We start from the raw sequence: 57025 nt of genomic DNA on the forward strand, positions 1-57025 counted from the left end.
TGTTTCGCAACGACACTTCGGCGTTCGACGGCAAGCGTATCGAACAGCTCGACCGCAAGGGCATGGTGAACAACAAGTTCAACGCCTTCATCATGCAGAAGCTCGAAGCGGCCGGCGTGCCGACCCAGTTCGACAAACTGCTGGGCGACAACGAATGCCTGGTGAAGAAGCTGGACATGATCCCGGTCGAGTGCGTCGTGCGTAACTACGCCGCTGGCAGCCTGGTCAAGCGCCTGGGTGTCGAAGAGGGCATGAAGCTCAACCCTTACACTTTCGAACTGTTCCTGAAGGACGACGCCAAGGGCGACCCGTTCATCAACGAATCCCACGTCGTGGCTTTCGGCTGGGGCACCGCCGAGCAACTGGTTCGTATGAAGGAACTGTCGCTCAAGGTCAACGAAGTCCTGAGCAAGCTGTTCGACGACGCCGGCCTGCTGCTGGTCGACTTCAAGCTGGAATTCGGCGTGTTCCACGATGGTTCCATCGTGCTGGGCGACGAGTTCAGCCCGGACGGCTGCCGCCTGTGGGACAAGGCTACCGGCAAGAAAATGGACAAGGACCGCTTCCGTCAGGGCCTCGGTGACGTCATCGAAGCCTACGAAGAAGTCGCCAACCGTCTGGGCGTACCGCTTTAACCGACGCAAGCATCTGAAAGCACAGAAATATTTCGCTTAGGGGGTTCGCTTCCGGCGAAAGTGTTGTTATGATGCGCGCCGTTGGAGAGATGCCAGAGTGGCCGAATGGGACGGATTCGAAATCCGTTGTACCTTCACCGGTACCTAGGGTTCGAATCCCTATCTCTCCGCCATTACATTGAAAAAGCCCCGTAGCTGAAAAGTTGCGGGGCTTTTTCGTTTCTGAAGCTTTTTCAGTGGACTATCGCTGCCGGCATCTGATTAAGGGGACCCGCGAACAGACCTCGATCAAGGAAATCGAGTTGCCTAAACGTGAACCGCATCAGGCTGTTGAACTTGAGTTGGATAGACGGCAGTTGCCCCGGCTACCTAAACTGTCAGCAGATTTGGGGATCGGGGACACTGGATGAATCGCAACGAACTTCGCAAGGCAGATATCAACCTGATGGTGGTATTCGAAACGCTGATGCTGGAGCGCAATGTCACCCGGGTGGCGGAGAAGCTGTTTCTCGGTCAGCCGACCATCAGTTCGGCGCTCAACCGCTTGCGTGCGATGTTCAATGATCCGCTGTTCATCCGTGTTGGCCATCGCATGGAGCCGACGGCACGGGCAGAGGAGATCATCAGGCACTTGTCGCCGGCGCTGGATTCCTTGTCCGTGGCCTTGAGCCTGACCCATGATTTTGACCCGGCCAGCAGCACGATGACGTTCCGCATCGGGTTGTCCGACGATGTCGAGTTCGGCCTGTTGCCGCCGTTGCTGCGAACCCTGCGCCAGGAAGCGCCAAAGGTGGTGTTTGTGGTGCAGCATGTCGATTACTGGCGGATTCCCGACTTGCTGGCGTCCGGCGATATCACGGTGGGTATCAGCCAGACCCGCGGCTTGCCGGCCAATGCCAAGCGCAAGTTGCTGCGGCACATCCAGCCCAGCATTTTGCGCGCCGATGCCTCCGATACTCCGCTGACGCTTGATGAATATTGCGCGCGACCGCACGTGCTGGTGTCCCATACCGCCAACGTCAGTGGCTACGCCGACGAGTGGCTGGCGGAAATCGGCCGCACGCGCCAGGTGGTGCTCTCGGTGCCGCAATACAGTTCGTTGCCGGCACTGCTCGCCGGGACGGACCTGATCGCCAGCCTGCCGGACTACACCGCCGAGGCGATGGCTGCTTCGGGAATGCTGTTCAAGGAGCCCTTTCCGTTCAAGACACCGACCCTGGATTTGTCCATGGTCTGGCTCAGTCATGTCGATACCGACCCTGCCGAGCGCTGGTTACGTTCGCGCCTGGAGGCGTTCATGAGTGAGCGTGCCGTTTTGCCGCTGCCCGAATGAACAGGGCATGTTATACGTACGAGCTTTCCATCCCCTTCCAGGAGCCAACTCATGCCTCACCTGCACATGGAATACACCGCCAACCTGACTGACCTGAATGCCGATGTGGCGTTGATGCGGTTGAACAATACGCTGGTGGGTTCCGGTCAGTTTGCTGCCGAATTCGACATCAAGAGCCGCGCGGTCAGGGTCGAGACGTTCAAGGTTGGTACTGCTCTGGCTGAACGGGCATTCGTGCATGTGAAACTGGCACTGTTGAGTGGTCGTTCTGCACAGATCAAGAAACAACTCTCCGAAAGCCTGCTGGCGGTGGTTCAGGACCTGTGTGAGTGGCCGAGCGGCGTTGAAGTCCAGCTGTGCGTGGAAATTCTCGACATCGATCGCGATTCCTACAGCAAGACCGCCATCAGCCACTGAGTATCAGGCCGTTTCCTGCACGGCGCAGGCCTGGATCACTTGCGCTCGCAGCCAGGTGTTGGCGCTGTCCTGATCGACACGCTGGCTCCACTGCATGTCGAGGGTGAAACCCGGCAAACCCTCGGGCGCTTCACAGTGATTGAAGGTGTCGGTACTGGCCAGCAGCCGCTGGATGCGCCGAGGCAGGGTCAGGGCATAGTCGGTGCCGTTAATCAGCTTCAGCGCTGCGCTGTAACTGTTGGCGCGCGCGACGATCTGGCGCTGTTTGGCCTGCTGCGCGAGCCAGCCGTCGACCATGTTGGTGGCGGACGTCCAGGGTGTCGGGAACACGTGTCGACGTTCGACATAGGTTTGCAGGCTCAAACGCGGTTCCGCCGGGGTGGCGCGTTTGTCGAACACACAGACCAGATCATCTTCAAGCAGCGTCCGGGATTTGAAATCGACGTGGCTGCGATGAAAGTTCGGGCCGAAACACATCACCAGGTCGAGATCGCCTTCGCGCAACGCTTCGGCCGGGATGTCGGCTTCGAGTTTGAACACATTGACCGTCACCGGAAGATCGGCGAGGGCGAAGGTTTTCAACAGGCGCGGCAGGATCAACTGCTCGAAATATTCCGGGGCGCAGAGGTTGAACGTCACGGCTTGCAGGCCTGGGTCGAACGCGGGTGAGCCGGCGTGACACAAGTTGATGCTTTCCAGGATTTTCAGCGCGTGAGGGTACATCGCGCTGGCTTTGCCGGTGGGCTGCATGCCGCCGGTACGGGTATTGATGAACAGTTCGTTCTCGAAGCTGTTGCGCAGTTTTTTCAGGCAGTAACTCACTGTGGACTGGCTGACGCTAAGCATCTCCGATACGCCGGTGACGCTGTTCTGCTCGTACACGGCGACGAACACCATGAGGTCCTGCATGTCGAGTTTTCTAAGCGAATTACTGTTCAGCATCCATTGCGTCTCGCTGCGTCCCTTGCGCTGACCCTGTGCAGGGTGGATGAATTATCCTAACGGAATGAGCGAACAGGGAAAATGCCTTGCAGGAAGTTTCGCCCTGAAGCCCTTCAACTCTGGACCATCGCCGACACGGCGCGGCGGCTGGAGATCAACAGCGCGAACATGCCGATGCCCACCAGCAGCGCGCCGGCCAGCTCCAACGGCAGCGGCATCTGGCGTCCCCAAAACCAGTGAAACAAGGTGATGAACAGCGTGCTCAGGTAGATGTAGGAAATCACCGAGGATGGCGCGATCACGCCGATGGCCCGATGCAGCAGCCAGAACGTCGCCAGGGTGGCGAACACCGCCAGGTACATCAGCCAATAGAAATCCTTGAGCGTCAGTGATGATGCCGAGCGCCAACCACCACTGAATCCGCAGAACACCAGCAGGAACAGCGCGCCGAACAGCATGTTCCAGAACGTCATGGGCACCGGCCCGCGTCCCTTCAGGCTATTGGATTTCAGGCGTTGGCTGAGCGGGGCGTAGAGTGCCATCGCCAGGCAACCGATGCCGTACACGGTCAGTGCATACGGCGATGGCAACTCGCCGGGGCCGGTGCCTTTCATGATCAGTAACACCGCCCCGGCAGCGGCGAGCAGCATCGGCACAATCCGTTGTTTCAGGCGGCTGTCAGGTATGAGCACGGCTTCGAAAGCCAGGGTCATCAGCGGCACCAGCGTAAACATCGTCCCGGTATTGACGGCGGAGGTGTAGCGCAATGCTTCGAACAGCGAGCCGAAGTACAACGCCAGCAGCAGGCCGAGCACCGCGTGACCCAGCAGCCCGCGGGCGGTCATGACGGCATTGCCTTCACGCAGCAACAGCGGCAGAAACACCAAGGCGCAGAACAACAGGCGCAAACCGGTCAGCAGGATCGGGTCGATGGCCTGGCTGACTTGCGCCGCTGCGGAAAACGATGCGGCGATCAACAAGGCCCAAAGCAGCATGCTGGCGTGAGCGGCGGCGAAACCGGTGGTTTTCATGGCAGGCTCCGGGTCAGTGGATGTGGCGGCTGTAGTGCCTTGGGTTGAAGCGCAAAACCATCAACATCATCAGCGCCATGACCGCCGCGAGCGACCACCAGGCCCATTCAAAGCTGCCGAGCCGGTCGCGGATGATCCCCGCCAGCAGCGGCGACAGGCTGGCGATCAGGTAGCCGATGCCTTGCACGAATGCGGTCAGGCCACCGGCGCGCAATGGATTGTCCAGGTGATCCAGCGATACGATCAGGCTCATCGGGAACAGCCCGCCAATGCCCAGCCCCAGCAGGCATGGCCACATCAGGCTCAAGTGCTGCGGGCTCAGAATCAGTCCGCAGAAACCGGTGATGATCAGTGCCAGCAAGACCATCAGCACGACGCGGCGGTCGCGGCTGCGATTGGCGATGAAGGGCGTCAGCAGGCCCGACAGCACTTCCATTGCGGTCAGAAACCCGAGCAGCAATCCGGCGTGTTGCTCGCTCCAGCCCTTTTCCACGTAGTACGGCGCCAGCCAGGCCAGAACGCAGGTGTAGGACGCAGTACCCAGGCCAAAGAAGATCGCGAGTAACCACGCGCGGGAATTGGCGAAGAACGAACCTTTTTGGGGAGCCCTCGAGTCCAGTGTGGGCATCCCCGCGCTTTGGCTGCGCCAGAAGAGCAATGCCAGCACGGCGAGAACGGCCCAGATCGCCAGGCCCATACGCCAGCTGCCGCTAGACCCCATCACCAGCGGCGCAAAGGACGCACCCATGGCGGCACCGCCCATGATCGATGTGACGTAGAGCCCCATGCACAGGGCAACGTGGTCGCTGAAGCGGGATTTGATCAGCGCAGGCATCAGGGCCTGGATCAGGGCGATCCCGATACCTGCCAGCACGGCGCTGAGGATCAATTCGCCTACCGAATCGAGAAACAGGCGCGACACCGTGGCCACGCCTATGATCAGCAACGAAAGTACGACAGTGCGCTGTTCACCGAGACGCTGGCTGACACGCAGTCCGAAAAACATCGCCAGTCCCATGGTCATGACGGGCAGCAGGGTCAGCAGTGATGCCAGGCTGAAACTCAGCGGGATGTCCTCGCGAATTGCCGAGAGCAAAGGCCCGACGGCGGCCATGGAGGGACGCAGGTTCAGGGCGACGAGAACAATGCTGAACATCAGCCAGAGGGCAGGGCGGGTAGTCGCGCGGGTGTTTTCCATGATCGGACCTTGAACGGTAGGGTTGTGATTAGGCGCGCGAGGCCGCAAGGCCGCAAATCAGAAAGTCTGGTGATGTATTTGGAAATTAAATAAGCGTGCGGTCATACGGACGCCGTTGAATGTTTAGTCAGACGACATCCAAGGTTCTTCAAATCCTGATTTAACGACCGAACCCATCGTGTGACGCTGCGGGTCATCTGTTTTCTGCGGTTCTCTCTATGGACGGTTGGCCAGTCGCAATCCACTTCAAGGCAACCATCGGCGCTCGAGCGTCGAGCCTTGGTCGTCGATTCACGCCCGCCACCGCCCCAAGCCTCTCTGCACTTCCTTCTGAACTGGCCTTCTGGGCGCTGTGGCATTGCCGACATGCGCGCCCGCCGGATTCCCGCTTTTTCCGCTGATTGTTCCTACATATTCCGGTTGGTACCGGAATTAAAGTGCGGGTGCCTTTGCGCACCCGTCAGACACGGAAAAAGAGAGTTTCCATGAGTACTGCCACGACCTCGTTTGCCACCCGTCTTGAAGCCCTGACCTTTCTGGAACAGAACCCGGATATTGAAATGTTCGAGCTGTTCATCCTCGATAACAACGGTGTACCGCGGGGCAAGCTGCTGCACCGTGACGAGTTGCTGGCGGTGTATGAAAGCGGGCGGCCATTGCCGAGCACCATCCTCGGCCTGACCATCAACGGCGATGACGTGGAAAACTCCGGGCTGGTCTGGGATGTCGGCGATATCGACTGCCGGGCCTACCCGATCATCGGCAGCCTCACGCGTATGCCGTGGCGTCTGATACCGACTGCGGCCGTGCAGGTCAGCATGCACCCGACTGAGGGGATGCCCGCTACCATTGCCGATCCCCGTCACTTACTGGCGAAAGTCATCGAAGGTTTGCAGGCAGACGGCTATTACCCGGTCATGGCGGCGGAACTGGAGTTCTATCTGCTGGATCAGCAACGCGACAGCAATGGCCGGCCGCAACCGGCACGGGATGTCGATGGCGGGCGTCCGCGCGGCACCCAGGTCTATGGATTGCGCGAGCTTGAGCAGATCGAGCCGTTCCTGGCTGATCTCTACTGCGCCTGCAAGCTCCAGGGGATTCCGGCGCGAACGGCCATTTCCGAATACGCGCCAGGCCAAGTGGAAATCACCCTCGAACACCGCACCGACGCGTTGCAGGCAATGGACGAAGCGGTGCGCTACAAGCGCCTGGTCAAAGGGGTGGCGCACAAGCACGGCATGACAGCGTGCTTCATGGCCAAGCCATTCGATGACCTGGCCGGCACCGGGATGCACATGCACGTGAGTCTGGCGGACAAGGACGGCAACAATCTCTTTGCCAGCGAAGCCCCGGATGGAACGCCCCTGCTCAAGCAGGCTGTCGGCGGCATGCTCAGTACCTTGCTCGACTCGCTGTTGCTGTTCTGCCCCAACGCCAACTCCTACCGTCGATTCCAGGCCAATAGCTATGCGCCGCTGGCAGCCACCTGGGGTGTGGACAATCGTACCGTGAGTTTGCGCGTCCCTGGCGGGCCGGCGTATTCCCGGCACATCGAGCATCGAATTTGTGGCGCGGATGCCAACCCCTATCTGGCGGCGGCGGCGATTCTGGCCGGTATTCATCGCGGTATCCGCGAACACCTCGACCCGGGTGCGCCGGTGGAGGGCAATGGCTACGCCCAGGCCGCGAAACTGTTGCCGACCGACTGGCTGACCACTTTGCGATCGCTGGAAGGTTCCAGTTGGGCCAGGGAAGCCTTCGGCGGCGAGTTCCTCGGTGTCTACCTGGCGGTGAAACGCGCCGAGTATCGCCAATTCATGGGGGAGGTCGGCGAGCAGGACTGGCGCTGGTACCTGCACCAGGCTTGAGCCGAAACTGAACAAAAGCTGAACTATTCTCAAATAGTCTGAAGTTTCAGGCAGGCGTTATAAGCCAACTAATTGTTGGCTTCTTTTTCACAAAAAATTGATGGTTGGCTTCCTAAAATTTGAATGGTCTCGGTAAATGAAATTTTCACATTTACCGAAGGCACTTTTTTTCAGGACTCGCCGAACCTCATGTTTAAGATTAAAGCCGTGCGCCCCGAATGGGTGACACTGATTGCCAGTGCATTTTTGTTGGTTGGCTTCAACTTTGTACTCTGGCAACACCTGTTCGAAATCACCACGTCCGAGGGCAAAGGCATCGTCATGCGCGTGGCCTTCGGGATGATGATTTTCGCGGCTTTCAACATCGTGCTGACCCTGCTGGCCTTCCGGCCGGTGCTCAAACCGGTCCTGACCCTGCTGTTCATGGTCAGCGCGGGCGTGGCGTATTTCATGGGCCAGTATGGTGTCCTGATCGACACCGGCATGTTGCGTAACTTCGCTGAAACCAATGCCACGGAAGTGCGCGATCTACTGTCGTTCAAGTTGTTTGTTTATATTGTACTGCTCGGTGTATTGCCGTCATGGCTATTGTGGAAAGCACCAATTAACTATCGTCGCTGGCATCGTGAGCTGCTCAGTAAAGTCCTGGTGATGTTTGCTTCGGTGGCCGTCATTGGCGGTGTCGCACTGGTTAACTATCAAGGCCTGTCTTCGCTGTTTCGCAATCACCACGAGTTGCGCCTGATGGTGGTGCCAAGCAACTACATTGGTGCCTCGGCTGGTTTCCTGCGCGAGAAAGTAGCGACTGCGCGGCAACCCTTTGTCAAGATCGGTGAAGATGCCCAGCGCAATACGGCCTGGCAAACTCATGGACGCAAATCCTTGACGGTGCTTGTCGTCGGTGAAAGTGCCCGGGCAGAGAACTTCGGCATCCTGGGTTACAACCGCGACACCACGCCGAAACTGAGCAAGGAAGATGGCCTGATCGCTTTCACCGATGTGCACTCCTGTGGGACTGAAACCGCTGTATCGGTGCCTTGCATGTTCTCCAACATGGGGCGCAAGGACTACAACGCCAGCAAGGCCAAGAATGAAGAAGGCCTGCTGGATGTGCTCAAGCATGCGGGTATCGACGTGATCTGGCGTGACAACCAGTCGGGCTGCAAGGGTACATGCGATCGCGTCACAATCCAGGACGTCAGCAATCTGAAAGACCCGGCGCTGTGCGCCAACAGTGAATGCCGCGATGAAATTCTGCTGCAGGGACTTCAGCACTTCATCGATACCCTGGACAAGGACACCGTGCTGGTATTGCACCAGATGGGTAGCCACGGTCCGGAGTACTTCAAGCGTTATCCGAAAGAGTTCGAGCGTTTCACCCCGGTTTGCGAGAGTAATGCCCTGAACAATTGCAGTCGCGAAAGTATCGTCAATGGTTACGACAACACCTTGGTCTATACCGACCATGTGCTGTCGACCTTGATCGATCTGCTGCGCAGTAACCAGTCCAAAGTGGACACCGCGATGCTGTACTTGTCAGACCACGGCGAATCCCTGGGCGAGTACAACTTGTTCCTCCACGGCACGCCTTACATGCTGGCACCAGAGCAGCAAAAGCATGTAGCCATGTTTGCCTGGTTCTCCGACAGCTATAAAAAGTCGTTTGCGGTAGATACCCACTGCCTGCAACAGAGTCGTGAAAAGCCCCTGAGCCAGGACAACCTGTTCCATTCGATGCTGGGGCTGCTGGAGGTCAACAGCAAGGTCTACAACCAGGATCTGGACATGTTTGCCGGATGTCGTGGCCCGGTGACCGACGGCGTGTTGGCCAAGGACTGAGTGCTTCGATTTTGTTTCACGCGGCGGCTGCCGACCTGCGGCCTGTTGAACGTTTATCAAGAGCCCTTGCACATGTCCGCTCAGCCCCCATCCGCCATCGAACTCGAGATTGCCCGGCGCTACGACCAGGAACACGCGCGCGTCTGCCTTCAGCCGCAAGCGCCGGGTCTGACCGGGCGTCTGCTGCTCTGGCGTGAGGCGCGTCTGGTGCGCAATGCACTCAAGGTCGCCGGTGAACCGGGGCTGATCCTCGACGTGGCCTGCGGTGTGGGGCGTTTCTGGTCGGTGCTGGCCGAACATGCCAATCGGGTGATCCTCGCAACGGACCCGTCCCTGGACATCCTCGATCATGCCCGCACCCATCACCCGCAAAGCCTGTTGAAGCGGATCAAGACCTTTCAAAGCTCCGCCTTCTCGATTGGTTTGTCGGAGAACGCGGTCGACTGCATTTTTTGCATGCAACTGTTTCAGCACCTTTACAGTCCGGAGCATCGTCTGGCGATGCTGGGCGAGTTTTACCGGGTCAGTCGCGATACAGTGATTGTCGCGGTGCACCTCGACGGACGTTTCAAGGGCGCGCATTCAAGCGTGGAGGGAGCGCTACCGAGCAAGGCCGGGGTCGAAAGCGAGTTCAGGCAGGCGGGATTCCGTTTGCTCAGCCATCAGGATTTTTTTCCCGGTTGTGCACAAATGCGGGTCTACGTGCTGGGTAAGACCCGCTAGGCCGACCTTGTCGGACTATTCTTCATGTCACGCAGTCATTTTCGCTAACGCTCTTGTTCAGTGGATGCGCGGAAATCGCCGGGGGCGATATATACTGCGCGCCATTCTTCAAGGGAGAGCCGTGTGGCCATCGATATTCACTGGATTCGCGACAACGATAGCCTCGGTCGGTTTTGTGCCGAGTGGCAGCAGCTGCCATTCGTTGCCCTCGATACCGAATTCATGCGGGTCGACACCTTCTACCCGATCGCAGGCCTGCTGCAGGTCGGCGATGGCAAACGTGCCTACCTGATTGATCCGCTGACCATCGACAACTGGCAGCCTCTGGCCGCGTTGCTGGAAAACCCGGCCGTGCTCAAGGTTGTCCACGCGTGCAGCGAAGACCTCGAAGTCCTGCTGCGCCTGACCGGTAGCCTGCCGGCGCCACTGTTCGATACGCAATTGGCAGCCGCTTACCTGAACCTCGGTTTCTCCATGGGCTATTCGCGCCTGGTGCAGGAAGTGCTCGGCATCGACCTGCCCAAGGGTGAAACCCGTTCCGACTGGCTGCAACGTCCGCTCTCCGAAACCCAGATCAGCTATGCCGCCGAAGATGCCGTGCACCTGGCTGAAGTGTTCGTAAAGCTGCGTCCAAAGCTGTCTGACGAGAAATACGCCTGGGTCCTGGAAGACGGTGCCGAACTGGTGGCCAACCTGCGCCGCGAGATCGATCCGTACGAGGTCTATCGCGATGCCAAGCTGGCCTGGAAGCTGTCCCGTGCCCAACTCGCGGTATTGCGTGAGCTCTGTGCCTGGCGCGAAAAGGAAGCCCGTGCCCGTGACTTGCCGCGCAACCGGATCATCCGCGAGCATTCTTTGTGGCCGTTGGCGCGTACGCAACCGGATAACCTCGGCGCCCTGGCGAAAATCGAAGACATGCACCCGCGTACCGTGCGTCAGGATGGTGAGTTTCTGCTTGATCTGATCAAGCGCTCTGGCAGTGTGTCGCCAGATCAATGGCCGCCAGCCGTGCCGGAGCCGCTGCCGGTGGACGCTGCCGTGTTACTCAAGCAGCTCAAAGCCATCGGCCAGGCCGAGGCCGAGCGCCTGAACATTGCGCCGGAACTGATGCTGCGCAAGAAAACCCTGGAGGCGCTGCTCAAGAGCGGCTTCCCCAATGGTCCCTACCAATTGCCTGATTCGCTGCGTGGCTGGCGCCGCGAATTGATGGGCCAGGCGCTGCTGGACAGCCTGGTCACCGCCGGAGAACAGCCTTGAAACGTATTTGCTCCATCTACCGCAGCTCGAAAAGAAACGAAATGTACCTGTATGTGCTCAAGAGCGATGCTCTGGAGCGCGTGCCGGAACCCCTGATGGCAGCCTTCGGCAAGGCCATCCACGCCTTCGACCTGGTGCTCAGCCCCGAGCGCAAGCTGTCGCGCGAGGACATCACCGTCGTGCTGGATAACCTCGAAAAACAGGGTTATCACCTGCAAATGCCGCCTGCCGAAGACGAGTACATCGAGCACTTGCCGGAAGAATTGTTGCGCCGCAACGATCCGGTGTGAATGGCAGACAGGCTCTGTTCAGAGTGGTTATGAAACACTGATTGATTTTAGCGATGGCAGCATCGACCGAGCGGCGCTCTGTCGGCTGCCGTCTGCACCGTTTTTGAAAGGTTTGAAGCATGCGCGTCCTGATTGCTGAACACGACCACCCCGTGTACGCCCAACTGTTGCGCGAGGCGGCACCGGATCTGGAGGTGCTGACCAGCGGTGATTCCGCCGAGCTGGCCAGCCAGGCCGCTGATTGTCCGGTGTGGCTCGGCCAGCCTGATCTGCTGGCGACCCTGTTACGCCAGGGCCATCAACCGCAATGGCTGCAATCGACCTGGGCCGGCATTACGCCGCTGCTGGCCGATGGCTTGCCACGGCACTATCGATTGACCCGTGCAGTCGGCATCTTCGGGCAAGTCATGGCCGAGTACGTGCTCACCTATATGCTCGGTCACGAACGTGAAGTGCTGGCGCGACTGGTCAGCCAGGTCGAGCGCAAATGGGACAGCCGCCATGGCCAGAGCCTGGCGGGGCGCAAGGTGTTGATCGTCGGCACGGGTGATATCGGCCAGCGTGTCGCGCAGTTCCTCGTGCCGTTTGGTGTCGAGTTGTATGGCGTTGCCAGCAGCGCGCGGGAACAGGCGCCGTTCATCGAGGTCGGTTCACTGGCGGATCTGCCGCGGCTGGTCGGTGAAGTCGATTACGTGGTCAATCTGCTGCCGAACACGCCGGAAACCCACGATATCTACGACGCAGCCCTGTTCAAGCAATTCAAGCCGACCGGTTTGTTCATCAATGCCGGGCGTGGAGTGGCGGTGGTCGATGCGGATCTGGTGGAAGCCTTGAAGGAAGGGCATCTGGCGGGCGCGGTGATCGACGTGTGCCGTCAGGAGCCATTGCCCCAGCGGCATCCATTCTGGACAGCCTGGGGCCTGCTGCTCACCGGCCACAGCTCGGCACCGACTTCGCCGTCGATGATGGTGAAGCTGTTTGTCGAAAACCTGCGGGCGTTTGAGGCGGGAGAGGCGTTGCGCGGGGAAGTGGATTTCGATCGCGGGTATTGATTCACCGCTGATTCTGTCTGGAGCAAAAACTGTGGGAGCGAGCTTGCTCGCGATGAGGCCATTAGCTTCAACATCAATGTTGACTGACTGGCCGCCATCGCGAGCAAGCTCGCTCCCACAATGTTTTTTGCAGTGGCTTAGAGGGTGAAGTCGCCTTCAGCCGCCAGCTCGCTCAACGGACGACGCGGGCTTGGTACTTCACGAGCCTGCAGGTAATCCGCCAGGCTGGCCTTGTCCCCCAGCTTGCCCACCGCGACGGCGGCGTGCAGTGCGTAGCCTTCAGGAATGTTCAGCTCCTTGCGGGTCAGTTCCTGGTCGAAGCCGGCCATGCCGTGGGTGTGCCAGCCGCTCAGGCTCGCTTGCAGGGCCAGGTGGCCCCAGGCGGAACCGGTGTCGAAGGTGTGCCACAGGGCCGGGGTTTCTTCAGTGGCGCCAGGCGCGACGAAGGTGGTTTTCGAAATCACGATCACCAGGGCCGAGGCATGTTGCGCCCAGCTGCGGTTGAATTCGTTCAGCAGTCCCAGGTAGCGCTCCCAGTTCGGCGTGTCGCGACGTGCGTAAAGGAAGCGCCAGGGTTGCGAGTTGTAGGCCGAGGGTGCCCAGCGCGCGGCTTCGAAGAAGCTCAGCAGGGTTTCTACGGCAATGGCTTCGCCCGTGAAGGCGCGGGGCGACCAGCGATCGGTGAACTGAGGGTCAATGGTGTAATCGGCTACGCGTGGGTTGGCACTCATCAAGAGATTCCTTGCTACGTTTGAAAGTGGGAGCGACGAAAAACCCTACTTGGCAGCGCAGAAACTGACAAGCCCGTTCTACCGACAGTCGCCAATGCTTGGCCCACGGGGCTTCGGGCACTAGACTGGCGGCCTTTTCACCACCTGATGTCGATGCTCGAACCATGGCCGCCAAAGTAGAACCGTTCTGGATACGCAAGACCCTCGATCAACTCGATCAGGAGGAATGGGAGTCGCTGTGCGACGGCTGTGGATTGTGCTGTCTGCAAAAGCTTGAAGACGAAGACGACAACAGCGTCTATTACACGCGCATCGCCTGCAAACTGCTGGACCTGAAAACCTGCCAGTGCACCGATTATCCTAACCGTCGCGACACTGTGCCGGACTGTATCCAGCTCACGCCGGGCAAGGCCGACGAATTCAAATGGCTGCCGCCGACGTGCGGCTATCGCCTGGTCAGCGAGGGCAAGGACCTGCCGTTGTGGCATCACCTGGTGTGCGGTGATCGCGATGCCGTGCACCACGAGCGGATTTCCCAGTCCGGGCGCATGCTCGCCGAAGGCAGCGTGCCGGAAGACGACTGGGAAGATCACCTGATTTTCCGCGCAGGCTGACTGCCAGAGGCTCAACCTTTCACGAAGGAGTGTGTATGGCTGTGGGATGGCGGCAGGTGTGGGGCGTTGGATTGTTGGCCGTGAGTGCGCCCGTATGGGCCGCGAACAAGGTCGATCTGGATTATCACGTGCGCCTGTTGCCGCAGAACGATCAGGCCGAAGTGCGCCTGACGCTCGCCCAGGGCTCGGCGGTACGCAGCCTGGATTTCGACCTCGGCGACGGCAGCCACTACAGCGATTTCAAGGCCGATGGCCAATGGCAACTGACCCCTGGCAAAGCGGCGCGGGGTGTCTGGCGTCCAGCGGCCGACAAGGCCAGCCTGACGTATCGGGTGAATATCAACCACGGGCGCAAGAACGGCAGCTTTGACGCGCGCATGACGCCACACTGGGCATTGATGCGCGGCGACGATCTGGTGCCGCCTGCCAGACTCGATCAACAGGATGGCATCGAACTGGTTTCACGCCTTGAATTCGAGCTGCCCGGTGGCTGGAAAAGCGTTGAAACCGCGTGGCCACGGATTGGCCAGAACAAGTTCCGTATCGATAACCCTTCCAGGCTGTTCGACCGGCCCACGGGCTGGATGCTCGCCGGCCAGCTTGGTAGCCGCCGGACCCGTCTGGGCGAGACTGAAGTTACCGTCGCCTCGCCGCTGGGGCAGGGCATGCGGCGTATGGATGTGCTGACGCTGCTGACCTTCGTCTGGCCGCAAGTGCAGGCGCTATACCCGCGACACCCGGGCAAACTGCTGATCGTCGGAGCCAATGATCCGATGTGGCGTGGCAGCCGGTCGGCGCACGAGTCGATCTACCTCAACAGTCACCTGCCATTGGTCAGCGAAAGCGGCACCAGCGCCCTGGTCCGCGAGTTGGCCCAGGTGTTCGGACGGATCAACGGCACAAAGCGCAGTGACTGGATCAATGAAGGCTTTGCCGAGTATTACGCCATCGAACTGGTGCGGCGGGCCGGCGGCATGAGCGATGAACGCTACGAGAGCCTGCACGGCAAACTGGTCAGGACCAGCCAGAAGGTCAGCACGCTGCGCAGTGATCAGGCCAACCCGGCGCAGGTGGCCAGGGCGGTGGTGTTGCTGCAGGAGCTGGACCGCGAGATTCGCCTGAAAACCCATAACAAGCGTTCGCTGGATGACGTGTTGCGCGAGGCGATGCGGCTGGGGGATATCGACACCCAGGCGTTTGTTCAGCTCAGCGAGAGTGTGATTGGAGGGTCTTCAAAAGTGCTCAGTACCGAGTTGATTCAGTGAGTCCGTCATCGCGAGCAAGCTCGCTCCCACAGGGGATCTGTGTACACAAATCCCCTGTGGGAGCGAGCTTGCTCGCGATAGGGCCATCAGCCCCGCCGAACGATCCGGATCAAACCCCGGCTTTCGGCGACTTCAACGAATCATTACCCGTCACGGTTGCAGTTTTGGTCGCCGCCTCGGCATTGGCCTTCAACTGCCTCAGTTCCTCACCGGCCCGCTGGATTTTCGCCCGCACGTTGTCCATGTCCTGACGGCTTTTCTCCAGCAGGCTTTTCGCCGAACTGTGGCCGGTAATGCCGCGCGCCAGGGCTACGCCGCCGATGGCCACCTGGATCAGGCCGAAGATCCCGCCACGACGCAGGCCCTTGCCCACCATCACCACGCCGCCGGCCAGGGAGCCAATGCGTTCCCAGCCCTGCACGTTCTGCTCGGAAGGGCTCTGGAAGGGGGTGGATTCGATACGCTCGACGCGTTTGAGTTCGCTCATGGTCTGTCTCCAGGCTTCAGTGATCGATAGACAAGCTGACCGCCGGGGCGGGCAGCTCGTTCAATCGGATGTGCGGCGATTCAGCGGAATTTTGGACCGGAGCGGGTATTGAGCCCCTTGGACATGCGGTCGTAGAGCACGACGTTGACCGTGGCGGCCAGGTTCATGCAACCGGTGGTCGGAATGTAGACCACGTCTTCGCACCAGTCGCGAATCTCCTTATCCAGCGAGCCGTCTTCCGGGCCGAAGATGTAGAGCGCGCGATCCGGATGCGTGTATTCCGGCAGAGGGCGGGCACCCTCAACCAGTTCCACGGCGACGGGCACACAATTGAGCGGCAGGATTTTCTTCAGGTCATCGATGCCGATCAGCGGGATGTCGTAGTGCACGCGCTTGGTATCGGTGACGAAGTCGGCGGCGCGCTCATAGCGCTTGCCGGTGTAGAACACCGACGCCACGCCATAACAGCCAGCGGCGCGCATCACCGAACCGACGTTCTCCGGTGACTTGGGGTTATACAAACCAATGCAGCTGTACCGTTTGTCTGCCACGAGCGGGGTGCCTTTCGGGAAAAAAGCGCGATTATACGGGGATTGGGCGGCAGTGGTCAGTTCGGAGATTGGCGGTGTAGCTGAGGCCGCCTTCGCGAGCAAGCCCGCTCCCACAGTTGACCGAGGTGTCCAGACGGGCGCGGATCAATGTGGGAGCGGGCTTGCTCGCGAAGAGGCCGGTTCAGGCGCTGAAGATCTTCAGTCTTCTTTTTTCATCAACCCACCCAACGCCGCAAACGGATTGTGCGTAGCCTTGGCGATTTTCGGCGTGCTCAGCGAGCCTTCGCCGAAATACTGCTGGTCGGTATAGCGCGAGTGTTCGTTATCGTGGCAGTACAGGCACAACAGCTCCCAGTTCGAGCCGTCCTGCGGGTTGTTGTCGTGGTTGTGGTCGCGGTGGTGCACGGTCAGCTCGCTCAGGCGCTTGCCGGAGAACTCACGGGCGCAGCGGCCACAGACGTGCGGGTACATCTTCAGGGCCTTGTCGCGGTAGCCCATTTCCTTGTCGCGCTGGTTGTCGGCGAGGATGCGATCCAGCTTCGAAGTGTTGGTCGGGGTGGACGAACTCATGGGTTCACCTTTGTAGAATGACTAATGACGGTTATAGGGTGAAGTTTAGCCTAGCCCTTGAGCTTCTCGGCAATCCAGATGGTATGGCGGGTGCCCTTGTTGCCGTGGGCGAAGACCTGGACTTCCTCGGCCTTGAAGCCGGCTTTCTTCAGTTTGTCGGAAAATTGCCGATCAGCGCTGGCCGACCAGACCGCCAGCACGCCTTTGGGGCGCATGGCCCTGGCGCAGGCGTTCAGGCCCGCGGCGGAGTACAGCCAGCTGTTGGCCTTCTGGGTCAGGCCTTCGGGGCCGTTGTCGACATCGAGCATGATGGCATCGAAGCCCTGGGGTTCTGCTTGCAGGACTTTGGCCACATCTTCCATGCGAATCACCGTGCGCGGGTCGAGCAGCGGGTTGCCGGCCTTTTCGCCCAGCGGTCCACGGTTCCACTCAACCACGCCGGGGACCAGCTCGGCGACCACCACTTCGGCGGTCTTGCCCAGGTGCTTGAGCGCTGAGGCAAGGGTGAACCCCATGCCCAGGCCGCCGATCAGCACCCGCGAATTCGGTCGACCAGCGACTTTGCGGCAGGGGATCTCGGCCAGGGCGTCTTCGGAGCCGTGCATACGCGTGTTCATCAATTGTCCGCCGTCGCCACCCTGGATCTTGATGACGAAATCCTCGCCATATTCGAACAGGCACAGGGCACCGCCGTTTTCAGGAATGGGGGTGGTGTCCAGCAGAACGAAACGTTTCATGGGGCTCACTTGAAGAAAATTGGCAGAACTCGGGAGGGCAAACAGACGCAGTTGGGAGTAGCCTGTTCATGACGACAAGGCCAACGGAGCCATTGATGAAGCGCACCATTCTAACGGTCATTGCCCTGGCCGCGCTCTCGATAACTGCAGCGCAGGCCCAACAGTTGCAACCGATTCCCGTCAGCCCCGCGCCGATACCCGGTTCGCCGGGCACCGCCACGCCCACGCCTTACCCGCAAATCAGCCCGGCGCCGTTGCCGAAAGTCGGCCCCGGCAGTAGCGGGCCGCCGTTGGTGCCGATTGAAATGCCCAGCCCGCCAACCAAGGACCAGCCCGTGCCGGGAATCGAGCCGAACCCGCCGAAAGTCAAATCACCGGGTGGCTAGACCTGCTGCGACAGCAATTGACCGTCGGCCATGCGCAGGCGCTTGGACAGGGAGACGGCGAGGGCACGGATGATCTTGGCGGCGATTTTCGGTGCATCGTTGAGCATCTTTTCCAGCGAGTCCTTGCCCAGATTGAGCAACTGGCAGTTGCTGGCGGCCACACAACTGGCCGAGCGCCGCTCGCCGTCGAGCACGGCCATTTCCCCGAACGAGCGGCCGCTGCGCAACGTGGCGATGGTGACTCGTTGCCCGTCAGCGGTGGTTTTCTGCACCGCCACCTGACCGGTATGGATGATGCACATGAAGCTGCCGGCATCGCCCTCCTGGAAGATCTCCTCGCCCTGGGCAATGGTGCTGATACTGAAGTAGCCCGAGGCCGCGACGAAGTCCGCCGGCAACAGTTGATTGAACAGGCCGCAATCCATCAGCCAGTCGCGAATTTCGTTGTTCAGAAAGGTTGATTCAGACATGTCGTCACGGTCTTTTTGTGTGTTGCTGACTCGAATTTGAATTCACCGCAAATCCCCTGTGGGAGCGGGCTTGCTCGCGAAGGGGGCGTAACATTCAGTAGAGATGTTGACTGACACACCGCCTTCGCGAGCAAGCCCGCTCCCACAGGTGTTGTATCGGCTACCAGTGTCCGCAATTAAGACCGGTTCATCGGCCCAGGTTCCTCAGGCTATACCCAATACCTTGAACAAAAATGCATATTCGAGCGCTACGTCACGCAATCCCTGATACCGACCGCTCATCCCGCCATGCCCGGCACCCAGTTCAGTCTTGAGCAGTAGCGGATTGCTGTCGGTCTTGGTTGCGCGCAGTTTCGCCACCCACTTGGCCGCTTCCCAGTACTGCACACGGCTGTCGTTGTAACCGGCGATCACCAGGGTCGCCGGATAAGCTTGCGCGGTGACGTTTTCGTACGGGGCGTAGGCCTTGATCCGATCATAAACGTCCGGCTCTTCAGGGTTGCCCCATTCGTCGTATTCCGTCACGGTCAATGGCAGATCAGGGTCGAGCATGGTGTTGAGGACGTCGACAAACGGCACTTCGGCGATGGCGGCGCCAAACAGCTGCGGCCGTTGATTGAGCACCGCGCCGATCAGCAAGCCGCCAGCGCTGCCGCCACTGATTGCCAACTGCGGTGCGGTGGTGAAGCCTTGGGCGATCAGGTGTTCGGCGCAGGCGATAAAGTCGCTGAAGGTGTTGTGCTTGTGCTCCTGCTTGCCGGCGCGATACCAGGCTTCCCCCAGTTCGCCGCCGCCCCGCACGTGGGCAATGGCAAACGCCATGCCGCGATCCAGCAGGCTCAGGCGCGCGTGGGAAAACCATGGGTCGAGGCTTTCGCCGTAGGCGCCATAACCGTAGAGGTACAGCGGCACCGGTTTGCCGAGGTCGGTGCGTTTGATCACCAGGCTGATGGGCACTTGTGTGCCGTCCGGCGCCGTGGCCCACAGGCGCTGGCTGATGTAGGCGTCGGCGTCGAACGGGCCGAGCACCGGGGTTTGCTTGAGGACTTTCTGTTCGCCGGTCGCCAGTTCAAGCTGGCGGATTTGCGCCGGACGGTTCAACGCTTCGTAGCGCAGGCGAATCCGCTCGCTTTCGAACTCCAGGCTGTTTTGCACGTGCAGGCTGTAGGCCGCATCCGGCAGTTGTACGCGATAAGGCGCCAGGCCTTGCGGGTGTACTTCAATGACCGGCAGACCGCCAAGCCGCAGGCTGAGGGTCATGGCCCCGGTGTTCAGGCTGATGCCGTCGATCATCACCGTGTCGCTATGGGGGATCAGGTTCTGCCAGTCGGCTTCGGTGGGCGCGGCGCCGGTATCGACGGCCGTGTACAAGGCGAAGTTGATGCCGTCGCGGTTGGTGCGGATGAACCAGGTCCATTGCCCGTCCAGTGCGCCGTGATCCACGTCGTATTCATGATCCTCAACCCGTGGCGCCAGGCAGGTAAACGCCTGCTGGGGCCGGGAGGCATCGAGGACCCAGACTTCGCTGGTGGTCTTGCTGCCCACGGACAGCAGCAGTTGCTGCTCGGAGCTTGAACGGTAGCAATGCATGAAGAAGCGACCGTCGGGCTCATGGAACACTTCTTCGGCCGCCGTACCGTCCAGTCGATAGCGATACAGCTTGTGTGGGCGATGGGTGTCGTCCAGCTCGCCAAAGAACAGCGTCAGGCTGTCGTTGGCCCAGGTCATGCTGCCGTCACAGTCCTGGAACTCCAGCTCGCTGACGCGGCCGTCGGACAATTCCTTCACGAACAGCGTGTAAATCTCGTCGCCACTTGAGTCGATGCTGTAGGCCAGGCGCTGATGGTCCGGGCTGATGCTGAACGCACCCAGGGAAAAGAAGCCGCCGTTGGCCAATTCGTTGGGGTCCAGCAGCAGTTGTTCGCGGCTTTCGTCGAGGGTCAGGCTGTCATCGGCCGGACGCGGGCAGCGGTAGTGCCGGGCATATTCATCGCCTGCGGTGGTGCGGGTGTAGTACAGATACGGTCCCCAGGGCGAGGGCAGGGACAGGTCGGTCTCGAGAATCCGCCCCTTGATCTCCTCGAACAGGGTCTCGCGCAGCCCGGCCTGGTCGGCGGTTTGCGCCTCCTGATAGCTGTTTTCGGCTTTCAGATAGTCGAGCACTGCATCGGTGTCGCGCTCTTGCAGCCAGGCATACGGATCGGAGCCATCAGCCTTGTGGGCAATCGGAGCGTCGTGAATGCTGGCGGGTAGGGGCATGAAGGACTCTCGAGCAGTGTACGGAATTGGGGGTGAATAACCTGTGGGAGCGAGCTTGCTCGCGATGCGGCCGGTTCATTCAACAGCGGTGTTGACTGTCAGTCCGCTATCGCGAGCAAGCTCGCTCCTACAGGGTTCTATGTCTTGATGCAGCCTGACGGGCGAAAAGCCGTTATCATAAGCGCCTCTTTGCCTGCCTTGCCATGGACACCATGACCGAGAACGACTATCTGATCGCTTGGGGCCTCTACGCCTTCGCCGCTTTGGGCTGCCTGTTGGTGTGGATGCGCTTGACCCGCTGGATGTGGCGTTGGCTGCGTGAGCCGCTGCGGCTGCTGATGGTCGTGCTGCTGTTCAGCCCGACCATCATCGACCCGGTCAAGGACAAAGTCGCACCGGCCGTCGCCATTACCGCGCTCGACCTGCTGTTCAAGGTCGGCAACAACGCCTGGCGGGCCATTTCCGATCTGTTCATGTACGGCATGATCGCATTCGGCCTCTATCTGGTGCTGGTAGCGATCCGTTTCCCCATCGAACGCGCCGCCAACGCCCGCAAGGAGCGTGAGGCTGCCACCAAAGCCGCCGTCCGTGCCGAAGAGCCTGAGGATGATCAACCGTTTGGCGGTGCCGGCGATGATCGTTACGGTCGTCCGCCCGTGCCGAGCAATCCTCAGCGGATGCGAGTCGAACCCCGTCTGTAACCTTGCCCCTGCGATTGAGCGAGAGTCCGAGCATGTGTGAGTTATTGGGCATGAGCGCCAATGTCCCGACCGATATCGTGTTCAGCTTTACCGGGCTGATGCAGCGCGGCGGCCGCACCGGCCCGCACCGCGATGGCTGGGGCATTGCCTTCTATGAAGGCCGTGGGCTGCGGCTGTTCCAGGACCCGGCGGCCAGCTGCGAGTCGGAAGTCGCCAACCTGGTGCAGCGCTATCCGATCAAGAGCGAAGTGGTGATCGGGCACATCCGCCAGGCCAACGTCGGCAAGGTCTGCCTGTCCAACACCCATCCATTCGTCCGCGAGTTGTGGGGGCGCAACTGGTGTTTCGCCCATAACGGCCAGTTGGCGGATTTTCAGCCAACGGCCAGTTTCTACCGCCCCGTGGGCGATACCGACAGCGAAGCGGCATTCTGCGATTTGCTCAACCGTGTGCGTGCGGCATTCCCCGAACCGGTCGAGGTCGAAGTGTTGCTGCCGGACCTGGTGGCCGCTTGCGCCGAGTACCGCAGCAAAGGCGTGTTCAACTGCCTGCTCAGCGACGGTGACTGGCTGTTCTGCTATTGCTCGACCAAGCTGGCGCAGATCACCCGTCGTGCACCCTTTGGCCCGGCGCGCCTGAAAGATGTCGACGTGATCGTCGACTTTCAGGCCGAAACCACACCCAACGATGTGGTCACCGTCATCGCCACCGAACCTTTGACCGAAAACGAAACCTGGACCCGTTACGAACCGGGTCAATGGAGCCTGTGGCGACGCGGCGAATGCGTCAGCCAGGGCACGACCGAATAAGGACTCCTTGCATGTTGCTCAGTTATCTACGGCTGGTGTTGTTTGCGGCGGGCCTGTTGATCGGTGTCCAGGTGCCGGGGTTCATCAACGATTACGCCAAACGGGTCGAAGCCCATCTGATCGAGGCGCAAGCCGGGTTGAGCGGCTTCCAGAACACCGCCAATCAGTTCTTCAAGGGCGACATGCAGGCGCTGGTCGCGCATTACCGCGCCAGCGAAGACCCGATCTTTCGCAGCGACGCCGACAGCCTGAGCAACCTGCTGACCCGTCAATTGGCGTTGGATAAACAGTTCCAGGCGATGCAGGGCCCGTGGTACATCCGCTTCCTGCAAGTGGTGCTGGCCGCCGATCCGGACATCCGCAAGGAAACCTGGAACGGCTACAGCTACCAGATCCTGTTGACGCCCGAAGCGATGGTCTGGGGCATGAGTGGCGCCTTGCTGCTGTCGTTCGGGATCGAGTGCCTGTTCCGGCTGATCGACTGGGTGGTGCTGGGCGGCAAGCGTCTGCGCCAGAGTCGGCCGATCGAAGAGCGGGATTTGCGCGGGCTCTGACGGATCCCCTTTGTGGCGAGGGAGCTTGCTCCCGCTCGGCTGCGTAGCAGTCGCAATCATGGTGAATGCGATTTCATCTGAAATACCGAGATACCTGGTTTTAGGGCCGCTTCGCAGCCCAGCGGGAGCAAGCTCCCTCGCCACAGATGCAGTCAGCTGGCCAATACGATGTAGCTTTCACCGACCTGGCGCGCATACCCCTCCAGCACCTGCTGACACAACGCCACAATCTCCTCGACCCACTCCACACCCACCCGCCACGACACCACCACCTGCAAGTCGGGTGGTCGCTGATCGATGTCCAGCAGGGTCAATTCCCCCCGTGCCAGCTCTTCGGCCACCAGCACCGGCGGCAAGGCGCCGATACCGAAGCCGTCGCGCAGCAGCCGGGTAATCGCCGACACCGAGTTCACGCAGTTCAACCGTGGTGCCATCACGCCATTGGCCTGCATCAGGGCCAGCACCTCCTGGTGCGGATGGGAGTTTTTCGAATAGGTGATGATCCGCTCGCCCGCCAGGTCAGCGATGCCCGAGTACTCACGGTTGTAAATGGAATTGCTGGCGACGATCCAGCCCATGGGGTGGCTGGCCAGTTCCAAACTGCGCACGCTTTCCTGGCGCAGCAGGTCGGTTTGCAGGATCACATCGAGAAAGCCTTTTTGCAGCTGATCGCAGAGGTTGAGCGAGGTATCGGCCACCAGCTCGATTTCCACCAGCGGGTAGTGATCGGTCATCTGCGCCACCAACGGGCTGAGCCAGGTATGGATCACCGTGTCCATCACGCCGATGCGTACCCGTCCGGCCTTGCTCGAGCGGGTCTCGATCGACTGCTTGAGTGCCTGCATGGTGTCCAGCATCTGCTCGGCGTAATCGAGCACTTTGAGGCCTTCGGGCGTCAGGCTTACGCCGCGCGAATCACGCAGAAACAGCTTCACCCCGAGCTCGCCTTCAAGCACCGCAATCCGGCTGGAAATCGAAGCCTGAGTGGTGAAGAGCTTGTCGGCGGTCAGGCGGAAACTCTTGAGTCGGGCAACCCAGACAAAGGTCTCGAGAAACTTCAGGTTCATGGGATAAAGATTTCTTATGTCTAAGGCGGGTTTTTATTAGTTGGACGCCGCAGGGGCGCGCGTCCAAAAATCGGCGCATCCGGTTCCCACGATAGGCGTCGTCGGGGCTCAGAACAATACCAATAAAATCAGCGCGGAGATTTGCCATGAGTGCGCCCGACACCCCCGTCATTGCGAAAGCCACGGCTCGCCCGGGACCTTTCGACTGGTATCGCAACATCAATCAGCAGGAACGCCGCACCTTCTGGAGCTGCAAGATCGGCTATGGCCTGGACGGCATGGACACCCAGATGCTCAGCTTCGTGGTGCCGACCCTGATTGCCATGTGGGGCATCACCACCGGCCAGGCCGGGCTGATTCACACCAGCACCCTGATCGCTTCGGCTATCGGTGGCTGGGTCGCAGGGATTCTCTCCGACCGCATCGGCCGTGTGCGCACCCTGCAACTGACTGTGTTGTGGTTTGCCTTCTTCACCTTCCTCTGCGGCTTCGCCCAGAGCTACGAGCAACTGCTGATTGCACGGACCCTGATGGGCTTCGGTTTCGGCGGCGAGTGGACGGCCGGCGCCGTGCTGATCGGCGAAGTCATTCGTGCCAAGGACCGCGGCAAGGCTGTGGGCATGGTGCAATCCGGCTGGGCGCTGGGTTGGGGGTTGACGGCGATCCTGTATGCGCTGCTGTTTTCGGTATTGCCACCGGAAGATGCCTGGCGCGCGCTGTTCATCCTTGGCATCGTGCCGGCGATTTTTGTGATTTTTGTCCGCCGTCTGGTCAAGGACCCGGAAATCTATCGCCAAGCCAAAGCCCGGCAGGAGCCGAGCAACCCGTCGAAGTTCTACGAGATCTTCGCCCCCGGCATGCTGTTCACCACGATTCGCGCTTCGTTGCTGACCACCGGCGCATTGGGCGGCTACTACGCCATCACGTCCTGGCTGCCGACGTTCCTGAAAAACGAACGCGGTTTGAGCGTACTCAATACCAGCGGTTATCTGGCGATGGTGATCGTCGGTTCCTACGTGGGTTATGTCATCAGCGCCTATTTGACCGACATCCTCGGACGCAAGAAGAACTTCATCCTGTTCGCCGTCGGTTCGTTCACCATTGTCTTGCTGTACACGCAAATGCCGGTCAGCAACGGCGTGATGCTGTGGCTGGGCTTTCCGCTGGGCTTCTTCGCCTCGGGGATTTTCAGTGGCATGGGCGCATTCCTGACCGAATTGTTCCCCACGCGCATTCGCGGTTCGGGCCAGGGGTTTTGCTACAACATCGGCCGCGCGCTGGCGGCGTTGTTCCCGCTGCTGATCGGCCTGCTCAGCCAGACCGTACCGCTGAGCGTGGGCATCGGTGCCTTCGCGGCGGTTTCCTACGGTGTGGTGATTCTCGCGGCCCTGAGCCTGCCGGAAACCCGTGGCAAGCAACTCGACGCCCAGTAACTGATAACCTGCGGGACTGTCTTATAGGTATGTCCCGCAGCTGAAAAGAATAAAGCCTACAGGAGTGTTCAGTGTGAGCCGCCTGCTATTGAACTGCGACATCGGCGAGAGTTTCGGCAGCTGGACCATGGGTCTGGACGCCGAAATCATGCCCTTCATCGATTGCGCCAACGTCGCCTGCGGTTTTCACGCCGGCGACCCGAGCATCATGCGCAAGACCGTCAGCCTGGCCCTCAGCCACGGTGTGCAAATCGGCGCGCATCCGGCCTATCAGGATCTGGTGGGCTTCGGCCGCCGCTCCATGGCCTATGCCACCCAGGAGCTGCAAGACATCCTGCATTACCAGATCGGCGCCCTCGACGGCATCTGCCGGGCCCAGGGCGGTCGGGTCAGCTACGTCAAACCCCATGGTGCGATGTACAACGACATGATGGCCAATCCGGCGCAACTGCGCGCCGTTTTGCAAGCGGTGGCGTCCTACGACCGCACGCTGCCATTGATGCTGATGGCGACCCGCGACAACAGCGCGGCCCAACAAATGGGCGATGAATACGGCGTGACGCTGTGGTTCGAGGCCTTCGCCGATCGCGCTTACGACAGCGCCGGCAGGCTGGTCTCGCGACAACTGCCGGGCGCGGTGCATCACGACCCGGAAACAATCATCGAGCAGGCGCTGACCATTGCCCGTGGCGATCAGCTCACCGCCAGCGACGGCAGCGCCCTGCATTTGCAGGCCAACACCCTCTGCGTGCACGGCGACAACGCCAGTTCGGTCGCTGCCGTGCAACGCATCCGTGAAGCCTTGAACCGGCAGAGTGCGTCATGAAGCTGCGGGTGGAAGTGGTGGCGCTGGATTGCCTGATGGTGCGCCTGTTCGATGAAATTGCCGAAAGCAACATGCCGTGGATGCTCGCGGCCAGTGAAAGTCTGCGCATGGCATTTGCCGGGCACCTGATCGATCTGGTGCCGTCTTACACCACATTGATGGTGCATTACGACCTGACTGCATTGAGCCCGAGCCAGGCACGGGAACTGATCGCCCAGGCACTGATCGATCTGTCGCCCAATGCGCGTACTCGCGGTACCTGTCATGTGTTGCCGGTGTGGTACGACTTGAGCGTCGGACCGGAATTGACGCTGTTGTCGCAGCGCAGCGGGTTGGCGGTGGAGGAGGTGATCCGCCGCCACAGTGAGCGTGAATACCAGGTGTTCGCCCTGGGTTTCGCGCCGGGCTTCGCCTTCATGGGGCTGGTGGAGGAAGCGCTCGCTGCGCCGCGTCTGAACACGCCACGCAAGAAAGTCGCGGCCGGCAGTGTCGGCATCGCCGAGCGGCAAACGGCGGCTTACCCGGTGGTGTCGCCGGGCGGCTGGAACCTGATCGGCCGCACGCCGGCCAGATTGTTCGACCGCAACCGTGACGGCTACAGCCTGATGCAACCCGGTGACACCGTACGGTTCGAAGCGGTCGGCCATGCCGAGTTCATTAATCTTGGGGGTGACGATACGCCTCTGGAGGCCCAGGCATGAGTCGGCTGATGATTGAAGCGAGCACGCCACTGTGCCTGTTGCAGGATGCCGGTCGATTCGGCGTGCGGCATCTGGGCGTGACCCAGGGCGGAGCGGCCGATTGGCGTTCGATGTCCTGGGCCAACTGGCTATTGGGCAACGGACTGGATGCACCGGTGATCGAAATCACCCTCGGCGGATTCACCGTCATTGCTGAACAAGACTGCGTGCTGGCCTTGGCCGGAGCGGATCTTGGCGCGCGGGTGGACGGCGAGGCGTTGACCCCGTGGCGCAGTTTCAGGCTGCACAAAGGCCAGCGTTTGCAATTCACTCAGCCGCTGCTCGGAGCCCGGGCTTATCTGGCGGCGCCGGGTGGGTTTGATGCGCCGAGAGTGCTGGGCAGTAGCGCGACGGTGGTCCGGGAGGAACTCGGCGGGCTGGACGGCATGGGTCGAGCGCTGGGGAAAGGGGCGAGCTTGAGCTATTCGGGCAACCCGGTGATGTTGCTGCGCGAATTGAGCGCAGACCAACGACCGGACCTGAACCTTGATGCGCCGTTGGACCTGGTCCTCGGTGCACAGATCGGCGAGTTCAGCGGGCAGAGCCTGTTCGACGCGTTCAACAGCGCATGGCACCTCGACAGCCGTGCCGACCGGATGGGTATTCGCCTGCTGGGTACGGCGCTGCAGTACCAGGGCAAGCCGATGATTTCCGAAGGCATTCCGTTGGGTGCCGTGCAGGTGCCGCCCGACGGGCAGCCGATTGTGTTGCTCAATGATCGGCAGACCATTGGTGGGTATCCGCGTCTGGGGGCGTTGACGCCGTTGGCGCTGGCGCGGCTGGCGCAGTGCCTGCCGGGGGGCTCGGTGAGGTTGCGGCCAGTGGTGCAGGAAGTGGCGCATCGAGAACAGATTCAGTATCTGCGCCGGTTTGTTAGCCCTTAAAAGCTTCGCGAGCAGGCTCGCTCCCACATTGGATCTTTGCCGTACATAAGACCCTGTGGGAGCGAGCCCGCTCGCGATGGCGTCAGACCAGGCAACAAAAACTACTTGGAAAGAAACCGCATCCCTTCTTCCAACCCACGAAGGGTCAACGGATACATCTGGTCATCGATCAGGTCGCGCACGATGTTGGTCGAGGAGGTGTAACTCCAGGTGTCCTTCGGATACGGGTTGATCCAGATGAGCTTCTTGTACTTTTCCTTGAACCGCTGCATCCACACGTAACCGGCTTCTTCGTTCCAGTGCTCGACACTACCGCCCGGCTGGGTGATTTCATAGGGCGCCATGGCGGCGTCGCCGATGAAGATCACTTTGTAGTCGGCGCCGTACTTGTGCAGCAGGTCCATGGTAGAAGTGCGCTCGGAGGTGCGGCGCATGTTGTTCTTCCACACCGATTCATAAATGAAGTTGTGGAAGTAGAAGTACTCCAGGTGCTTGAACTCGGTCTTGCAGGCCGAGAACAATTCCTCGCAAATCTTCACATGGGCGTCCATCGAGCCGCCGATGTCGAACAGCAGCAACAGCTTGACGGTGTTGCGCCGCTCCGGCCGCATCTGGATGTTCAGCAGGCCGGCATCCTTGGCGGTATGGTCGATGGTGCCATCGATGTCCAGCTCTTCCGCCGCGCCCTGGCGAGCGAACTTGCGCAGGCGGCGCAGGGCGACCTTGATGTTGCGCGTGCCCAATTCCACCGAATCGTCGAGGTTCTTGTATTCGCGCTGGTCCCAGACCTTGGCGGCCTTGCCCTGGCGCTTGCCGGCGTCGCCGACCCGGATGCCTTCCGGGTTGAAACCGCCGGAACCGAACGGGCTGGTGCCGCCGGTACCGATCCATTTATTACCGCCGGCGTGACGTTCCTTCTGTTCCTCTAGGCGTTTCTTGAACTCTTCGATCAGCTTGTCCAGGCCGCCGAGGGACTGGATCGCCGCCCGTTCTTCGTCGGTCAGCGAGCGTTCGAATTCCTTGCGCAGCCAGTCTTCGGGGATCAGCGCCTGAAGATGGTCGTCGAGCTTTTCCAGGCCATTGAAGTAGGCACCGAACGCCCGGTCGAACTTGTCGAAATGCTTTTCGTCCTTCACCAGGATCGCCCGGGACAGGTAGTAGAACTCGTCCATGTCGGCGAAGGTCACGCGCTGTTTCAACGCGTTGATCAGGTCCAGCAGCTCGCGTACCGAGACCGGCACCTTGGCTGCGCGCATTTCATTGAACAGGTTGAGCAGCATGGCATCAGCCTCTTAGCGGGTGCCGCGACGGCTCATGAACGCCAGACGCTCAAGCAATTGCACGTCCTGTTCGTTCTTCACCAGGGCGCCGGCCAGTGGCGGGATGGCCTTGGTCGGATCGCGCTCGCGCAGCACCGCTTCGCCGATGTTGTCGGCCATCAGCAGCTTCAGCCAGTCCACCAGCTCGGAGGTCGAAGGCTTCTTCTTCAGGCCCGGCACCTTGCGCACGTCGAAGAACACGTCCAGCGCTTCGCTGACCAGGTCTTTCTTGATGTCCGGGTAGTGCACGTCAACGATCTTTTGCAGGGTGGTGCGGTCGGGGAAAGCGATGTAGTGGAAGAAGCAGCGGCGCAGGAAGGCGTCCGGCAATTCCTTTTCGTTGTTGGAGGTAATGATGATGATCGGACGCTTTTTCGCCTTGATGGTCTCGTCGATCTCGTAAACGTAGAACTCCATCTTGTCGAGTTCTTGCAGCAGGTCGTTGGGGAATTCGATGTCGGCCTTGTCGATTTCGTCGATCAGCAGGATGACCCGCTCGTCGGATTCGAAGGCTTCCCAGAGCTTGCCCTTTTTCAGGTAGTTACGAACGTCGTGGACTTTTTCGTTGCCCAGTTGCGAGTCGCGCAGGCGGCTGACCGCGTCGTACTCGTACAGGCCCTGGTGAGCCTTGGTGGTGGACTTGATGTGCCAGGTGATCAGCTTGGCGCCAAAGGATTCGGCCAGTTGCTCGGCGAGCATGGTCTTGCCGGTGCCCGGTTCGCCCTTGACCAGCAACGGCCGCTCCAGGGTGATGGCGGCGTTGACCGCCAGCTTCAGGTCATCGGTGGCGACGTAGGCCTGGGTGCCTTCGAACTTCATCTGCTAATCCTCGAACGGTAACGCCGACCTGAACGCGGCAGGGCGGGGGGGGCGCAATAAAAGGGTCAGCCCCGACTATAACGCGCTGCCCGGTCGACTGTGAACGCAGACGGCTTATTCAGTCTCTGAATGGGGCGTCACTTAGTGACTTAGCCGGCATCCGGCTTGGGCCGTTCATACCGCGCATTGAACGCCTGGATGAAACCATTGCGTAAAATCTGCAAAAAAGCCTGGAACGCGCTGATATCCTTCTGGTGAACGTTGCCGCTGAGTTCGACCTTTGTCGCAAACTGGTTTTTGCCCTGGTTTTTCAGGACCGTCTCGGTTCCACCGACGAGGGCTTCCCATATCGAGCGGAACAGCCCTTTGTCCTTGTTTTCCACGTCCTGCTGCCAGTTGAACACGTCAACATCGCGCATCAGCGGCTTGATATAGCCGGTCAGTCGGCCCTTGTTGGCCTGGGCTTCGATCACCACGTCGCCATGGCCGGCATTGAAGTCGAACTTGCCGTAGGCCGCGGCGAAGTCGTTCAGGCGCTTGAGTTCGATATCCGTGGTGCGCAAGCGAAACTCGAAGTCTTCGAAATCGCTCAAGGGATCGAAAGTGGCCGTGGTTTCCAGTGGCGCGTGCCCTAGAAGCAAGGCTTTGCCTTCAAAGCGTGCGTCGCGTTTGCCTTTGGTGTCGACCACGTTGGTCAGGTTGAAAATACTGGCATCCACCTTTGTGGCGTTCATGTTCACCGGTGGTTTGGAGTTGAAGTTGCGAAAACTGATCTTGCCGTCGCTGATCCGCACTTCGTTCAGGGTAATGGGCAGCAGCTTGCCCAATTGAGCACGCCAGTCGGTGCCCTGGCCGGTCTGGGAATTTCGCTTGTTGGCCCCGTCGACGAAGTTGACCTCGGGCTTGATGAACTGCACTTGGGCCACCACCGCGTGGTCGTGCCACAGTGAGTGCCAACTCACCGAGAGGTCGATCAATGGCGCGTTGACGAAAGGCACCGGAACCTTGCCATCGACCTTGACGATTTTCAGTCCGTTGATCTTGTAGGCCCCGCGCCACAAGGCCAGGTCCACGTCGGTGATCTGGCCCCGGTAGTCGCCCATGTCCGCCAGCCTCTCATTAAGGTAATCGCGCACCAGATAGGGCAAGGCGATGTGCAACGTTATCAGCAGTACAACGAGGCCGATGAGGGTCCACAGGGGCCAGCTGTATCGACGTTTCATGGTGGTAAATCTCTGGCGATCTAAAGCCATTGACTGCACTGACAGGCGGACGTTCGACCCGACTGGACGCCTGCGGGCAAGAGGGCTTACCTTGATGCCCTATTTCAATGCTGTCGTTAAGGACCCAGCCATGAGCCGCATTTTCGTTGACAACGCCCACTCCATCGGCAACACGCCGCTGGTGCAGATCAATCGCATTGCGCCGCGTGGTGTGACCATTCTGGCCAAGATCGAAGGGCGCAACCCCGGTTACTCGGTCAAGTGCCGGATCGGCGCAAACATGATCTGGGATGCCGAGAGCACTGGCAAACTCAAACCGGGCATGACCATCGTCGAACCCACCTCCGGCAATACCGGTATCGGCCTGGCGTTCGTGGCCGCCGCCCGTGGCTACAAACTGATGCTGACCATGCCGGCGTCCATGAGTATCGAACGCCGCAAGGTGCTCAAGGCACTGGGTGCCGAGCTGGTGTTGACCGAACCGGCCAAGGGCATGAAGGGCGCTATCGAAAAAGCCGGTGAAATTGTTGCCGGCGACCCGTCGCAGTACTTCATGCCGGCGCAGTTCGACAACCCGGCCAACCCGGCCATCCACGAAAAAACCACCGGCCCGGAAATCTGGAACGATACCGACGGCGCGGTCGACGTGCTGGTGGCAGGCGTCGGAACCGGTGGAACCATCACCGGGGTTTCACGGTATATCAAGAATACCCAGGGCAAACCGATTCTCTCGGTGGCGGTGGAGCCGGCAGTGTCGCCGGTGATTACCCAGGCCCTGGCCGGTGAAGAAATCAAGCCGAGCCCGCACAAGATCCAGGGCATTGGTGCCGGATTTGTGCCGAAGAACCTCGATTTGTCGATCGTCGACCGGGTAGAGCTGGTCAGTGACGAAGAATCCAAGGCCATGGCCTTGCGCTTGATGCAGGAAGAAGGAATCTTGTGCGGGATCTCCTGCGGCGCGGCCATGGCAGTGGCCGTGAGATTGGCGGAGACCCCGGAAATGCAGGGCAAGACCATCGTCGTGATCCTGCCGGATTCCGGTGAGCGTTATCTGTCGAGCATGTTGTTCAGTGATCTGTTTACCGAGCAGGAGAATCAGCAGTAAACGCTGAACATTGGCGGATCGTGGCTGTTGGCGGTTGATGATGGATTCGCATCAGCCGCCGTTCAGGTGCCGCATGTTAAGAAGTGCTTTGTTGCACATTCGTTAACATTGAATGTTGAAAAGTGCAGGTTTTTCACCGGTTCGGCAGTGTTTATCATGCCGCAAACCACGTCGGGCAATGGGCGTGGCGCAAAGTCGCTTATCTTCAAAGGAGTTGTTGATGACCTTTTCGTTTGCCGCGAAAGCCTCGTTGTTGTTTTTGTTTCTGGGCAGCACCCTGTATGTGCACTTGCGCGGTAAGGCGCGTCTGCCGGTTTTGCGCCAGTTCGTTAACCATTCGGCACTGTTCGCCCCCTATAACGCCTTGATGTACCTGTTTTCCGGTGTGCCTTCCAAACCGTATCTGGATCGCAGCAAGTTTCCCGAACTGGATGTGCTCAAGGACAACTGGGAAGTGATTCGCGACGAAGCGATGCACTTGTTCGACGAGGGGTATATCCGCGCGGCGGCAAAGAACAACGACGCCGGTTTTGGCTCGTTCTTCAAGAAGGGCTGGAAGCGTTTCTATCTCAAGTGGTACGACAAACCGCTGCCTTCTGCCGAAGTCCTGTGTCCGAGAACCGTGGCATTGGTCAGCAGCATTCCCAACGTCAAGGGCGCAATGTTTGCGCTGCTGCCGGGCGGCAGCCACCTCAACCCGCATCGCGATCCGTTTGGCGGCTCCCTGCGTTATCACCTGGGGCTGTCCACCCCCAATTCCGATGATTGCCGCATCTTTGTCGACGGTCAGGTTTACGCCTGGCGCGATGGCGAAGACGTGATGTTCGACGAGACCTACGTGCACTGGGTCAAGAATGAAACGCAAAAGACCCGGGTCATCCTGTTCTGCGATATCGAACGTCCGTTGAGCAATCGCTTCATGACCCGCATCAACCGCTGTATCAGCGCCTGGCTAGGTCGCGCCACCGCCCCTCAGAACCTGGAAGACGAACGTGTGGGCGGGATCAACAAGGCCTATGCGTGGAGCAAGAACTCCAGCGATAGATTCAGTGGTGTGGTCAAGCAATGGAAGCGGCGCAATCCCAAGGCCTACCGTGTACTGCGCCCGGTGCTGGCGGTGGTGGTGCTGACGTTGTTGGGGTATTGGTTGTTTGGTTGAGGCCGGATACGGAATAAAAAAACGCTCGTTGTGAGTAATGCCGATCAGTTAAGCCGAGTCCACTGTGGCGAGGGAGCTTGCTCCCGCCGGGCAGCGAAGCGGCCCCAAAAAAATGGGCCTGCTGCGCAGTCCAGCGGGAGCAAGCTCCCTCGCCACAAGTTGATCAGCGCTGGTCGATCCCTTAACTGATCGGCATTACTCGTTGTGAGCGTTTTTTTTTCGAGGAATACCGGGTACCCCCTTCAGATACTGACACTGTGCCGGCTGTCGTTACTGGCCTTTTGACCAACTCGTTGCAATCCATGTCGATCGCTGGTTATAGTCGGCTCACGGTGAGTTTCGGACTCACTTTTTATCCCTCGAGCAAAGATCAGCCCAATGCCTGCATCCCTCCTCAACGCGGTAGTCGATTCAGCGGTCAACGCTGGCGTCGTGCCGTGCGGGAATCAGCAGCCCGGGCAGATCAGTCATTACCCCCCACCTGTCAGTAGCACGCCGGTGTGCGCAGTCGTATCACCGCCAGGCGTTGGCATTTCGGGCTGATCAGCTGTCTTCTGCTGTTCCCGCGCCCGCCTGAAAAAACTACTGGATTTCAGCTTTTGCTGAGTTGGCTTTTTGCCTGACTACAGGTGGTATTCATGTTTGTCCTTTCGAAAAAATCCGCGCTCGCGGTGGCATCCACGAGCCTGTTCGTGCTGCTGTGGAGCAGCGGGGCGATCTTCTCCAAATGGGGGCTGGCCCACGCGTCACCCTTCGCCTTCCTGATGTTTCGTTTCCTCATCGCGCTATGCGGGCTGGTGCTGCTGGTGCCGTTGCTCAAGCTGAAGTTGCCCAAGGGCGGCAAGCCGATGTTGTATGCGATGGCCACCGGCGTGGTGTTGTTGGGGGCCTATCAGATTTTCTATCTGTTGGCCCTCGACCTGAAAGTCACCCCCGGGGTGATGGCGACCATCATGGGCGTGCAGCCGATTCTCACGGTGGTCCTGATGGAGCGTCAGCGTTCCTGGAGCCGGATGTTCGGTCTGGTCCTGGGGCTGACCGGTTTGATCATGGTGGTCTATCAGGGCATCGGCCTGGCCGGGATGTCGCTGGCCGGGATGCTCTTCGGTCTGCTGGCGCTGGTGAGCATGACGTTCGGTTCGATCATGCAGAAACGCATCACTGAAAATCCCCTCGGCACGCTGCCGGTGCAGTACCTCGCCGGGCTGCTGTTGTGCGGGATTTTCGTACCTTTCCAGCCGTTTCACTTCGAACACAGCAGCGGTTTCATCTTGCCGGTGCTATGGATGGGGCTGGTGGTGTCGGTGCTGGCGACGCTGTTGCTGTACCGCTTGATCGCCCGGGGCAACCTGGTGAACGTCACCAGTCTGTTTTACCTGGTGCCGGCGGTGACGGCGGTGATGGACTATCTGGTCTTCGGCAACCGCCTGGCGCTGTTGAGCCTGTTCGGCATGCTGTTGATCATCGTCGGGCTGGTGTTTGTGTTCCGTAAATCGGCTTAAAACCGCAAAGGTCCGGAGCAATGCTCCGGGCCTTTTTCATTTGGCCAGCGCATGCTCGGCCCGTACCGAATTCATGAACGCCTGCATCGCCGACGATTGAATGCGATGACGCCGGGTGATCAACCCGTACGGTGGCAGCCGCGCCTCGAACTTGATCGGCAACACCGCCAGCAGATCCCGACCGGGGTAATCCTCGACCACCGACACCGGTGTGACGCCGAGCATGTCGGTCTGCTGAATCAACGACAGCAAGGTCATGATCGACGTGGTTTCGACGATGCTGCTCGGGATGTCGACCCGCGCGTTGTGGAACACCTGATTGATGATCGCGCGCATCGGGCTGGGCTGCTGTTGCAGTACCCAGGTCATGTTCTGCAATTCGGCCCAGCTCAACTGCGTGGCTTTGGCCAGTGGATTCTGTGCGCCGGAAATCACGCACAGCGCTTCCTCGCCAAGGCTGTCGAACAGCAACTCCTCTGCCCGGGCACCGGCGGGTATCCGCCCCAATACGATATCCAGCTGATCTTGCAGCAGCGCCTGCACCAGCACGTCGCTGGTGTCGACCTGGATACTCATCGACAAGCGTGGATGGCTTTGTTTCAAGGTGGCGATGGTGCGCGTCAACAGCCCCGAAGCCAGTGCCGGAATGGCCCCGACCGCGACCCGGCCAAGGTTGCCGGATTCGAGGGCGACCAGCTCTTCACGCATGCCGCTGAGTTCGGCGAACACCATGCGTGCGTAATAAATGACCGTTTCCCCGAACGGGGTAGAGCGCATGCCCCGGGGCAGGCGTTCGAACAGCTCGACGCCCAACAGGTCCTCGGCCTCATGCAGCATCTTGGTCGCGGCCGGCTGGGTCATGCCGATGTGATCGGCGGCGCGGCGCAACGAACCGAATTCCTGCAACGCCAGCATCAGCCGCAGTTGGCGCAGACGCAGTCGGCTGTGGATTACGTTGGCAGCAGGAATTCGGGTCATGGGCCGTGCTCGCAAAAAAGTCCTGCGGCAAGCCTGACAACAAATGCCAGGCGTTGCCAGCTTTGGCGTGTCACAGCACCGATTTTGGTTTGGCGACCTGGGGTTTGCGCAGGCCGATCAGGGTTTGCAGCGCTTTGGAAATCAACGGCCAGAACAGCATCAGCAGCGCCGCCGTGGTCAGGCTGCCCACCAACGGGTTGGACCAGAAAATCCCCAGGTGCCCGTCGGAGAACAGCATCGACTGACGGAACGCATCTTCTGCCTTGTCGCCCAGCACTGCCGCCAACACCAGCGGCGCAATCGGGTAGCCAAGTTTCTTGAATAGATAACCCAGCGCACCGAAGCCCAGCATCAGCACCACGTCGAAGAACGAGTTGTGCACCGAGTAGGCACCGATGGCGCAGACCATGATGATGATCGGCGCGATGATCGAGAACGGGATGCGCAGGATCGAAGCGAACAGCGGCACGGTGGCCAGCACCACGATCAGACTCACCACGTTGCCCAGGTACATGCTGGCGATCAGGCCCCAGACAAAATCGTGTTGCTCGACAAACAGAGTTGGCCCGGGGTGCAGACCCCAGATCATCAGGCCACCGAGCATCACCGCCGCAGTCGCCGAGCCGGGAATCCCCAGGGTCAGCATCGGCAGCAGGGCACTGGTGCCGGCCGCGTGGTCAGCGGTTTCCGGGGCGATCACCCCTTCGAGTTCGCCCTTGCCGAAGTTGTCGCGGTTTTTCGAGAAGCGCCGGGCCAGGCTGTAGCTCATGAACGACGCGGCAGTCGGTCCGCCAGGGGTGATGCCCATCCAGCAGCCGACCAGTGTGCTGCGCACAATCGTCCACCAGTAACGCGGCAATTTGGCCCAGGTACGCAGGATCACCATGGGCGTGATCCGCGCATGCTCGCCGCGGAACACCAGTCCCTCTTCCACGGTGCAGAGGATTTCGCCGATGCCGAACAGGCCGATCACCGCCACTTCAAAGCTGATGCCGGTCATCAGGATCGGCTGGTCGAAGGTCAGGCGCAGGTTGCCGGACACGGTGTCCATGCCGACGGCGGCCATGGCGAAACCGATCATCATCGCCACCACGGTTTTCAGCGGCGGGTTCTTGCTCATGCCGATGAAGGTGCAGAACGCCAACAGGTACACCGCAAAGAACTCCGGCGAACTGAACGACATGGCGAACGCGGCAATTTTTGTCGACAGGAACGTCAGCAACAACACGCCGGCCAACGCACCCAGCAATGCCGAACTGAACGCGGCGGTCAGGGCTTCGGCGGCGCGGCCTTCGCGGGCCATCGGGTAACCGTCGAAGGTGGTTGCCACCGATGAGGGCTCACCGGGGATGTTGAACAGGATCGAGGTGATCGAACCGCCGAACAGCGCCCCCCAGTACATGCACGACAGCAGGATGATCGCCGACACCGGCGACATGGTGAACGTCAGCGGCAACAGCAATGCCACGCCGTTGGGGGCACCGAGACCGGGCAGTACGCCGACCAGAATGCCCAGCAGCACGCCGATCACCATCAGGCCGATATGGCCCGGCGTGAGGATCAGGTTCATGCCTTGCAGCAGGGAATCGAACTCGCTCATTTGAAATGTCTCCCGGCCAGGGCAATCCAGTCGCCCATTGGGCCGGCATCCAGCGGCACTTTGAACCACAGCGCGAAGATCAGGTAACTGGCCAGCACCGCGCCCAGGGACACGCTACCGATCATCCATTTGCCGTAAGGCTTGGCGCGGACCTTGTCACGCCACATGAACCAGGCAATGAAGCAGGCCGAAGCGACGTAGATACCGGTGAACGGCATCGCACCGACGAATAGCGCGATGGGCACGAACACCGACAGCACTTGCCTGAACGCACTGCGGCTGACGAATGGAAGGCCCAGGGCTTGCCAGCGCACCAGGGTCAACACGCCGTTGGCCACACTGGCGGCGCTCAACATCAGGCCGATGTAGAAGGGAAAGTAACCCGGCTCGGGGCCGGCATCACCCCAGCCGATACCCTGTTCGACACTGCCGAACATCACCACCGCGCCGATCAGCGTGGTGAAGAGTGCCAGGCCGAGCTCGACCCAGCGCGTACCGACCAGCGCTGGTGAATCCGAAGAATGGGACATGAAAGCACCTCCAGAGGTGACGGCCGTACGCAGGGCGGGCGGCCGTGAGCAACTCAGTTTTTCAGCCAGCCGGCCTCTTTGAACACCGGCGTGACGCGGGCGGTGTCTTTTTCGATGTAGGCGGTCAGCGGCTCGCCCTCCAGGAAGGTCGGCACCAGGGCGTTCTGCTTCACGTAAGCCTTGAACTCATCGGTCTGGGTGACTTTGCGCATCAACTCGACATAGAACGCACGCTGCTCGGCGGTGACGTCGCCGGGCATGAACACGGTGCGCGGGAAGCGGTACTGATCGATGCCCAGGCCTTGTTCGTGACAGGTCGGGACGTCGGCCCAGGATTTGTCGCCGGCGACTTTGTCGGTATAGCCCATGCGCTCCTTACTGAACACGCAGAGCGGCTCGACCTGATCGCCACGCCATTGGCTGATGCTCTCGCTTGGGTTGTTGACGTTGGCGGCGATGTGCTTGCCGGCCAGTTGCGTCGCGGCTTCGCTGCCGCTCTTGAACGGGATGTACACCAGTTTGCTGTTGTTGGTCTGGTTCAGCAGCAGGGTCAGGGTCTGGTCGACGTCCTTGGACTGGCTGCCGCCCATGCGCAGGTTCGACGGGTCGGCCTTGACCGCGTCGTAGAAACTTTTCGCGTCCTTCCACGGCGCGCCCTTGTAGCTCCAGAGAATGAAGTCATCCTCGGCTACCGCGGCAATCGGGGTCAGTTCCTGCCATTCGTAGCCGAGCTTGGACACCAGCGGCAACAGGTAGATGTTGTTGGTGCCGATCACCAGTTTGTCGGCATCGCCCTTGCTCATTTTCAGGTCGAGAAAGGCTTCGGCACCGTTGCCACCGCCCTTGTTGAGGACGATGGTGTTCACGTCGAGCAGCTTGTGCGTAGTGATGATCGACTGGATCAGGCGACCGAGCTGGTCGGTACCGCCACCGGGACCGCCGGCTACGACGATTTCGACGTTCTTGTCCGGTTGCCAGGCGGCGTTGGCGAGAGCGGGAAGGGTACCGGCGGCGATCAGTGCGCAACCAAGAAACAGACGGGATGTACGACGGACGAATGCATTTCGCATGATGGAAGAGCCTCGTATTCATGTTCTTGTAATTGTTATGAGCGGCTTTTTGCGCGGTAAAGCCGCAAGCCTGGCCCGAGTGTGTGAAGGTGCGGGCACGGCGTCTAGTCAAAACAATACATACACCGATAGCCTGGGGTTATAGCTCGGCAAAACTACTGACTACTGACTACTGACTACTGACTACTGACTACTGACTACTGACTGCTGACTGCTGACTACTGTAGGAGCGAGCTTGCTCGCGATGGACTCAAGGGCACCGCGTTAATTCAGGAAGCACGTGTTTTCGTTGAAGACCATCGCGAGCAAGCTCGCTCCTACAGAGGAATGCGTGGCAGCGTTGAAAGGTCGTTGAAAGCAGGGCATGACATAACCCGAGGCTATCGCCTGATTTCAAGTTTTGATTAGACGGTTATCAGCGAGCCTTCGATAGTGCTCACAAACGTCGCCAGGAAGCGGCACTGCAGTCCCCACAAAAATAATAAAAGAGGTACGCACCATGGCTCGTTCCAGTGCATCCCTGAATCTGGCCGGCGCGGATATCCAGCCCCAGGCCGCGGTACCCGCGCAGAGCTGCGCCGTCAAGGCCAGCAGCGTGCGCTGGCGGATCTTCGCGATCATCTTCGCGCTGACCATGGTCAACCTGATCGACCGGGTGTCGCTGTCCATTGCGATGCCGACCATCGCCCATGAGTTTTCCCTGTCGCCGAGCCTGCAAGGGCTGATCCTCAGCAGCTTTTTCTGGGCCTACGCACTGTTGCAGATTCCCGGCGGCTGGCTGATCGACCGCTTCGGCCCGCATCGGGTCATCAGTTGGTCCACCGGGTTGTGGGGCACGTTTCAGGTGCTGGCGGCGTTTGCTACCGGCGGCCTGTCGTTGTTGTTTGCCCGGGTTGCACTGGGCGCCGCCGAAGCACCGCTGTTCCCGTCGGGCGGCAAGCTGATTTCCCTGTGGCTGGCCCCGAGCGAACGAAGTCGCGGCGCGGTATTGATGGACAGCGGCAGCCCGTTGGGCGTGGCCCTTGGCGGGTTGATCATTGCCTGGCTGATTGCCTCGCTGGACTCCTGGCGCCTGGCCTTCGTGATCGCCGGTATCGCCACCCTGGTGCTGGCCTGGCTGGCGCGGCGTTATCTGCGCGATGACCCGGCCGGTCACCCGCAAGTCAATGCGGCGGAGCTTGAGAAAATCAACGCCGGCCGCGCAACGCCTGCCGCAGAAGCGGCCCGAGCGCCGGTCAAGGGGCTGGGTATTGCGCCGCGCTCGCTCAGCGGTTTGCTGATCGGCCGGGCGAGTTGGGCGATGGTGTATTTCGGCCTGCTGACCTGGGGCCCGAGTTACCTGGCCCAGGCCCGGGGTTTCGATATCAAGGGGATTGGTGCGGCGACCTTCGTGATTTTTGTCTGCGGTGCACTGGGTTCGTTGACTGGAGGTTTCCTCTGTGATGGCTTGATTCGCAAAGGCGTGAGTCGCGGGGTGGCGGTCAAGAGCCTGCTGGCGTTTTCCGGGCTGGTGGCCCTCGGCGCATTCCTGTTGCTGCCGACCTTGAGCAATCCTTTTGCGGCAGTGGCGCTGTTGGCCATGACTGCGTTCTTCCTGATGTGGGGCAGCCTCTACTGGAGCTTCCCGGCGCTGCTGGCGGCGCCGGCGCGGGTCGGTTTGATCGGCGGCGTGATGAACATGGCCGGTAGCTCCGGCGGCATCGCGGTACCGATCCTGGTGGGCGTGATCCTGCAGGCAACCGGTGGTTTTGCCCCGGTGCTCGGGTTCTTCGCGGCGTGCTCGGCAGTCTTCGTGCTCGCGACCTTGTTCATCAGCCTGGATGAGGTGCGAAATGACTAATGCGTTGTGGAACGGCCCGATCATCGACGCCCATCATCACTTCTGGGACCCGACCGTCAACGACCACCCATGGCTTGCCCCCGAGGCCAACATACCCTTTCGCTACGGAGACTACAGCGCGATCAAACGCCGCTATTTTCCCGAGGATTACTTCGCTGATGCGGGTTCCCATAACGTCGTGCAAACGGTGTACGTCGAGACCGAGTGGAACCCCCAGGACCCGATTGGCGAAACCCGTTTCATCGAGCAACTGGCGGCCCGCTACGGCGTGCCCAATGCGGTCGTGGCGCAAGCCTGGCTCGATCATCCGGACGCTATCGATGTGCTCACCGAGCAGGCGCGTTTCAAGCATGTGCGCAGCGTGCGCCACAAACCCGGTGGCCCGATCGCGCCGGCGCAGGTGGGGCACCTGCGCAGCCTGATGAGTGACGAACACTGGCGCCGCAGTTACGCCGCGCTCGAAGGGCTGGGGCTGCATTTCGACTTGCAGACACCCTGGTGGAACCTGCACGAGGCCGAACGCCTGGCCCGGGATTTTCCCGGCATCACGCTGATTCTCAACCACGCCGGTTTGCCCAATGACCGCAGTGCCGAAGGCCTGGCGGGCTGGCGTCTGGCGATGGCGCGGCTGGCGCAGTGGCCGAACGTGCAGGTGAAGATTTCCGGCCTGGGGCAGGGCGGCCAGCGCTGGCGCGCCAAGGACAACGCCTGGATCGTGCGCGAGGTGATCGCCATGTTCGGCAGCCACCGGGCGATGTTCGCCAGCAACTTCCCCGTGGACAGCCTGTGCGGCTCGTTCGACGACATCTACAGCGGTTTCAAATCCATCGTCGCCGATCTGCCGACAGCCGATCAGGAACGACTTTTCTACAGCAACGCGCAGCGGGTCTATCGCTGCGAACCTTGCGCCAATGAGCGGGCGCAGCCTGAACCCTTGAGGAGTGAAGCATGAGCAAATCCACCATCGCGATGGTCCTGGGGGACCCGGCGGGCATCGGCCCTGAGCTGATTGCGCGCCTGTTGGGCGAGCCTGAAGTGCGTGCCCAGGCCAATGTGATCCTGATTGCCGACGAAGCGGAAATGCGTCGCGGCATGCGCATTGCCGGGATGGAATTTCCCTATCGTCGCGTCGAGTCCCTGGAGCAGCTGGCATTCGTCGATGACACGCCGCTGTTCTATGACTTTCGCGGTGACACCCTCGGTGAATTTCCGCGGAGCGAGGCCAGCGTCATCGGTGGCCGCTACAGCCTCGACACCCTGGAAAAAGCCCTGCGCCTGACCGAAGCGGGCATCACCGACGCCGTGTTGTTCGGGCCATTGAACAAGACTTCACTGCACATGGCCGGCATGGCCCACAGCGATGAGCTGCACTGGTTCGCCGAACTGCTGGGTTTCCATGGACCGTTCTGCGAATTCAACGTGCTCGACAATCTCTGGACTTCGCGGGTGACCTCCCATGTGGCCCTGGCCGATGTACCGGGCCTGCTCAGTCAGCAACGGGTGGTGGAAGCGATTCAATTGATCGACACCGCGCTCAAGCGCAACGGGCTGGAAAAGCCGCGCATCGGCGTCTGCGGGCTGAATCCGCATAACGGAGATAACGGTTCGTTCGGTCGCGAGGAACTGGACATCATCGGCCCGGCGGTGCGTTCGGCGCAGGCACTGGGGATCGCGGCGGACGGGCCATATCCGGCCGACACGATCTTCCTCAAGGTCCAGGGCGATGCCAGTGCCTTCGACGCGGTGGTCACCATGTACCACGACCAGGGGCAGATCGCGATCAAGTTGATGGGCTTCTCCCGTGGCGTCACGGTGCAGGGCGGCCTGCCGATCCCGATCACCACCCCGGCCCATGGCACCGCGTTCGACATCGCGGGGCAGGGCAAGGCGAACGTTGGCGCGATCCGCCAGGCGTTCGAGATTGCCTGCCGGATGGGTGGCAACAGTTACTGATTGTTGAAAGATCAAAAGATCGCAGCCTTCGGCAGCTCCTACAGGGGATCGCATTCCTCTGTAGGAGCTGCCGAAGGCTGCGATCTTTTTTGTTTCACCCTGATAACCCGACATACCCACTAATCAGTTTTTGCTATCACCCCAGGTTATCGCCGGATACGCATAAGTGATTATCCGCAGCCCTTGGCCGCTGGCTAAAGTCGCTCCATCGAATGCGCAAGACCGCCACCCGAGCGGCATTGCGCAGCGACTCACAATGACAAGAAGCCGGCAGCGCAAGGAAACCGTATTCATGAAAATCAAAGCAATCCGTACTCGCGTTTTCGAGTGGAAAGGCAAGGTCGTGCCACCTCAGGCGCACTTCTGCACCAACGCCAGCGACATCCTGTTCGAGCGCGGCGACGCCATGGGCTCGTTCCGCTTCCACGGCTGGCTGGTGGTGGAAGTCGAGACCGACACCGGCCTCGTCGGCATCGGTAACTGCGCCCTGGCGCCGCGTGTGGCCAAGGAAATCATCGACACCTACCTGGCGCCGATCGCCATTGGCGAAGACCCGTTCGACAACGAATACATCTGGCAGAAAATGTACCGCCAGAGCCACGCCTGGGGCCGCAAGGGCATCGGCATGGCGGCGATCTCGGCCATCGACATCGCGATCTGGGACATCATGGGCAAAGCGGTGAACAAGCCCGTGTTCAAGCTGCTGGGCGGGCGCACCAAGGAAAAGATCTGGACCTACGCGTCCAAGCTCTACGCCAACGACAACCTCGACCTGTTCCTCGAAGAAGCACAGGGCTACCTGAGCCAGGGGTTCACCGCGCTGAAGATGCGCTTCGGCTACGGCCCGAAGGACGGTCCGGCGGGCATGCGCCGCAACATCGAACAAGTGCGCGCCCTGCGTGAGCTGGCCGGTCCCGACGTCGACATCATGCTCGAATGCTACATGGGCTGGACCCTCGAGTATGCCCGGCGCATGTTGCCGAAACTGGCCGAGTTCGAGCCGCGCTGGCTCGAAGAGCCGGTGATCGCCGACGACATCGAAGGCTACATCGAGCTGAAGAAGATGGGGATCATGCCGATCTCCGGCGGCGAACATGAATTCACTTCCTACGGCTTCAAGGACCTGCTGGAACGCCGCGCCGTCGACGTGATCCAGTACGACACCAACCGCGTCGGCGGCATCACCGCCGCGCGCAAGATCAACGCCATGGCCGAGGCCTGGTCGGTGCCGGTCATCCCGCATGCCGGGCAGATGCACAACTACCACCTGACCATGTCCACCACGGCTTCGCCGATGGCCGAGTTCTTCCCGGTGTTCGACGTCGAAGTCGGCAACGAACTCTTCTACTACGTGTTCAAGGGCGAGCCGCAACCGGTCAACGGCTACATCCAGCTGGATGACAACAAGCCGGGCCTGGGCCTGGAAATCTCCGATGAGTACCTGAGCGATTTCAACATCATCGAGTGACCGTCCGGCGCCGCTTTCTCGCGGCGCCCACCACGACTTTTCGGAGGGCCGACATGCGCCTGATTCAGTTTGAAAACACCGATGGGCAACGCCAGGTTGGCGTGGTTGAGGGCGCTCGGGTCCAGGTGCTGCGCGATACCCGCAGTACCCGTGAACTGGCCCTGGCCGCCATCCGTGCCCAGTGCAGCCTGCAAGAAGAAATCGCCCGGCGCGGCAGCGAACCCGGTCCGGATTATGCGCAGCTGTTGCAGCAGCACAAGGTCCTGCCACCGCTGGACCATGAAGACCCTGCCCATTGCCTGATCAGCGGCACCGGCCTGACCCATCTGGGCAGCGCCGCGACGCGGGACAAAATGCACCAGCACGACGGTGAAGTCGAAGCCGGCATGACCGACACCATGCGCATGTTCAAGTGGGGGTTGGAGGGCGGTAAACCGGCGGCGGAGCAGGTCGGCGCGCAACCGGAGTGGTTCTACAAGGGCGACGGCAGCATCGTCGTGCGTCCCGGTGCGGATTTCCCGGTGCCGCCGTTTGCCGAGGATGCCGGTGAGGAGCCGGAACTGACCGGCCTGTATGTGATCGGCGACGACGGCCAGCCGTACCGTGTCGGGTATGCACTGGGTAACGAGTTCTCCGACCACGTCATGGAGCGGCGCAACTACCTGTATCTCGCCCATTCGAAACTGCGTTGCTGCTCCTTTGGCCCGGAGCTGCGCGTCGGTGAGTTGCCCAGACATCTGGTCGGCACCAGCCGCATCACGCGCAACGGCCAGACGATCTGGGAAAAAGAGTTTCTCAGCGGCGAAGACAACATGTGCCACAGCCTGGCCAATCTCGAATTTCATCACTTCAAGTACGCGCAGTTTTTGCGTCCCGGTGATGTTCACGTGCACTACTTCGGTACCGCCACGCTGTCGTTTGCCGACGGTGTGAAGACCCAGCCGGGGGATAGCTTCCAGATCAGTCTCGATGAGTTCGGTGCGCCTTTGGTCAACGGCATCGGCGAGAGCGCCCAGCCACTGGCAATCGGTCAGGTACGCACACTTTGACCCCTGCAGGTCTGCAATCGATCAAGGAATCCACATGAGCCTGTTTCCTGGACACAACTACATCGGCGGTCGCCGCAGCGCCAACGGCACGTTGCAGCTGCAAAGCCTCGACGCCACCACCGGCGAGCCCTTGCCCGGAACTTTCTTCCAGGCCAGCGAAGCCGAAGTGGATGCCGCTGCCAAAGCGGCGGCTGCGGCATACCCGACCTACCGTAACCTGAGTGCGGAAAAGCGCGCGCGGTTTCTCGACGCCATCGCCGATGAAATCGACGGGCTGGGCGATGCGTTCGTCGCCACCGTGTGTCGCGAGACAGCATTGCCGGCCGGGCGTATCCAAGGTGAGCGTGGCCGTACCAGCGGCCAGTTGCGCCTGTTCGCCAAGGTGCTGCGTCGTGGCGACTTCTATGGTGCGCGCATCGACCGAGCTCTGCCGGACCGACAACCGCTGCCGCGTCCGGATCTGCGTCAGTACCGCATCGCCCTGGGGCCGGTGGCGGTGTTCGGCGCCAGCAACTTCCCGCTGGCCTTTTCCACCGCCGGTGGCGATACCGCCTCGGCACTGGCCGCCGGTTGCCCGGTGGTGTTCAAGGCCCACAGCGGGCACATGGCAACCGCACAGTGGGTGGCTGACGCGATTATCCGGGCCGCGGAAAAAACCGGTATGCCGGCCGGTGTGTTCAACATGATCTACGGCGGTGGTGTCGGCGAATGGCTGGTCAAGCATCCGGCGATTCAGGCGGTGGGCTTCACCGGTTCACTCAAGGGCGGCAATGCCCTGAGCCACATGGCTGCAAACCGGCCGCAACCGATCCCGGTGTTCGCCGAGATGTCGAGCATCAATCCGGTGTTCCTGCTGCCGCAAGCCCTCGCGGTGCGCGGTGAGCAGATCGCGGCGCAATTGGCAGGTTCGGTGACCCTGGGCTGTGGTCAGTTCTGCACCAATCCCGGGCTGGTCATTGGTGTGCGCTCGCCACAGTTCAGTGCTTTTCTTGAGGTTTTTTGCGCCCACATGAACCAGCAGCCGGCGCAAACCATGCTCAATGCCGGCGCGCTGGCCAGCTACAACCGGGGCCTTGGCGAACTGCACGAACATCCGGGCCTGAGCCATCTGGCGGGCCGGCCGCAACAGGGCAATCAGGCACAGCCGCAGGTGTTCAAGGCCGATGCCAGCCTGTTGCTCAAGGGCGATGAAGTGCTGCAGGAGGAAGTGTTCGGGCCAACCACCATCGTCATCGAGGTCGAGGATCGGGCGCAGTTGGCGGCAGCATTGCAGGGCTTGCGCGGGCAATTGACCGCGACCTTGATTGGCGAAGCCGACGAACTGCTGGAGTACCGCTGGCTGGCGGAACTGTTGCAAGAGAAGGTCGGGCGGATCCTGCTCAACGGCTATCCGACCGGGGTCGAAGTCTGCGAGTCGATGGTGCATGGCGGGCCGTATCCGGCGACCTCCGACTCGCGGGGCACTTCGGTCGGCACCCTGGCGATCGATCGCTTCCTGCGGCCGGTGTGCTTCCAGAATTATCCGGACGCGCTGCTGCCCGAGGCGTTGCAGAACGGCAATCCGCTGGGGATTCGGCGGTTGGTGGATGGGGAGGTGAGTGATTCAGCCTTGTAGTGCCTGATCTGCCGCTTTCGCGAGCAGGCTCGCTCCCACAAGGGATCTTCGGTGAACACATGATTTGTGAACCCCCGGATCAAATGTGGGAGCGAGCCTGCTCGCGAAGGCGTCATCCACCACGCAACAATTCTACCGCTCAGCCACCAAACCCGGCTTCACCGCAGCCGGTTTCAACACCAACCACAACGCCAACGCAATCAACACCCCGCCATAGATATGCGCCATCGACAGCGGCTCATCGAGAAACAGCGCTCCCCACAACACGCCAAACAGCGGGATCAGGAAGGTCGTGGTCATCGATTTCACCGGGCCGATCGAGCTCAGCAGCCGGAAGTAAATAATGTAGGCAAACGCCGTGCAGCCCAGCCCCAACCCCAGCAACGACAGCCACACGCTCCAGCCGCCCCAGCTCGCCGGTGGCTGGCTGATCACGCTGTAGCCGAACAGCGGCAGCAGGAACAAGGTCGCGCCTAGCATGCTGCCCAGTGCCGACAAACGGCTATCGAGACCGCCGGCCTGATCGAGCCAGCGGCGGGCGAGGAATCCGGCAAATCCGTAGCACGTGGTGGCGAGCAGGCAGGCGACGGCCCCCATCAGCAGTGACATGTCGAACGCCACCGGACCGGCACGGGTCAGCACGCCCACGCCGAACAACCCCAGGAACACGCCGCCGAGCTTGGCGCCCGTCAGCCTTTCATGGAAAAACAGGCCGCCGATCAGCACGCCCATCAAGGGGGTCGTGGCATTGAAAATCGACGAGTAACCGGCAGGCAGCACCTGCGCGGCGACGGAGTACAGGGTCGCCGGGATGCCGGAGTTGATCACCCCGAGCAGCATCACGGTCTTGAGTTTGCCCTTGAAATCCCAGCTGATGCGCATCAGGCCAAGAATCACCAGCAACCCGACGGCGGCAATCGACACGCGGAAAAACGCGGTGGGCAGGGAGCCGATCACCGGGGCGATGATGCGCATGAACAGAAAACTCGCACCCCAAATGGCCGCCAGGGACAGTAAACGGAAAATATCGATGGGGTTCACAGCGCGGTCCTTCCTTGAGGGAGGGGCGAAAGTGTTGCTGAGTGTGTGATCGATGGCAACCGAAAACCGGGCATTGAACTCTTCAGGGCGTCGATGACGCGGCGCCTGGAAAATTACGCTTCTCCTGCACCCGGTTCACTGGCTAAGCTCAAGCCTCCCGAATTCCCGCAGAGGTCTCACCATGCCGCAGCAATGGCCAGCCGCCGACATCGCCCGTTTGATCCTCGATGGCTTTGACGATTACCGCGAGCATTTCCGGCAGATCACCGACGGTGCCCGGGCCCGCTTCGAACAGGCCCGGTGGCAAGAGACGCAATCGGCGTCGGCGGCGCGGATCAATCTGTACGAAGATAAAGTCAGTGAAACCGTGGAGCGACTGCGCACCGCGTTTGACGCCGAAACACTGGACGTCAGCTGCTGGCCACTGGTGAAAAGTGCCTACATCAGCCTGATCGACCTGCGCTTCGACGATGAATTGTCCGAGACCTGGTACAACTCGATCTTCTGCGGGCTGTTCAGCCATGACCTGATCAGCGACGGCTGCATGTTCATCCACACCACCCGGCCGAGCCTGCGCCGTGCCCGGGCCGCGCAAACCCGCACCTACAAGCCGCAAGGCCAATTGTCGGCGATGCTTGCCAGCATCTTCGCCGACTACCGCTTCAGCGAGGATTACGCCGACCTGTCCGGTGACCTGAAACGCCTCGAAGCGCAACTGCGCGAGAACCTGCCTGACTGGGTGTGCAAGGACCCGGAGCTGAGCGTCGAGCTGTTTTCCTCGGTGCTGTACCGCAATAAAGGTGCGTACCTGGTGGGGCGCATCTACACCGCCGACGAGCAATGGCCGCTGGCAATTCCCTTGCTGCACCTGGAAGGTCGCGGCATCCAGATCGATGCGCTGATCACCGACGAAGCGGACGTGTCGATCATTTTCTCCTTCACCCGCTCGTATTTCATGGTGGATGTGCCGGTGCCGGCGGAGTTCATCGGCTTCCTGCGGCGCATCCTGCCGGGCAAGCACATCGCCGAGCTGTACACCTCGATCGGCTTCTACAAGCACGGAAAATCGGAGTTCTACCGGGCGCTGATCAATCACCTGGCCAATACCGACGACCAGTTCATCATGGCCCCCGGTGTGCGCGGCATGGTCATGAGCGTGTTCACCCTGCCGGGGTTCAACACCGTGTTCAAAATCATCAAGGACCGTTTCTCGCCGTCGAAAAACGTCGATCGCGCCACGGTGATCGAAAAGTACCGCCTGGTGAAAAGCGTCGACCGGGTCGGGCGCATGGCCGATACCCAGGAATTCGCCGACTTCCGTTTCCCGCTGAGCAAGTTCGACCCGGCGTGCCTGGAGGAACTGCTGGAAGTCGCGCCGTCTACGGTGTCGGTGGAAGGCGACACGGTACTGATCCGTCACTGCTGGACCGAACGGCGCATGACCCCGCTGAACCTGTACCTGGAAAACGCCAACGAAGCGCAGGTGCGCGAAGCCCTGGAAGATTACGGCCTGGCGATCAAGCAACTGGCGGCGGCCAACATCTTTCCCGGTGACATGCTGCTGAAGAACTTCGGCGTCACCCGTCACGGCCGGGTGGTGTTCTACGACTACGACGAAATCTGCTTTCTCACCGAGGCCAACTTCCGCCACATTCCACAACCGCGCACGCCGGAAGACGAGATGGCGTCCGAGCCCTGGTACTCGATCGGGCCGCTGGATGTGTTCCCGGAAGAGTTTCCGCCGTTCCTGTTTGCCGATTCGGGGCAGCGCAAGTTGTTCGATCAGTTGCATGGCGAGCTGTACAACGCCGACTACTGGAAAAGCCTGCAGGAGGCGATTCGGGCGGGGAAGGTGATTGATGTGTTCCCCTATCGGCGTAAAGGTTTGGATAATGAATAGGACCTTTCCACTACTCCGGAGCATGGACATCTACTAAGACTTGGGGGCAAAGAATAGGTGGTCTCGCATATTTAGGGAGTGAGTTCACAAGCCGACTGAGAGTTTGAGGGCGTTGATCTGGTCGCTCATGGTGTTTGCTTGCGAGGTCTGTGACAATACCTGCTAACGCGCAATGACAGCTCGGATAGTCGAGGTATGCATGAAAATTGAATCGATTCGTCTCAAAAATTTCAAGGTGTTTAGAGATGTTCATCTGAAGGATATTCCCTCGTTTTTGATCGTGGTTGGTGCAAATGGAGCCGGTAAAACATCACTATTTGATGTTTTTGGTTTCTTGCATGACTGCTTGAAGGGGAATGTACGTCAGGCATTAGATAGTCGTGGCCGATTTCGTGAAGTGTTGAGTAGAGAAAGTGATGGGGACACGATATTGATTGAAATTCAATATCGAATGCCTATTGCAGGTGTGAATCGATTGGTGACTTACTCTCTGGAGATTGGAGAGCGCAGCAACGTTCCGTATGTGAAAAGGGAGATTTTGCGATATAAGCGCGGTCGTTATGGAAGTCCTTATAGGTTTCTGGATTTCGAGAATGGACAAGGCTTTGCAATTACCAATGAAGAAGAGTTTAAAAGGTCTGATGATGAACTTGATCGTGAGTATCAGTCGGTAGCTTCTGATACTCTGGCCATCAAGGGGTTGGGCCAATTTGAAAGGTTTAAGGCTGCAAATGCGTTCCGGCAGCTAATTGAACAATGGCACGTCTCAGATTTTCATATCAATTCTGCTAGGGGTAGAAAAGAACCTTCTGGTGATTCGGAGCATTTGTCTGAGTCGGGCGATAATTTGCCATTAGTTGCTAGATATATGTTTGAACAACACCCTGATCAATTTAAAAAAATACTTGAGACTATGTCTAGGCGCGTGCCTGGCGTTAAGGGGATTGAACCTCGCTTGATGGATGATGGTTATCTGACTCTGCGTTTTCAAGATGGGTCTTTTAAGACTCCGTTTTTGGATCGCTATGTTTCGGATGGGACCATTAAAATGTTCGCTTATATGGTTCTCTTACATGATCCAGTTCCTCATCCGCTTTTGTGCGTGGAGGAGCCAGAAAATCAACTTTATCCAACTCTTATGGAAGAGTTGGCCGAGGAGTTTCGTGGATACGCGTTACGAGGGGGGCAAGTCCTAGTGTCCACGCACTCCCCCGACTTTTTAAATGCTGCAGAGTTGGATGAGGTTTGCTGGCTAGTGAAACGGGATGGTGGTACAGAAATCCGCCGAGCCAAAGACGACCCGCAAATCAGCGCATATATGGCTGAAGGCGATCAGTTAGGGTATTTGTGGAAGCAGGGATTCTTTGAGGGGGCCGATCCGCAATGAGGAGAGAGCTTGTCTTTTTATTAGAGGAACGTTCTGCAAAGGTGATGTTGGAAAGCTTTCTGCCGCGAATATTGGATGAGCAGATTGAGTTCAAGCTCATAGCTTTTGAGGGGAAGCAGGATCTTGAGAAGCGAATGACGATGAGGATGCAGGGGTACTTGAATACTGATGCTCGTTTTATCGTGATGCGGGATCAGGATAGTGATCCCGACTGCAAAGCACTCAAAGCTAGATTGCTGGGTAAATGTCAAGATTCGGGGAAAGCCAACCACGCGCTGGTAAGGATCGCGTGTCGTGAGTTGGAAACATTCTACCTTGCCGATCTACAGGCCGTGGAGACAGCATTAGGTGTAAAGGGTATAAGGTCCAAACAGCAAAGTGCGAAATTTCGAAATCCTGATTATTTAGGGTCGCCTAGTCACGAGCTAAAGGTTCTAAGCAAGTTTCGATACGAAAAAATTAGCGGTTCAAGAGAAATCGGGCGATACCTGCAAGTCGATAATGGTCGCTCGGCGAGTTTTCGTAATTTGGTTGAGGGAATTAAGCGACTGGAGCAAGAACTACTGTCCTTGTAATCCATATTCCGGCCCATGCTTATTTGCGGTATGGGCCTGAACTCCAGCATCTGCGACAATCGGCCCCCTGTGCCTATAGACGACCGAATTGCCCCTACGATGACCGACGAATCGCCCTCCATCGACAAACTGCTGAAAAACCTCGATCACGCCATGCTCGCCGACCGCCACCGGCTGCGGCGGCAGTTGCTTGAGCTGCGCAAGAAACCCGACGAGGCCAAGCTGGGCCAGTGGGTGGCGCGCATGCAGGCGTCCTGTGAGCAGGTGCTGGCGCGTCGCGCCAGCCTGCCGGTGATTCGTTACGACGACAGTTTGCCGATTGCCGCCAAGCGCGACGAAATCAAGAAGGCCCTGGAAAAGCACCAGGTGCTGATCATCGCCGGCGAGACCGGCTCGGGTAAAACCACCCAGTTGCCGAAGATCTGCCTGGAGATCGGTCGCGGCCAGCATGGCTTGATTGGCCACACCCAGCCACGGCGGATCGCGGCGCGCAGCGTAGCCAGCCGGGTCGCCGAAGAGTTGGGCACGCCGTTGGGCGCGTTGGTCGGCTATCAAGTGCGCTTCGAGGACCAGAGCGATTCCAACACCCTGATCAAACTGATGACCGACGGCATCCTGCTGGCGGAAACCCAGAACGACCGCTATCTGGAACGCTACGACACGATCATCGTCGACGAAGCCCACGAACGCAGCCTCAACATCGATTTCCTGCTCGGTTACCTGAAAACCCTGCTGCCGCGCCGTCCCGACCTGAAGGTCATCATCACCTCGGCGACCATCGACCTGGAGCGTTTCTCCAAACACTTCGACGATGCGCCGATTGTCGAGGTGTCCGGCCGTACGTTCCCGGTGGACACCTGGTATCGCCCGCTGACGCTTGAGCAGGACGAAGAGGGTAACCGCGTCGAGGACGACCTGACGGTGGATCAGGCGATCCTCGCCACCCTCGACGAAATTGCCGCCTACGAGCGCAGTGAGCGCCGCAGTCCCGGTGACGTGCTGGTATTCCTGCCGGGTGAGCGCGAGATTCGCGACGCCGCCGACATGCTGCGCAAGGCCCAGCTCAAGCACACCGAAATCCTGCCGCTGTACGCGCGCCTGTCGCCGGCCGAGCAGCAGCGGATTTTCCAGTCGCACCCGGGGCGACGCGTGGTGCTGGCGACCAACGTCGCGGAAACCTCCCTGACCGTGCCGGGCATCCGCTACGTGATCGACAGCGGCACCGCGCGCATCAGCCGCTACAGCTACCGGGCCAAGGTCCAGCGCCTGCCGATCGAAGCCGTTTCCCAGGCCAGCGCCAACCAGCGCAAGGGCCGTTGCGGACGGGTCGAGCCGGGCATTTGCGTGCGCCTGTACAGTGAAGAAGATTTCCTCGGTCGCCCGGAATTTACCGATCCGGAAATCCTGCGGACCAACCTCGCGGCGGTCATTTTGCAGATGTTGCACCTGCGCCTTGGCGAGGTCAGCGCGTTCCCGTTCATCGAGCCGCCGGATGGCAAGGCCATCAGCGACGGTTACAACCTGCTGCAGGAACTCTCGGCAGTGGATCGCAACAGCCAGTTAACCCCGCTCGGGCGCCAATTGGCGCGGCTGCCGGTGGACCCGCGCATGGGTCGTATGTTGCTGGAAGCGGCGAAGCTCGGCAGCTTGCAGGAAGTGCTGATCGTCGCCAGCGCCATGTCGATCCAGGACCCGCGCGAACGACCGCCGGAGCGTCAGCAAGCGGCGGATCAGGCCCACGCCCAGTGGAAAGACGCCGACTCGGACTTCGCCGGACTGGTCAACCTGTGGCGCGGATTCGAAGAGCAACGCCAGGCGCTGACCGCCAACCCGCTGCGCAACTGGTGCCGCAAGAACTTCCTGAATTACCTGCGCCTGCGCGAATGGCGCGACTCCCATCGCCAGTTGAGCCTGATCTGCCGCGACATGCAGTTGAGCCTCAATAAAGAGCCGGCGGATTACCCGAAACTGCACAAAGCGGTGCTGGTGGGGTTGCTCAGCCAGATCGGCCAGAAAACCGAAGAGGGCGATTACCTCGGCGCGCGTCAGCGGCGGTTCTGGATTCACCCGTCGTCGGGCATCGGCAAGAAGCGTCCGCAGTGGCTGATGACCGCCGAACTGGTGGAAACCACCAAGCTCTACGCGCGCATGGTGGCGAAGATCGACGCCGACTGGATCGAACCGCTCGCCGGGCACCTGATCAAGAAAAACCACTTCGAACCCCATTGGGAGAAGAAGCGCGGCCAGGTGGTTGCGTTCGAGCAGATCACCCTGTTCGGGTTGATCGTGGTCGGCCGGCGGCCGGTGCATTACGGCCCGGTGGATCCGGTGGTGTCTCGTGAACTGTTCATCCGCGAAGCGCTGGTGCGCGGCGAGATTCAGTCCAAGGCCAAGTGCCTGACGGCCAACAAACAGTTGCTGGAACAACTCGACGAACTGGAAGCCAAGGCCCGCCGTCGTGACATCCTGGCTGATGAAGAAACCCTGTACGCCTTCTACGACGCGCGGCTGCCGGCGGAGATTCATCAGACCGCGACCTTCGACAGCTGGTACCGGATCAACAGTCAGAAAGATCCGCAGCTGCTCATCATGCGCGAAGAAGACGTGCTGGCCCGTGAAGCCAGCGAGGTCACCGCACAGCATTACCCGGATACGCTGCACATCGGCGATCTGGAGTTGGCCCTCAGCTACCACTTCGAACCGAACCATCCACGGGACGGCGTGACCCTGCGCGTGCCGGCACCGCTGTTGCCGATGCTGCCACCGGAGCGCCTGGACTGGCTGGTGCCGGGTGTTATCGAAGCCAAGTGCATAGCCCTGGTGCGCAACCTGCCCAAGGCCCTGCGCAAGAATTTCGTGCCGGTGCCGGACTTCGTCAAGGCTGCCTTGCAGCGCATGACCTTTGCCGAGGGCTCGCTGCCCCAGGCCTTGGGTCGCGAGCTATTGCGCATGACCGGAGCGCGGGTCAGCGATGAAGCCTGGGCCGAGGCGGCACAGCAGGTCGAAAGCCATCTGCGGATGAACCTGGAGATCGTCGACGGCCAGGGCAAGTTTCTCGGCGAAGGGCGCGATCTGGCCGAGTTGACGGCGCGTTTCGCCGAGGCCAGCCAGGCCGCCTTGGCGGTGCCGCAAACCGCGAAGAGCCAGCAGCCGGTTGAGCCGAAAGTCTTCGCCGCCGTGGCCGAGAAAACCCAGCAGAAGATCGCCGGACTGTCGATGACGGTCTATCCGGCGCTGGTGGAAGAGGCGGGCACGGTCAAGGAAGGGCGGTTCTCGACGCCGGCCGAGGCCGAGTTCCAGCATCGCCGTGCCCTGCAACGCTTGCTGATGCAACAACTGGCCGAGTCGGCAAAATTCCTGCGCGGCAAGTTGCCGGGCCTGACCGAACTGGGCCTGCTGTACCGCGACATGGGGCGTGTCGATGCGCTGGTGGAAGACATTCTGCTGGCCAGCCTCGACAGCTGCATTCTCGAAGGTGAAGACCCGCTGCCACGCGATGGCGCCGGATTGGCGTCCCTGGCCGAACGCAAGTGTGGCGCCTGGACCGAGCACGCCGAGCGTGTGGCGAAGCTGACTCTGGAAATCCTCAAGCTCTGGCATGGTCTGCAAAAGCGCTTCAAGGGCAAGATCGACCTGGCGCAGGCCGTGGCCCTGAACGACATCAAGCAGCAGCTCAGCCACCTGGTCTATCCGGGGTTTGTCCGGGAAACACCGATGCAGTGGCTCAAGGAATTGCCGCGTTACCTCAAGGCCATCGAACAGCGTTTCGAAAAAATCGGCGCTCAGGTCCAGCGAGACCGGGTCTGGAGCGGCGAATTGAGCGGCCTGTGGACGCAATACCAGACCCGCGCCAATAAACACGCCCAGGAAGGCAAGCGCGATCCGCAGCTGGAGTTGTATCGCTGGTGGCTGGAGGAATACCGGGTTTCGCTGTTTGCGCAGCAACTGGGAACCAAGGTGCCGATCTCCGACAAGCGCCTGAACAAGCAGTGGAGCCAGGTCGAACCCTAGACCTGAGACCACTGCAATACCCTGTGGGAGCGAGCTTGCTCGCGATGGGGGCATGACATTCAACATCTATGTTGCCTGTCAGGCCGCAATCGCGAGCAAGCTCGCTCCCACAGTTTTGCATGGCCCGCAGGTAGGGTTCATCCAGCAAAAAGGCGCCAAAACCCAATGTTTATGGCAAACTTCGCGCCTATAAATGCCGGCCCCGCGGTTTTGAGCCTTCACGGTCGCGGGCAGGTCGGAATAAAGCGATGCCAGGTTTGCGTCCCCGGACGGGAATAGACCCTTTGTGTGTTGGTACGACGGTGCCAATACTTTCTGCCTGAACAGATTAGAGACACGACCATGCATAACGTCGTCATCAGCGGCACCGGCCTGTACACCCCGGCCAACAGCATTTCCAATGAAGAGCTGGTCCAGTCTTTCAATACTTACGTCGCGCAATTCAACGCCGACAACGCCGACGCCATCGCACGCGGTGAAGTGCAGGCATTGACCGAGTCCAGTGCCGCATTCATCGAAAAAGCCTCCGGCATCAAGAGCCGCTTTGTCATGGACAAGGACGGCATTCTCGATCCGCAACGCATGGCCCCGCGCCTGCCGGAGCGTTCCAACGACGAGTGGTCGGTGCTGTGCCAGATGGCCATCGGCGCGGCCGAACAAGCCCTGCAGCGTGCCGGCAAGACCGCAGCGGACATCGACGGCGTGATCGTCGCCTGCTCCAACCTGCAACGTGCCTACCCGGCCATTGCCATCGAAGTCCAGGAAGCGCTGGGCATCCAGGGTTTCGGTTTCGACATGAACGTGGCGTGCTCCTCGGCGACCTTCGGTATCCAGACCGCCGCCAACAGCGTGCAACTGGGGCAGGCCCGCGCGGTCCTGATGGTCAACCCGGAAGTCTGCACCGGCCACCTGAACTTCCGTGACCGCGACAGCCACTTCATCTTCGGCGATGCCGCCACCGCGGTGATCATCGAGCGTGCCGACCTGGCGACGTCCAAGTATCAGTTCGACATCGTCAGCACCAAGCTGCTGACCAAGTTCTCCAACAACATCCGCAACAACTTCGGCTTCCTCAACCGCGCGGCGGAAGAGGGCATCGGCGCCAAGGACAAACTGTTCGTGCAGGAAGGCCGCAAGGTGTTCAAGGAAGTCTGCCCGATGGTGGCCGAGCTGATCGCTGAGCATCTGCAAGAGAACCAGCTCAACATCAGC

Annotated in this window: 52 protein-coding genes and 1 tRNA gene (2 of these 53 running past the window's edge); 34 read left to right on the plus strand and 19 right to left on the minus strand. The window is 60.3% G+C overall.

The annotated features are described in order from the left end of the window. The 4 genes from purC to KW838_RS16175 all read left to right on the plus strand — a co-directional run. Window positions 1–635, plus strand: partial view of a phosphoribosylaminoimidazolesuccinocarboxamide synthase gene (gene purC, locus KW838_RS16160; protein WP_007944067.1) — the 3' portion only. The gene continues 79 nt to the left of window position 1, outside the view; the window shows 635 of its 714 coding nt (coding positions 80–714); its start codon lies beyond the left edge, outside the window; the stop codon is at window positions 633–635. A gap of 83 nt (window positions 636–718) precedes the next feature. Further along, window positions 719–808: transfer RNA gene (locus KW838_RS16165), tRNA-Ser, on the plus strand. 233 nt (window positions 809–1041) lie between these two features. Further along, window positions 1042–1968, plus strand: a complete 927-nt coding sequence (locus KW838_RS16170) for a LysR substrate-binding domain-containing protein (protein ID WP_102674441.1) — start codon at window positions 1042–1044, stop codon at window positions 1966–1968. 51 nt (window positions 1969–2019) lie between these two features. Continuing rightward, a complete protein-coding gene (locus KW838_RS16175) occupies window positions 2020–2385 on the plus strand; it encodes a 5-carboxymethyl-2-hydroxymuconate Delta-isomerase (protein ID WP_007979758.1) in 366 nt (121 codons plus the stop codon). A 3-nt stretch (window positions 2386–2388) separates the two neighbouring features. On the opposite strand, the gene KW838_RS16180 is transcribed toward KW838_RS16175, so the two are convergent. The 3 genes from KW838_RS16180 to KW838_RS16190 all read right to left on the minus strand — a co-directional run bounded on the left by KW838_RS16180 (window position 2389) and on the right by KW838_RS16190 (window position 5556). Next, window positions 2389–3327, minus strand: coding sequence for a LysR family transcriptional regulator (locus KW838_RS16180; protein ID WP_218501698.1), 939 nt, complete (start codon window positions 3325–3327; stop codon window positions 2389–2391). A 113-nt stretch (window positions 3328–3440) separates the two neighbouring features. Next, window positions 3441–4358, minus strand: coding sequence for a DMT family transporter (locus KW838_RS16185; protein ID WP_218501700.1), 918 nt, complete (start codon window positions 4356–4358; stop codon window positions 3441–3443). Window positions 4359–4371: 13 nt separating this feature from the next. Continuing rightward, window positions 4372–5556: a cyanate transporter gene (locus KW838_RS16190; protein ID WP_218501701.1), complete on the minus strand. Its 1185-nt coding sequence runs from the start codon at window positions 5554–5556 to the stop codon at window positions 4372–4374. Window positions 5557–6041: 485 nt separating this feature from the next. Here KW838_RS16190 and KW838_RS16195 point away from each other — a divergent pair, with 485 nt between their 5' ends. The 6 genes from KW838_RS16195 (at window position 6042) to KW838_RS16220 (ending at window position 12585) form a co-directional block, all read left to right on the plus strand. Continuing rightward, complete coding sequence (locus tag KW838_RS16195) at window positions 6042–7424, plus strand: glutamine synthetase family protein (RefSeq protein ID WP_218501702.1); 1383 nt, start codon at window positions 6042–6044, stop codon at window positions 7422–7424. A 189-nt stretch (window positions 7425–7613) separates the two neighbouring features. Beyond that, window positions 7614–9263 carry a phosphoethanolamine transferase gene (locus tag KW838_RS16200; RefSeq protein ID WP_218501703.1) on the plus strand — a complete coding sequence of 550 codons (1650 nt, stop codon included), beginning with the start codon at window positions 7614–7616 and terminating at the stop codon, window positions 9261–9263. A 72-nt stretch (window positions 9264–9335) separates the two neighbouring features. Next, window positions 9336–9986: a class I SAM-dependent methyltransferase gene (locus KW838_RS16205; protein WP_218501705.1), complete on the plus strand. Its 651-nt coding sequence runs from the start codon at window positions 9336–9338 to the stop codon at window positions 9984–9986. Between the two features lie 123 nt (window positions 9987–10109). After that, a complete protein-coding gene (gene rnd, locus KW838_RS16210) occupies window positions 10110–11243 on the plus strand; it encodes a ribonuclease D (protein ID WP_007979744.1) in 1134 nt (377 codons plus the stop codon). After that, window positions 11240–11533 carry a YcgL domain-containing protein gene (locus KW838_RS16215; protein WP_102698976.1) on the plus strand — a complete coding sequence of 98 codons (294 nt, stop codon included), beginning with the start codon at window positions 11240–11242 and terminating at the stop codon, window positions 11531–11533. Before rnd ends, KW838_RS16215 begins: the two co-directional genes overlap by 4 nt. A 119-nt stretch (window positions 11534–11652) precedes the next feature. Then, window positions 11653–12585, plus strand: a complete 933-nt coding sequence (locus tag KW838_RS16220) for a D-2-hydroxyacid dehydrogenase (RefSeq protein ID WP_102698975.1) — start codon at window positions 11653–11655, stop codon at window positions 12583–12585. Between the two features lie 137 nt (window positions 12586–12722). Here the strand turns inward: KW838_RS16220 and KW838_RS16225 are convergent, their stop codons facing one another. After that, a complete protein-coding gene (locus KW838_RS16225; RefSeq protein WP_102698974.1) occupies window positions 12723–13316 on the minus strand; it encodes a nitroreductase family protein in 594 nt (197 codons plus the stop codon). A gap of 164 nt (window positions 13317–13480) precedes the next feature. Here KW838_RS16225 and KW838_RS16230 point away from each other — a divergent pair, with 164 nt between their 5' ends. Then, window positions 13481–13930, plus strand: coding sequence for a YcgN family cysteine cluster protein (locus tag KW838_RS16230; RefSeq protein ID WP_007984794.1), 450 nt, complete (start codon window positions 13481–13483; stop codon window positions 13928–13930). 35 nt (window positions 13931–13965) lie between these two features. Further along, window positions 13966–15195 carry a hypothetical protein gene (locus KW838_RS16235; RefSeq protein ID WP_218501707.1) on the plus strand — a complete coding sequence of 410 codons (1230 nt, stop codon included), beginning with the start codon at window positions 13966–13968 and terminating at the stop codon, window positions 15193–15195. 109 nt (window positions 15196–15304) lie between these two features. Here the strand turns inward: KW838_RS16235 and KW838_RS16240 are convergent, their stop codons facing one another. The 4 genes from KW838_RS16240 to KW838_RS16255 all read right to left on the minus strand — a co-directional run bounded on the left by KW838_RS16240 (window position 15305) and on the right by KW838_RS16255 (window position 17540). Then, window positions 15305–15682 (minus strand): DUF2892 domain-containing protein, encoded by a 378-nt coding sequence (locus KW838_RS16240; RefSeq protein WP_218501709.1) that lies wholly within the window; start codon window positions 15680–15682, stop codon window positions 15305–15307. 80 nt (window positions 15683–15762) lie between these two features. Then, window positions 15763–16233 carry an RNA methyltransferase gene (locus KW838_RS16245; protein ID WP_007993783.1) on the minus strand — a complete coding sequence of 157 codons (471 nt, stop codon included), beginning with the start codon at window positions 16231–16233 and terminating at the stop codon, window positions 15763–15765. A gap of 198 nt (window positions 16234–16431) precedes the next feature. Next, on the minus strand, window positions 16432–16803 hold the full coding sequence (locus KW838_RS16250) for a YajD family HNH nuclease (RefSeq protein ID WP_218501711.1): 372 nt from the start codon (window positions 16801–16803) through the stop codon (window positions 16432–16434). 50 nt (window positions 16804–16853) lie between these two features. Then, entirely contained in the window at window positions 16854–17540 is a 687-nt protein-coding gene (locus KW838_RS16255; protein WP_007972413.1) for a spermidine synthase, read from the minus strand. 95 nt (window positions 17541–17635) lie between these two features. Here KW838_RS16255 and KW838_RS16260 point away from each other — a divergent pair, with 95 nt between their 5' ends. Beyond that, complete coding sequence (locus KW838_RS16260; protein ID WP_007972415.1) at window positions 17636–17926, plus strand: hypothetical protein; 291 nt, start codon at window positions 17636–17638, stop codon at window positions 17924–17926. Here KW838_RS16260 and KW838_RS16265 read toward each other — a convergent pair. Then, window positions 17923–18396, minus strand: a complete 474-nt coding sequence (locus KW838_RS16265) for a cyclic nucleotide-binding domain-containing protein (RefSeq protein WP_007972417.1) — start codon at window positions 18394–18396, stop codon at window positions 17923–17925. The genes KW838_RS16260 and KW838_RS16265 overlap by 4 nt on opposite strands. 204 nt (window positions 18397–18600) lie before the next feature. Continuing rightward, window positions 18601–20655, minus strand: coding sequence for a S9 family peptidase (locus KW838_RS16270; protein WP_218501713.1), 2055 nt, complete (start codon window positions 20653–20655; stop codon window positions 18601–18603). Between the two features lie 203 nt (window positions 20656–20858). Between KW838_RS16270 and KW838_RS16275 the strand changes: the two genes are divergently transcribed. The 3 genes from KW838_RS16275 to KW838_RS16285 are packed head-to-tail and all read left to right on the plus strand — an operon-like array spanning window position 20859 to window position 22719. Beyond that, complete coding sequence (locus KW838_RS16275; protein ID WP_104450503.1) at window positions 20859–21356, plus strand: MFS transporter; 498 nt, start codon at window positions 20859–20861, stop codon at window positions 21354–21356. A gap of 32 nt (window positions 21357–21388) precedes the next feature. After that, window positions 21389–22165, plus strand: a complete 777-nt coding sequence (locus KW838_RS16280) for a class II glutamine amidotransferase (protein ID WP_218501715.1) — start codon at window positions 21389–21391, stop codon at window positions 22163–22165. A gap of 11 nt (window positions 22166–22176) precedes the next feature. Next, window positions 22177–22719 carry a DUF2937 family protein gene (locus tag KW838_RS16285; protein ID WP_007993795.1) on the plus strand — a complete coding sequence of 181 codons (543 nt, stop codon included), beginning with the start codon at window positions 22177–22179 and terminating at the stop codon, window positions 22717–22719. A 152-nt stretch (window positions 22720–22871) separates the two neighbouring features. Here the strand turns inward: KW838_RS16285 and KW838_RS16290 are convergent, their stop codons facing one another. Continuing rightward, window positions 22872–23786, minus strand: a complete 915-nt coding sequence (locus KW838_RS16290) for a LysR family transcriptional regulator (RefSeq protein ID WP_218501717.1) — start codon at window positions 23784–23786, stop codon at window positions 22872–22874. A 146-nt stretch (window positions 23787–23932) separates the two neighbouring features. Here KW838_RS16290 and KW838_RS16295 point away from each other — a divergent pair, with 146 nt between their 5' ends. From KW838_RS16295 to KW838_RS16310, 4 genes are all read left to right on the plus strand, one after another. Next, window positions 23933–25219, plus strand: a complete 1287-nt coding sequence (locus KW838_RS16295) for an MFS transporter (protein ID WP_007972423.1) — start codon at window positions 23933–23935, stop codon at window positions 25217–25219. A 73-nt stretch (window positions 25220–25292) separates the two neighbouring features. Further along, the gene (locus tag KW838_RS16300) at window positions 25293–26045 is read left to right on the plus strand and encodes a 5-oxoprolinase subunit PxpA (protein ID WP_218501721.1); all 753 of its coding nucleotides are present in this window, start codon (window positions 25293–25295) and stop codon (window positions 26043–26045) included. Continuing rightward, window positions 26042–26746 (plus strand): allophanate hydrolase subunit 1, encoded by a 705-nt coding sequence (locus KW838_RS16305; protein WP_102698967.1) that lies wholly within the window; start codon window positions 26042–26044, stop codon window positions 26744–26746. The genes KW838_RS16300 and KW838_RS16305 overlap by 4 nt, the downstream gene beginning before the upstream one ends. Then, window positions 26743–27669: a biotin-dependent carboxyltransferase family protein gene (locus KW838_RS16310; RefSeq protein ID WP_218501722.1), complete on the plus strand. Its 927-nt coding sequence runs from the start codon at window positions 26743–26745 to the stop codon at window positions 27667–27669. The genes KW838_RS16305 and KW838_RS16310 overlap by 4 nt, the downstream gene beginning before the upstream one ends. 101 nt (window positions 27670–27770) lie before the next feature. Here the strand turns inward: KW838_RS16310 and KW838_RS16315 are convergent, their stop codons facing one another. From KW838_RS16315 to KW838_RS16325, 3 genes are all read right to left on the minus strand, one after another. Next, window positions 27771–28949 carry a VWA domain-containing protein gene (locus KW838_RS16315; protein WP_007972429.1) on the minus strand — a complete coding sequence of 393 codons (1179 nt, stop codon included), beginning with the start codon at window positions 28947–28949 and terminating at the stop codon, window positions 27771–27773. A gap of 12 nt (window positions 28950–28961) precedes the next feature. Next, entirely contained in the window at window positions 28962–29807 is an 846-nt protein-coding gene (locus KW838_RS16320; RefSeq protein WP_007972431.1) for a MoxR family ATPase, read from the minus strand. Between the two features lie 149 nt (window positions 29808–29956). Continuing rightward, a complete protein-coding gene (locus KW838_RS16325) occupies window positions 29957–31030 on the minus strand; it encodes a DUF748 domain-containing protein (protein ID WP_218501723.1) in 1074 nt (357 codons plus the stop codon). A 130-nt stretch (window positions 31031–31160) separates the two neighbouring features. Between KW838_RS16325 and cysK the strand changes: the two genes are divergently transcribed. From cysK to KW838_RS16340, 3 genes are all read left to right on the plus strand, one after another. Further along, the gene (gene cysK / locus KW838_RS16330; protein WP_102698964.1) at window positions 31161–32135 is read left to right on the plus strand and encodes a cysteine synthase A; all 975 of its coding nucleotides are present in this window, start codon (window positions 31161–31163) and stop codon (window positions 32133–32135) included. Window positions 32136–32355: 220 nt separating this feature from the next. Next, complete coding sequence (locus KW838_RS16335) at window positions 32356–33294, plus strand: aspartyl/asparaginyl beta-hydroxylase domain-containing protein (protein ID WP_218501726.1); 939 nt, start codon at window positions 32356–32358, stop codon at window positions 33292–33294. 638 nt (window positions 33295–33932) lie between these two features. Then, window positions 33933–34796 carry a DMT family transporter gene (locus tag KW838_RS16340; protein ID WP_218501728.1) on the plus strand — a complete coding sequence of 288 codons (864 nt, stop codon included), beginning with the start codon at window positions 33933–33935 and terminating at the stop codon, window positions 34794–34796. 36 nt (window positions 34797–34832) lie between these two features. Here the strand turns inward: KW838_RS16340 and KW838_RS16345 are convergent, their stop codons facing one another. The 4 genes from KW838_RS16345 to KW838_RS16360 form a co-directional block, all read right to left on the minus strand. Further along, window positions 34833–35774 (minus strand): LysR family transcriptional regulator, encoded by a 942-nt coding sequence (locus KW838_RS16345; protein WP_102698961.1) that lies wholly within the window; start codon window positions 35772–35774, stop codon window positions 34833–34835. Window positions 35775–35844: 70 nt separating this feature from the next. Then, window positions 35845–37374: a tripartite tricarboxylate transporter permease gene (locus KW838_RS16350; RefSeq protein ID WP_104450490.1), complete on the minus strand. Its 1530-nt coding sequence runs from the start codon at window positions 37372–37374 to the stop codon at window positions 35845–35847. Continuing rightward, the gene (locus tag KW838_RS16355; protein ID WP_218501730.1) at window positions 37371–37904 is read right to left on the minus strand and encodes a tripartite tricarboxylate transporter TctB family protein; all 534 of its coding nucleotides are present in this window, start codon (window positions 37902–37904) and stop codon (window positions 37371–37373) included. The genes KW838_RS16350 and KW838_RS16355 overlap by 4 nt, the downstream gene beginning before the upstream one ends. 53 nt (window positions 37905–37957) lie before the next feature. Continuing rightward, on the minus strand, window positions 37958–38974 hold the full coding sequence (locus KW838_RS16360) for a tripartite tricarboxylate transporter substrate binding protein (RefSeq protein WP_116580280.1): 1017 nt from the start codon (window positions 38972–38974) through the stop codon (window positions 37958–37960). Between the two features lie 499 nt (window positions 38975–39473). Between KW838_RS16360 and KW838_RS16365 the strand changes: the two genes are divergently transcribed. The 6 genes from KW838_RS16365 to KW838_RS16390 all read left to right on the plus strand — a co-directional run bounded on the left by KW838_RS16365 (window position 39474) and on the right by KW838_RS16390 (window position 46899). Continuing rightward, window positions 39474–40814 carry an MFS transporter gene (locus KW838_RS16365; RefSeq protein WP_218501731.1) on the plus strand — a complete coding sequence of 447 codons (1341 nt, stop codon included), beginning with the start codon at window positions 39474–39476 and terminating at the stop codon, window positions 40812–40814. Next, window positions 40807–41766, plus strand: coding sequence for an amidohydrolase (locus tag KW838_RS16370; RefSeq protein ID WP_218501733.1), 960 nt, complete (start codon window positions 40807–40809; stop codon window positions 41764–41766). Before KW838_RS16365 ends, KW838_RS16370 begins: the two co-directional genes overlap by 8 nt. Then, on the plus strand, window positions 41763–42767 hold the full coding sequence (locus KW838_RS16375; protein ID WP_218501735.1) for a 4-hydroxythreonine-4-phosphate dehydrogenase PdxA: 1005 nt from the start codon (window positions 41763–41765) through the stop codon (window positions 42765–42767). The genes KW838_RS16370 and KW838_RS16375 overlap by 4 nt, the downstream gene beginning before the upstream one ends. A gap of 292 nt (window positions 42768–43059) precedes the next feature. Next, window positions 43060–44235 (plus strand): L-rhamnonate dehydratase, encoded by a 1176-nt coding sequence (locus tag KW838_RS16380; protein ID WP_015096352.1) that lies wholly within the window; start codon window positions 43060–43062, stop codon window positions 44233–44235. A gap of 53 nt (window positions 44236–44288) precedes the next feature. After that, window positions 44289–45284, plus strand: a complete 996-nt coding sequence (gene araD1 / locus KW838_RS16385) for an AraD1 family protein (RefSeq protein WP_102698955.1) — start codon at window positions 44289–44291, stop codon at window positions 45282–45284. Between the two features lie 34 nt (window positions 45285–45318). Continuing rightward, window positions 45319–46899, plus strand: coding sequence for an aldehyde dehydrogenase (NADP(+)) (locus KW838_RS16390; RefSeq protein WP_218501737.1), 1581 nt, complete (start codon window positions 45319–45321; stop codon window positions 46897–46899). A gap of 132 nt (window positions 46900–47031) precedes the next feature. On the opposite strand, the gene KW838_RS16395 is transcribed toward KW838_RS16390, so the two are convergent. Next, window positions 47032–47940 carry a DMT family transporter gene (locus tag KW838_RS16395; protein ID WP_218501739.1) on the minus strand — a complete coding sequence of 303 codons (909 nt, stop codon included), beginning with the start codon at window positions 47938–47940 and terminating at the stop codon, window positions 47032–47034. 181 nt (window positions 47941–48121) lie between these two features. On the opposite strand from KW838_RS16395, the gene aceK reads away from it, so the two are divergent. The 5 genes from aceK to KW838_RS16420 form a co-directional block, all read left to right on the plus strand. Continuing rightward, complete coding sequence (aceK, locus tag KW838_RS16400) at window positions 48122–49840, plus strand: bifunctional isocitrate dehydrogenase kinase/phosphatase (protein WP_218501740.1); 1719 nt, start codon at window positions 48122–48124, stop codon at window positions 49838–49840. A 199-nt stretch (window positions 49841–50039) separates the two neighbouring features. Then, on the plus strand, window positions 50040–51227 hold the full coding sequence (locus tag KW838_RS16405; RefSeq protein ID WP_218501742.1) for an AAA family ATPase: 1188 nt from the start codon (window positions 50040–50042) through the stop codon (window positions 51225–51227). Beyond that, window positions 51224–51802: a DUF4276 family protein gene (locus KW838_RS16410; RefSeq protein WP_218501744.1), complete on the plus strand. Its 579-nt coding sequence runs from the start codon at window positions 51224–51226 to the stop codon at window positions 51800–51802. The genes KW838_RS16405 and KW838_RS16410 overlap by 4 nt, the downstream gene beginning before the upstream one ends. 99 nt (window positions 51803–51901) lie before the next feature. Then, the gene (gene hrpA / locus KW838_RS16415; RefSeq protein WP_218501748.1) at window positions 51902–55813 is read left to right on the plus strand and encodes an ATP-dependent RNA helicase HrpA; all 3912 of its coding nucleotides are present in this window, start codon (window positions 51902–51904) and stop codon (window positions 55811–55813) included. A 342-nt stretch (window positions 55814–56155) separates the two neighbouring features. Next, on the plus strand, window positions 56156–57025 hold the 5' portion of the coding sequence (locus tag KW838_RS16420) for a beta-ketoacyl-ACP synthase III (protein WP_102698950.1). The gene runs 252 nt beyond the window's last position; only the first 870 of its 1122 coding nucleotides appear in the window; its start codon is at window positions 56156–56158; its stop codon lies beyond the right edge, outside the window.

Origin of the sequence: Pseudomonas sp. PDM27, assembly GCF_019219205.1 — a bacterium.
Taxonomy (GTDB): Bacteria; Pseudomonadota; Gammaproteobacteria; order Pseudomonadales; family Pseudomonadaceae; genus Aquipseudomonas; species Aquipseudomonas laurylsulfatiphila.

Excerpts from the sequence above, each read along its gene's own strand:
- KW838_RS16295 (WP_007972423.1), top strand. The coding sequence starts at position 23,933 with ATGAGTGCGCCCGACACCCCCGTCATTGCGAAAGCCACGGCTCGCCCG.
- KW838_RS16255 (WP_007972413.1), bottom strand. The coding sequence starts at position 17,540 with ATGAAACGTTTCGTTCTGCTGGACACCACCCCCATTCCTGAAAACGGC.
- KW838_RS16260 (WP_007972415.1), top strand. The coding sequence starts at position 17,636 with ATGAAGCGCACCATTCTAACGGTCATTGCCCTGGCCGCGCTCTCGATA.
- aceK (WP_218501740.1), top strand. The coding sequence starts at position 48,122 with ATGCCGCAGCAATGGCCAGCCGCCGACATCGCCCGTTTGATCCTCGAT.
- KW838_RS16350 (WP_104450490.1), bottom strand. The coding sequence starts at position 37,374 with ATGAGCGAGTTCGATTCCCTGCTGCAAGGCATGAACCTGATCCTCACG.
- KW838_RS16310 (WP_218501722.1), top strand. The coding sequence starts at position 26,743 with ATGAGTCGGCTGATGATTGAAGCGAGCACGCCACTGTGCCTGTTGCAG.
- KW838_RS16340 (WP_218501728.1), top strand. The coding sequence starts at position 33,933 with ATGTTTGTCCTTTCGAAAAAATCCGCGCTCGCGGTGGCATCCACGAGC.
- KW838_RS16185 (WP_218501700.1), bottom strand. The coding sequence starts at position 4,358 with ATGAAAACCACCGGTTTCGCCGCCGCTCACGCCAGCATGCTGCTTTGG.
- hrpA (WP_218501748.1), top strand. The coding sequence starts at position 51,902 with ATGACCGACGAATCGCCCTCCATCGACAAACTGCTGAAAAACCTCGAT.
- KW838_RS16355 (WP_218501730.1), bottom strand. The coding sequence starts at position 37,904 with ATGTCCCATTCTTCGGATTCACCAGCGCTGGTCGGTACGCGCTGGGTC.
- KW838_RS16380 (WP_015096352.1), top strand. The coding sequence starts at position 43,060 with ATGAAAATCAAAGCAATCCGTACTCGCGTTTTCGAGTGGAAAGGCAAG.
- KW838_RS16250 (WP_218501711.1), bottom strand. The coding sequence starts at position 16,803 with ATGAGTTCGTCCACCCCGACCAACACTTCGAAGCTGGATCGCATCCTC.
- KW838_RS16405 (WP_218501742.1), top strand. The coding sequence starts at position 50,040 with ATGAAAATTGAATCGATTCGTCTCAAAAATTTCAAGGTGTTTAGAGAT.
- KW838_RS16270 (WP_218501713.1), bottom strand. The coding sequence starts at position 20,655 with ATGCCCCTACCCGCCAGCATTCACGACGCTCCGATTGCCCACAAGGCT.
- KW838_RS16290 (WP_218501717.1), bottom strand. The coding sequence starts at position 23,786 with ATGAACCTGAAGTTTCTCGAGACCTTTGTCTGGGTTGCCCGACTCAAG.
- KW838_RS16180 (WP_218501698.1), bottom strand. The coding sequence starts at position 3,327 with ATGCTGAACAGTAATTCGCTTAGAAAACTCGACATGCAGGACCTCATG.
- KW838_RS16230 (WP_007984794.1), top strand. The coding sequence starts at position 13,481 with ATGGCCGCCAAAGTAGAACCGTTCTGGATACGCAAGACCCTCGATCAA.
- KW838_RS16390 (WP_218501737.1), top strand. The coding sequence starts at position 45,319 with ATGAGCCTGTTTCCTGGACACAACTACATCGGCGGTCGCCGCAGCGCC.
- KW838_RS16265 (WP_007972417.1), bottom strand. The coding sequence starts at position 18,396 with ATGTCTGAATCAACCTTTCTGAACAACGAAATTCGCGACTGGCTGATG.
- KW838_RS16280 (WP_218501715.1), top strand. The coding sequence starts at position 21,389 with ATGTGTGAGTTATTGGGCATGAGCGCCAATGTCCCGACCGATATCGTG.
- KW838_RS16345 (WP_102698961.1), bottom strand. The coding sequence starts at position 35,774 with ATGACCCGAATTCCTGCTGCCAACGTAATCCACAGCCGACTGCGTCTG.
- KW838_RS16190 (WP_218501701.1), bottom strand. The coding sequence starts at position 5,556 with ATGGAAAACACCCGCGCGACTACCCGCCCTGCCCTCTGGCTGATGTTC.
- KW838_RS16335 (WP_218501726.1), top strand. The coding sequence starts at position 32,356 with ATGACCTTTTCGTTTGCCGCGAAAGCCTCGTTGTTGTTTTTGTTTCTG.
- KW838_RS16305 (WP_102698967.1), top strand. The coding sequence starts at position 26,042 with ATGAAGCTGCGGGTGGAAGTGGTGGCGCTGGATTGCCTGATGGTGCGC.
- KW838_RS16410 (WP_218501744.1), top strand. The coding sequence starts at position 51,224 with ATGAGGAGAGAGCTTGTCTTTTTATTAGAGGAACGTTCTGCAAAGGTG.
- KW838_RS16220 (WP_102698975.1), top strand. The coding sequence starts at position 11,653 with ATGCGCGTCCTGATTGCTGAACACGACCACCCCGTGTACGCCCAACTG.
- cysK (WP_102698964.1), top strand. The coding sequence starts at position 31,161 with ATGAGCCGCATTTTCGTTGACAACGCCCACTCCATCGGCAACACGCCG.
- KW838_RS16225 (WP_102698974.1), bottom strand. The coding sequence starts at position 13,316 with ATGAGTGCCAACCCACGCGTAGCCGATTACACCATTGACCCTCAGTTC.
- KW838_RS16170 (WP_102674441.1), top strand. The coding sequence starts at position 1,042 with ATGAATCGCAACGAACTTCGCAAGGCAGATATCAACCTGATGGTGGTA.
- KW838_RS16315 (WP_007972429.1), bottom strand. The coding sequence starts at position 28,949 with ATGCTGCTCAACCTGTTCAATGAAATGCGCGCAGCCAAGGTGCCGGTC.
- KW838_RS16175 (WP_007979758.1), top strand. The coding sequence starts at position 2,020 with ATGCCTCACCTGCACATGGAATACACCGCCAACCTGACTGACCTGAAT.
- KW838_RS16200 (WP_218501703.1), top strand. The coding sequence starts at position 7,614 with ATGTTTAAGATTAAAGCCGTGCGCCCCGAATGGGTGACACTGATTGCC.
- KW838_RS16240 (WP_218501709.1), bottom strand. The coding sequence starts at position 15,682 with ATGAGCGAACTCAAACGCGTCGAGCGTATCGAATCCACCCCCTTCCAG.
- araD1 (WP_102698955.1), top strand. The coding sequence starts at position 44,289 with ATGCGCCTGATTCAGTTTGAAAACACCGATGGGCAACGCCAGGTTGGC.
- KW838_RS16360 (WP_116580280.1), bottom strand. The coding sequence starts at position 38,974 with ATGCGAAATGCATTCGTCCGTCGTACATCCCGTCTGTTTCTTGGTTGC.
- KW838_RS16285 (WP_007993795.1), top strand. The coding sequence starts at position 22,177 with ATGTTGCTCAGTTATCTACGGCTGGTGTTGTTTGCGGCGGGCCTGTTG.
- KW838_RS16205 (WP_218501705.1), top strand. The coding sequence starts at position 9,336 with ATGTCCGCTCAGCCCCCATCCGCCATCGAACTCGAGATTGCCCGGCGC.
- KW838_RS16365 (WP_218501731.1), top strand. The coding sequence starts at position 39,474 with ATGGCTCGTTCCAGTGCATCCCTGAATCTGGCCGGCGCGGATATCCAG.
- KW838_RS16275 (WP_104450503.1), top strand. The coding sequence starts at position 20,859 with ATGGACACCATGACCGAGAACGACTATCTGATCGCTTGGGGCCTCTAC.
- KW838_RS16325 (WP_218501723.1), bottom strand. The coding sequence starts at position 31,030 with ATGAAACGTCGATACAGCTGGCCCCTGTGGACCCTCATCGGCCTCGTT.
- KW838_RS16375 (WP_218501735.1), top strand. The coding sequence starts at position 41,763 with ATGAGCAAATCCACCATCGCGATGGTCCTGGGGGACCCGGCGGGCATC.
- KW838_RS16195 (WP_218501702.1), top strand. The coding sequence starts at position 6,042 with ATGAGTACTGCCACGACCTCGTTTGCCACCCGTCTTGAAGCCCTGACC.
- KW838_RS16235 (WP_218501707.1), top strand. The coding sequence starts at position 13,966 with ATGGCTGTGGGATGGCGGCAGGTGTGGGGCGTTGGATTGTTGGCCGTG.
- KW838_RS16320 (WP_007972431.1), bottom strand. The coding sequence starts at position 29,807 with ATGAAGTTCGAAGGCACCCAGGCCTACGTCGCCACCGATGACCTGAAG.
- KW838_RS16370 (WP_218501733.1), top strand. The coding sequence starts at position 40,807 with ATGACTAATGCGTTGTGGAACGGCCCGATCATCGACGCCCATCATCAC.